Genomic DNA, 57,671 nt, shown 5'->3' with positions numbered 1-57,671 from the left:
CCGGCACTGATGTTCTTCTTGACGGCCTCGCTGGGGTACTCCGGCGGCACCTTCTTCAGGACCTTGACGTCGGCGTGGGACAGCGAGGCGGCAGCGACGAGGGCGAGGGCAAGGGCGGAGCGAGCGAACATCATGAACCTTCTGGATTGAGTTGACTGTCTGCGGCGTCGTGCACCGCGATGGCCCGCATTCTGGCCAGCTTCCCCCCGCAGGTCAGGGGTCAGGCCGTGCACATGTCACAGCTGCATGTGCGGCGGCGCTGACCGCGTTGATCCTCGTCAATTCCGTCACGGCCGAAAACGACGAAGCCCTCGCGGGGAGGGCTTCGATGGCAGCGCCGCAAGGCGGCTTGCGTGGCGTTCAGACCGGTGCGTCGTCGCCCTTGGGCGTGGCTTGCGCATCCTTCTTGAGGCGCACGGGGCCGCGCTTCTTGGCGACCGGCGCGGGCGCCGGGCTGGCTGCGGCAGCGTCGGTGGTCGCGGCAGTGGCCGGGGCGTTGAGGTCTTCTTCCTTGATGACGCGGGTGTAAGGCGCCAGCGTTTGCACCAGCGGCGCGTAGATGCGCGGCGTGCCGGCGACAACCTCGCGCTGGTGCAGGAAGTCCGCTTCGCCGGTGAAGTTGCCCACCAAGCCGCCGGCCTCGGTGACGATCAGCGAGCCGGCCGCGACGTCCCAGGGCTGCAGGCCGGTCTCGAAGAAGGCGTCGTAGTAGCCGGCCGCGACGTAGCAGAGGTCCAGCGCGGCGGCGCCCGGGCGGCGCAGGCCGGCACATTGCTGCATGACCTCCTCGAACATCTTCACGTAGCGCTTGAAGTTGTCGCCACGGCGGAACGGGAAGCCGGTGCCGATGAGCGCGTCGCTCATCCGGGTGCGGCGCGACACGCGCAGGCGCTTGTCGTTCAGGTAGGCGCCGCGGCCCTTGGTGGCGTAGAAGAGATCGTTGCGGGTCGGGTCGTAGACGACCGCCTGCTCGACCTTGCCCCGGAACGCCAGCGCGATGGACACGCAGTACACGGGGAAGCCGTGGATGAAGTTGGTGGTGCCGTCCAGCGGATCGATGATCCAGACGTATTCGGAATGCTTGGCGCCATGCGTGCGGCCGGACTCTTCGGCCAGGATGCCGTGGTCGGGATAGGCGCCCAGCAGCGTCTCGATGATCACCCCTTCACAGGCGTGGTCGACCTCGGTGACGAAGTCGTTGGGGCTCTTAGTGTTGATGCGCAGAGCCTCCAGGTCCAGCGAGGCGCGATTCATGATGGCGCCGGCCGCGCGCGCCGCCTTGATGGCGACATTGAGCATGGGATGGAGGGACGTCTGCTGCATGCGGGGCACTCGCTGGGTAGAAGGGGCTGACAGGGGGAAAGAGCGTCGGGCGACACGGGTCGGCCCGGATAATCGCGCGATTCTAGCCGCAGACCCCGTACAAACCCGTGGAATCCACACGCTTCGTCCTCATCAACACCAGCCATGCCGGCAACGTCGGCGCGACAGCGCGGGCGATGAAGGTGATGGGCTTCTCGGACCTGGTGCTGGTGGCGCCGCGTTTTCCGGACGTGGCCTGCCACGAGGAAGCCGTGGCCATGGCCAGTGGCGCGGCGGACATCCTGGCTCGTGCTCGCGTCGTGCCGACGCTGGCCGACGCGCTGGACGGCGTGGACTACGCCTGCGCCACGGCGATGACGCCGCGCGACTTCGGGCCGCCGACGTATGAGCCGCGCCAGCTGTTCGCCGAGCTGGCCGCGCGCGAGGCGCCGCCGCGGCTGGCGCTGCTGTTCGGCTCCGAGCGCTACGGCATGGCCAACGAGGACGTCTACCGCTGCCACGCCGTGCTGAGCATTCCCACACACCCGGACTACGGCTCGTTGAACCTGTCGCAGGCGGTGCAACTGCTGGCCTACGACCTGCGCCAGGCCGTCGGCGGCTTTGCGGTGGCGGCCCGTACACCCGACCCCGAGCGCGCCGACGCGCGCGCCGTGCAAGGCCTGCTCGATCACCTGCAGACGGCGCTGGTCGACATCGGCTACCTCGACCCCGCCGCGCCGCGCAAGCTGATGCCGCGCCTGAACCAGCTGTTCAACCGTGCGGGTCTGACCAACGAGGAGGTGCACATTCTGCGCGGCATCGCGCGGCAGATGAGCAAGACCTCAGCGGGGGCGGGCCCAAGCTAGGGCTCCTACACTGGCGCGCCTTTCCCTTCCTGGTCGCACCATGTTCCAGCGCCTGCGCGAAGACATCGCCCTCATCCTGCAACGCGACCCGGCTGCCCGGTCGACCTGGGAGGTGCTGACCTGCTACCCCGGCCTGCATGCGCTGATGTTCCATCGCCGTGCCAACTGGCTGTGGCGCAATGGTTTCAAGTGGCTGGCGCGCTGGGTGTCCCACTGGAGCCGCTTCCTGACGGGCATCGAGATCCACCCCGGCGCCAAGATCGGCCGCAAGGTCTTCATCGACCACGGCATGGGCATCGTCATCGGCGAGATGGCCGAGATCGGCGAGGGCTGCACGATCTACCAGGGCGTGACGCTGGGCGGCACCTCGCTCGTCAAGGGCGCCAAGCGCCACCCGACGCTGGGTCCGGGCGTCATCGTCGGCGCCAATGCCTGCGTGCTGGGCGGCTTCACGGTGGGCGCCGGTGCGCGCATCGGCTCGGGTGCGGTCGTCACCAAGCCGGTGCCAGCTGGTGCCACCGCCGTGGGAAACCCGGCCCGCATCATCGAGGCCGCCAGCGACCAGGCGCGCGAGGAAGCCGCGGCGCGCATGGGCTTCTCGGCGTACGGCGTGGCGCATGGCGACGACCCGATGGCGCAGGCCATGCGTGGCCTCATCGACAGCGCCTCGGGCCATGAGCACCAGATCGCGCTGCTGTGGGGCGCCGTGTGCAAGCTGTCGGCGGAGTTGGGCAAGCCGGTCAGCGACTGCGTGCCCTGCGATGCGCAGCGCGACGAGGCCTTCGACGCGGCTGAGATGAATCGCCTGGTCAAGTAGCAGCCGCCTCCGGGCCGCCACCGCTTCAGGCGTCGCGCGGCCTGCAGCAGAATCGCGGCTTCCGGCGCTGGCGGCGCCTGCTCAGACAGGGTGGTTCTTGGTCGCGTGTGCTTCCCGATCGCGGTGGGCTGGCGCCTGGTGGCGGCGGCTGATGTGGCTGCTGCTCATGGTCTGCGCGGCGGCGACTGCCGCGCCCGGGCATGGCCGGCTGGGGGACATCACCTTCCAGCATGTGGGCCAGGATCAGGGCCTGCCCAACGCGATTGCCTCGGCGCTGGTGGAGGACGGCCAGGGCTTTTTGTGGATAGGCAGCCCGGGCGGCCTGTCGCGCTGGGATGGCTATCGTTTCAAGGTCTACCTGGCGGATCCGCAGCGAGCCGGTGCCTTGCCCGACAACTACATCCAGGCGCTGCATGGCGACGCGCGCGGGCGCCTGTGGGTGGGCACGACCTCGGCCGGCCTGCTGCGCCACGACCCTGCGACCGACCGCTTCATCGGCCTGCCAGTGGGCGGCGAGCAGGGCCTGAGCCATGTCAGCGTGCGCCAGGTGCTGGACGATGGCGATGGCGGGCTGTGGGTGGTGACGGATGGCGGCCTGGACCGCCTGGCGCCCGACAGCGGCCGCATCGAGCGCGCGAGCCGGGGCTGGGCCGCAGCGGCCGGGCCGCAGGTGCGCGTGCTGCTGCGTGGCCGTGACGGCGTGTTGTGGCTGGGCAGTGCCGCCGGGCTGTTCCGCCGGCCGCCCGGGGCGGCGGCGCTGGTGCCGGTGCCGCTGCTGGGGAGCGTGAACGTGCAGCCCGAGGTGCTGCGTCAGGACGCCGCCGGCCGCATCTGGGTGGGCAGCCTGCAGCACGGCGTGTTCGTGCTGGGCGACGAAGGGCGCGCGCCGGCCGTGTCATTGCGCGAACAGCGCACGCCGGACGGCATGGACCTGCTGGCCAGCAGCCAGGTGGTGGGCCTGGCGGAGGTGAACCCCGGCGAGATGTGGGTGGCCACGCAAGGGCAGGGCCTGGTGGCCGTGGGGCCAGAGCCCGGCCGCACGCGCCGCATCCGCCATGTGCCGGGCTGGTCCATGAGCCTGGCCGACAACGCCGTGCGCGCGCTGTACCGGGACCGCGCCGGGCTCGTCTGGGTGGCCACCAACCGCGGCCTGAGCCGCTGCGACCCGAGGCAGGGTGCGGTGCTGACCCGCTTCGGTCTGGCGCCCGATGGCGCCGATGCCTTCGACGCCCGCAAGGCGGGCACCGAGATCAGCTGGATCCAGCCCATGCCGGACGGGCGACTGTGGCTGGGCACGCACAAGAGCGGTATTGAAATGCTGGATGCCGACGGTGTGCGTGTCGGCGCCTTGCGGCCCGACGCCACGCGGCCTGCGTCGGCCTTGCCGCCGGACATCGTGCTGACGATGGCACCGGCCGCTGACGGCACGGTCTACATCGGCACCAAGCGCGGGCTGTACCGTGCCGACGCGGCCGGCGGCGCGGTGCGGCGCGTGACCATCGCCGGGCGCGACCCGGCTGCTTCCGTCTGGGCGCTGCTGGCGGACGGCCAGGACCTGTGGATAGGCGGGCAGGCCGATGGCCTGTGGCGGCTGGACGTGGCGCGCGGGCAGGGTGGGCCGGTTGCGATTGCAGCGCCCGGGCTGAGCGACCAGCGCGTGACCGCGCTGATGCGCGCCGAGCGCGCGCCAGGTGTGCTGTGGGTGGGCACGCGCAACGGCCTGAACCGGGTCGAGCTGGCCAGTGGCGCCGTGCAGGCCTGGCGGCCGGGGGCGCCTGGCGCCTATCGCGTGTCGGCGGGTTTCATCACGGCGCTGCTGACCGACGAGCGGGGCCGCATCTGGGTGGGCAGCTACGGCGGCGGCATCGACATCCTGGGCCCGCAGGGCGCGGTGCGACTGGGCCTGGCGCAGGGGTTGCCTGACCCCACGGTCAACGCGCTGCTGCGCGACCTGCAGGGGCGCGTCTGGGCCAGCACCGACAACGGCCTGGCCCGCGTCGACCCGCACACGCATGTCGTGCTGCCTTTGCGCCGCGCGGAGGGCGTGGTGTTCCCGACCTACTGGACGGGAGCGGCCGCGCGCACCGAGCGGGGCGAGCTGCTGTTTGGCGGCGCCGGGGGCATGACCGTGGTGCAGCCGGCGCGGCTGCAGCCGTGGACCTACCGGCCCGGTGTGCTGCTCAGCGACGTGAAGCTGGGCGGCCAGCCACTGCCGGTGGGGGCGGCGTGGGGCGGGCTGACCGTGAGGCCCGATGCCAACAGCCTCGCGGTGGAGTTCGCGTCGACCGACTTCTCTGCACCGGAGCGCAACCGTTTTGCCTACATGCTCGAAGGCTACGACCGGCAGTGGCAGAACACCGATGCGTCGCGCCGGCTTGCCGCCTACGCCAACCTGCCGCCTGGCGACTACCGGCTGCATTTGCGTGCGTCCAGCCGCGACGGACGCTGGGGCCAGCACGACCTGACCCTGCCGGTGCGCGTGCTGCCGGCGTGGCACCAGACCTGGTGGTTCCGTGCCGTGCTGGCGAGCGGTGTGGTGGTGCTGATGCTGGCGGCCATCCGGACGCGCACGCGCCTGTTGCAGGGGCGGCAGCGCGAGCTGGAGGCCAAGGTGCGCCAGCGCACGGCCGAGCTGGAGAGTCTGCATGCCGAGTTGCAGCGCCAGTCGGCGCTGCTGCGGAAGAGCAGCGTCACCGACCCGCTGACCGGGCTGCACAACCGCCGCTTTCTGGCCGACCACATCGAGCAGGACCTGGCCGCCTGCCAGCGCCGCGCGCAGGAGACCCTGGCGGCCGGCGGCCAGCCGCTGGACACCGACAGCGTGTTCCTGCTGGTGGACGTGGACGGCTTCAAGCGCATCAACGACCGCTACGGGCACGCGGCCGGGGACGCGGTGCTGGTGCAGATCGGCGTGCGGCTGCGCGACGTGCTGCGCGAGTCGGACTACCTGGTGCGCTGGGGCGGCGAGGAGTTCCTGGCCGTGGCGCGCGACACCGACCGCGCGCGCGCGGCGGAGTTGGCCGAGCGCATGCGTGCGGTGGTGGCGGCAACGCCTTTCACGCTGGAGGACGGCCTGCGCATTGCCGTGACCTGCTCCATCGGGTATGCCAGCGCGCCCTTTGAGCCGGAGCGCCCCCAGGCGCGCAGCTGGCAGGAGGTGGTGAAGCTGGCCGACCTGGGCCTGTACGCCGCCAAGCGTGCAGGCCGTGATGGCTGGGTGGGCGTTCATGCCGCCGCGGGGCGGGGCGCGCTCGGCGAGCGCGTGGTGGGCGGCCTGGGCCTGAGCAGCAACCGTCCGCTGGACGAGGTGGCTGCGGTCTTGGCATCGCCCGCGGCGCCCGGGGCTAGCGCTGAGCGCTCTTGGGCCTGAAGGCCTTGCAGACCTCGTCGCGCGTGACCAGGTAGGGCCCGCCAATCAGGTCGATGCAGTAGGGCACGGCGGCAAAGATGCCGCTGGCGTTGGCGTGCCCCGCCAGGGTTTCAGCGATGGCCTTGGGCTGGCCGGGCAGGTTGATGATGAGGGCCTGCTTGCGGATGACGGCCACCTGGCGCGACAGGATGGCCGTCGGCACGAAGTGCAGGGAGATCTGGCGCATCTGCTCGCCGAAGCCCGGCATCTCGCGGTCGGCCACGGCCAGCGTGGCCTCGGGCGTCACGTCGCGCGGCGCGGGGCCGGTGCCGCCGGTGGTCAGCACCAGATGGCAGCCTTCGATGTCGACCAGCTCCACCAGCGTGGCCGAGATGCCGGCCTGCTCGTCAGGGATCAGGCGCGGCACGAACTCGATCGGGTTGCGCAGTGCGCTCGTCAACCAGGCCTGCAGCGCCGGCAGGCCCTTGTCCTCGTAGACGCCGCTGGAAGCGCGGTCGCTGATGGAGACGATGCCGATGCGGACGGCGTCAGCGGCCGGCTCAGTCATCGGCGTCGTCGTCCTGGTCGGCTGCGGCCTGCGGCGCTTCGGACGCCTTGATGAACTGGAACAGCTCGCGGAACGCGCGGCCGCTGCGCTTCTCAGGCACGTTGGCGGCGTCCTTGCGGGCGGCGCGCACGAGGTTGCGCAGCTGCTGGATGTCGACGTCGGCGTGCTCGTTCAGGAACTCCTGCAGCGCGTCGTCGCTGGCCAGCAGGCGCTCGCGCCAGCGCTCGGACTGGTGCAGCTTGAGGCTGTCCTGCGCATGGCCCAGCTTGAAGGCGGCCACGGCCTCGCGCACGGGCTCGGGGTCGATCTTGCGCATCAGCTTGCCGATGTACTGCATCTGGCGGCGGCGGCCTTCGAAGTTGGTGATCTTCTTGCAGGCCTTCAGCGCGTCGTACAGGATCTCCGGCAGCGCCAGCGGCTCCCAGCGGCTCTCGGGCAGGGCCAGCAGGTCTTCGCCCAGCTTCTGCAGCGCGGTCATGTCGCGCTTCATCTGGGACTTGCTGGGGCGGTCGAAGCCATCATCGGCTTCGAAGTCGGGGGTGTCTTCTTGCATGGGGGGCCGTGTTCAGGCGAGGCCTAGGATTGTCGCCCACCCCGAAACGGCCGCCTCATGTCGACAGCCCTGCGCCTTGTGCTTGCCTGCACCGTGTTCGTGAGCGCTGCCCAGGCGGCGCCGCAAGGGCGCGTCTGCGCGCAGCAGGCCGGCGCTGGCGAGCGGCGGGCCGCGGTCGAGCACGGCGTGATGCCCAGCGTGGTGTTCGAGGGCGAAACGCAGGCGCAACCCCTGAGCGAGCGCATGGCTGCTCAGCAGGTGCCGGGCCTGGCCGTGGCGGTGCTGCGCGGCGGCGTGCTGGACTGGTCGGCCGTCTATGGCCGGCGCGCGGCGGACCGACCGGCGGTGTCCTGCACCACGCGCTTCCAGGCCGGTTCGCTGGCCAAGCCGGTCACCCTGCTGGCGGCGCTGCGCCTGGCCGACGCCGGGCGGCTCGACTGGGACCGCGATGTCGCCAAGCAGCTGCGCAGCGTGCAGCTGCCGCCGGGCCGGCAGAGTGCCGAGCATCCGGTGACGCTGCGCCAGTTGTTCGCTCACACGGCGGGCATCACGCCGGGCGGCTATCCCGGCTATGCGCAGGGCGGCCCTGTGCCGTCGCTGGCCGACATCGTCGCCGGAACGGGCGGCAGCAACACGCCGCGTGCCGAGGTGCTGGACGTGCCGGGAGCGAACCTGCGCTACTCCGGGGGCGGCTACTCGCTGGCGCAGCTCGTGCTGCAGGACACGCAGGGCCTGGCCTTCGAGCCGCTGATGCGACGCTGGTTGTTCGAGCCGGCCCGGCTGCGCACGGCCAGCTTCGCCTTGCAGGCCGCAGGCGCCGATGTGGCCGAGGGCCATGCCGAGGACGGCACGCGGGTGCCGGGCGGCTGGCTGCACCTGCCGGAGAGCGCCGCTGCGGGGCTGTGGTCCGACGCGGGCGACCTGGGGGCGCTGCTCTCCGAGATCTGGCGCGGCTATCACGGCCGCAGCGCCGTGTTCCGCCAGGCCAGCCTGCGTGCGCTGTTCGATGCGCCACCCGTGCACGGCCATGCCTACGGCTTTCGCTTGGTGGGCGAGGGCCGTGCGCAAGTGCTCGTCCACTACGGCGGCACGCGCGGCTACAACGCCGGCCTGGTGCTGAACCTGCAGACCGGCGACGGCGCGGTCTACCTGGCCAACGGCGAGGGCGGCCGCGCGCTGGGCCATGAGCTGCTGGTGGCGGTGTCGCGCACCTACGGCTGGGGGCAGTTCCACGACACGCGGGTGCGCCGTGCTCACTTGACCGCGGACGAGGTCCAGGGCTTGGCCGGGCGCTACGCGTTCGGGGCGTCGGGGCCGCGCGTGCTCGTCGAGCAGGCGCAGGCGGCGCTGACGCTGGTCTTCCCCAACGGCGACCGCTATGGGCTGACGCCCATCGAGGCGCCCGAGCCGCTGCAGTTCATCCACGCCGGCAGCGGCGTGCGCGCCGGCTTCCAGCGCGGTGCGGAGGGCGCCGTCACGCTGCAGCTGTACGGCCAGCAGGGCGTTCGCGAGGCCGGCAGCAGCCCCTGACGGGGCGCGCCCTATGATTGCCGCCCACCCCGATTCAGTGCCTTTCATGTCCCAAGCCCAAGACGGTTTCGCCTACAGCCCCGAGCAGTTCCAGCAGTGGATCGAAGATGCCCTGTCAGAGGCGAAGAAGCTGGGCGCCAGCGATGCCGGCGCCGAGGTGTCCGAGGGCTGCGGGCTGTCGGTGTCAGCGCGGCTGGGCAAGCTGGAGAACGTGGAGCGCAACCGCGACAAGTCGCTGGGCATCTCGGTCTATCTGGGTCAGCGCCGCGGCAATGCCAGCACGTCCGATTTCTCGCTGCAGGCCATCCGCGACACGGTGCGCGCGGCCTACGACATCGCCCGCTTCACGGCCGAAGACGAGTTCGCCGGCCTGCCGGACGCGGACGACCTGGCGCTGGACGCTGCCGCGCGACCCGAGCTGGACCTGTTCCACCCCTGGGCCATCGACGCGGCCCAGGCGGCCGACATCGCGTTGCGCTGCGAGGCCGCCGCGCTCGCCGTGGACAAGCGCATCACCAACAGCGAAGGTGCGGCCGTGTCGGCCCAGCAGTCGCACTTCTGGATGGGCAACACGCGGGGCTTTCGCGGGGGCTACGCGAGTTCGCGGCATTCCCTGTCGGTGGCGCCCATCGCGGGCCGCGGCCACGACATGCAGCGCGATGCCTGGTACAGCTCCATGCGCGACGCGGCCGAGCTGGCCTCGCCCGAGGCCGTGGGCCGCTATGCCGCCGAGCGCGCGCTGTCGCGCTTGAAGGCCCGCAAGGTGGCGACGGCCGAGGTGCCGGTGCTGTTCGAGAGCACCGTCGCCATCGGCCTGCTGGGCGGGCTGGTGCACGCCACCAGCGGCGGCGCGCTGTACCGGCGCACCAGCTTCCTGCTCGACAGCCTGGGCCAGTCGGTGATGGCGCCGCACATCGACATCGCCGAGGACCCGCATGTGTTGAAGGGCAAGGGCAGCGCGCCGTTTGACGACGAGGGCGTCGTCACGCGTGCCCGTTCGGTGGTGCAGGGCGGCGTGCTGCAGGGCTACTTCCTGTCCAGCTACTCGGCCCGCAAGCTGGGCATGAAGACCACCGGCCATGCCGGCGGCTCGCACAACCTGCGCATGACCAGCCGCGCCACGGCGCCGGGCGACGACCTCGCCACCATGATCCGCCGGCTGGGCCGCGGCCTGCTTGTCACCGAGCTGATGGGGCAGGGCGTGAACTACGTGACCGGCGACTACTCGCGCGGCGCCAGCGGCTACTGGGTGGAAAACGGCGAGATCGCCTACCCGGTCCACGAGGTGACCATCGCCGGCAACCTGAAAGACATGCTGCACAACATCGTCGGCATCGGCGCTGACGAGTACACGATGGGCACCAAGACGGTGGGCTCACTCCTCGTCACGGGCATGAAGCTGGCGGGGAACTGACGGCGGCGTGCGGGGTAAATCCTGGCCGGTTTGCGCGGCCCGGCGTTCCTAGAATCGCCCGGCTTTTTCTACGCAAACCAGAAACAGGAGACCACCATGGAACGCCGTTCCTTTGTTCGCCACGCCGGTCTGGCGGGTGTGCTGGCCGCTGGCGCTGCGCCTGCCGTCGTGCAGGCGCAAGCCCAGGTTCGCTGGCGCCTGGCTTCGAGCTTCCCGAAGTCGCTGGACACCATCTTTGGCGCGGCCGACGTGTTCGCGAAGAAGGTGTCGGAGATGACCGGCGGCAAGTTCCAGATCTCGGTGCATGCCGGCAGCGAACTGGTGCCCGCACTGCAGGTGGTGGACGCGGTGCAGAACGGCACCGTCGAGATCGCGCACACGGCGCCGTACTACTTCTTCGGCAAGGACGAGACTTTCGCCATCGGCTGTGCCATCCCCTTCGGCCTGAACAGCCGCCAGATGTCGGCCTGGATGTTCGAGGGCAACGGCCTGAAGCTGATGCGCGAGTTCTACCGGAACTACAACATCGTCAACTTCCCCGGCGGCAACACCGGCGCGCAGATGGGCGGCTGGTACCGCAAGCAGATCAAGAGCGTGGCCGACATGAAGGGCCTGAAGATCCGCATCGGCGGCTTCGCCGGCCGCGTGGTGGAGCGCATGGGGGCGGTGCCGCAGCAGATTGCCGGCGGCGAGATCTACTCGGCGCTGGAGAAGGGCACCATCGACGCCGCCGAGTGGGTGGGACCGTACGACGACCTGAAGCTGGGCTTCAACAAGGTGGCGCCCAACTACTACTACCCCGGCTGGTGGGAGGGTGGCCCGCAGCTGGACTTCTTCATCAACAGCAAGGCGTTCGACGCGCTGTCGGCCGAGTACAAGGCCGTCGTCGAGGCGGCCTCGGCGCTGGCCCATGTGGAGATGCAGGCCAAGTACGACGCCAAGAACCCGGCCGCGCTGAAGCAGCTGGTGGGCTCGGGCACCAAGCTGTTCCGCTTCCCCAAGGACGTGCTGAACGCGGCGTTCAAGGAGTCCATGGCCATCTACAGCGAGCTGTCGGCCAAGAACCCGAACTGGAAGAAGGTCTACGAGGATTACGCCACCTTCCGCCGTGACCAGAACCTGTGGTTCCGCTTCGCCGAGGCGGGCTTCGACGAGTTCGTGCAGCAGCAAAAGCTCTGACGATCGCAGGGCGGCGCGAGGCCGCCCGCACCCAGAAAAAGGGGAACGCCGGTGCGTTCCCCTTGTCGTTTGGGCTGGCAGAGCTCAGCGCGTGATCTCCAGCACCAGCGGCGCGCGTGCCGGCACCGTGAGCGTCTGGCCCAGCGTGAAGGCCTGGCCCGTCATCACGTCGCGGGCACGCTGGCCCGGGGCGATGCGCTCGGCGAAACGGCCCAGGGCCAACTCGGCCGGGCGGGCGTTCTTGTTCAGCACCACCATGACGGCGCGGCTCGCATCGAAGCGGAAGAACGTGTAGACGCCGTCCTGCGGCGCGAACTGCATCAACGCGCCGTCGTGGATGAGGCGCTCGCCCTTGCGCCAGTTGAACAGGCGCCGCGTCCAGTCCTGCATGTCGCGCTGCGCGGCCGTGAGGCCGGCGCCGGTGAAGGCGTTGACGGTGTCGCCACGCCAGCCGCCCGGCATGTCGGCGCGCACGCGGCCATCGTCGCGCTCCAGCGGGCTCTGCATCAGGATCTCGGTGCCGTAGAACAGCTGCGGGATGCGCCGCGTGGTGGCCATGTAGGCCAGCGCGATGCGGGCCAGGCCGGCGTCGTCCTTCAGCAGCGAGAAGAGCCGCGGCGTGTCGTGGTTACCGTCGAACAGCACGAGGTTGGCCGGGTCGGGGTAGACGAAGTCATGCGCCAGGCCCTCGTAGAGCTTGGTCAGGCCGGTGTGCGGTCCGTCGGCCTCGGTCAGCGCCGCCAGCAGGTTGGTCTGCATCGGGAAATCCATCAGGCTGGGCGCGTAGGACACATAGCCGTCGTGGTTCTTCTTGCCGCGCTGCCAGTACGACACGACGGCCGGGTGCGGGCTCCATTCCTCGCCGACGATGTTCAGGCGCGGGTACTCCTGCATCACGCGGGCCGACCAGCGGGTTAGGAAGTCGCGGTCGGAGTAGGAGTAGGTGTCGGTGCGGATGCCGGACAGGCCGTAGCGCTCGATCCACCACAGCGTCATCTGCGTCAGGTAGGTCGCCAGCTCGGGGCGGCGCTGGTTCAGGTCGGGCATGCCGGGCACGAACCAGCCGTCGGTGAAGCGCTTGCGGTCGGCGGGCGACGCGTACGGGTCCTGCAGCGTCATGCGCGCATGGTGCGTCTCGGTGAACCTGATGCCCCCGGGGGTGACCTGTACGGGCACGCCACCCCCCGCGGGGGGCGACGAGGCTTGGGGGCGGCCCGGCGCACCGTCGAGCGGCCACGCATTGACCCAGTCCGGCGCCGGCAGGTCGGCCATCCACCAGTGGCCGGAGCCGATGTGGTTGAGCACCACGTCCTGGATGACGCCCACGCCGCGGGCGCGGGCCTCGGCGACGTAGGCGCCGAAGTCGTCGTTCGTGCCGAAGCGCGGGTCGATCTTGTAGAAGTCGGTCGCCGCGTAGCCGTGGTAGCTGTAGTCGGCGCTGTTGTTCTCCAGCAGCGGCGTGGGCCAGACCTGTGTGAAGCCCAGGTCGGCGATGTAGCCCAGGTGCTGGCGCATGCCGGCGAGGTCGCCGCCATGGCGGCCGCCCGGGTTGGCGCGGTCCAGGCCCTCGCGCATGCCGGCCTGGCCCAGCTGGCCACCCTGGGCAAAGCGGTCGGGCACGACCAGGTAGATCGCGTCCTTGGGGCCGAAGCCCACGCGCTCCGCCGAGCCCGGCGCGCGCGCCAGCAGCGGGTAGCGCAGCGTGCGGCCGCCCACGGTCAGCGTCAGCTCGCCAGGGGCGGCGGTGGGGGCGATGTCCAGGTCGATGAACAGGTAGTTGGGGCTGGTGGCGCGGTGGCTGCCGGCGAGCGTCACGCCGGGGTAGGGCGCCAGCGTGGGGCGGGCGTCGGCCACGCCGGGCGCGTGCAGCATCAGCTGCAGCCTGCTGTCGCGCATGCCCACCCACCAGTTGGGCGGCTCGATGCGGTGGGACGTTGCGGGCGGGGCGGCGGTGGCGGTCAGGCTCAGGCTCATCAGCAGGGTGGTGGCAAGGGTGGTGATCAGGGACTTCATCGCGGCTCCAGTCGGTAGACCCTCAGGGACAGCGGCGGCAGCGTCGTGCCGCTGGCGTTGGTGGGGTGCAGCAGGCGGGCGCCGGCCGGCACGGCGAGCGGCGCCGGTGTGTCGCCGTAGTTGATGGCTACCAGTACGCGTTCGCGGCCGTGCACGCGCTCGAAGTGCCACACCAGGCCGTCCACGCGGTCCGCCTCGTAGCGGCCCAGTGTCAGTGCCGGCGAGGCGCGGCGCAAGGCGATGAGCTGGCGGTAGAAGTTGAACAGCGAGCCAGCCTCGCGCTGCTGGCTCTCGGCGTTATGCCGGCTGCGGTTCAGCGCCAGCGGGCGGTAGGGCTGGTCGCTGGTCGTGAAGCCGCCGGGGCCGCGGTTGCTGGGCGTCCAGCTCATGGGCGCGCGCAGCGGGGCGTCGTCATCGGCGTTCTTGCCGTCGATGCCGGACTGGCCAACCTCTTCGCCGTAGTAGATGAAGGGCGTGCCCGGCAGCAGCAGGTAGCTGGCGGCGGCCAGCCGGTAGCGGGCCTCGTCGCCGTAGAGCTGGTCCCACACGCGGCGGCCGGTGAAGATGTCGTGGTTGTGCAGGAAGGTCGCCATCGTCGGCGCCATCGTGCGGTAGTAGTCGGCCATCTTCTGCACGGCGGCCGGCTCGCCCTTGGCGGCCTTGACGATCTCGTAGTTCTGGTTGAACGCGAAGGCGCCGCCGCACAGCTCGGGCTTGCCGTAGGCGATGGGCTCGGCCGTGGCCTCGCACACCACGTAACGGCCGGGGTAGCTCTTGATGAGGTCCTGGAAGCGCTTGGTCAGCGCGCGGCTCTCGGGCTGGTCGTTCCAGTCCTTGGCGTTGTTCTCGATGAAGTGCGGCACGGCGTCCAGCCGGTAGCCGTCCAGCCCGCGGTTGAGCCAGAAGCGCAGCGAATCCTCGTGGTACTTCACCACGTCGGGGTTGCGCATGTTGAAGTCGGGCATGTGCGGGCCGAAGGTGCCGAAGTAGATGTCCGGCGAGCCGGGCTTGGGCGGCGGCAGGTCCTTCAGCAGGCCGGTGAAGGTCCAGGGCTGGGTGGCCGCGTCGTACCACGGCAGCTTGCCCCAGATGTCCCAGCCCGGGCCGGGGTCCGGGTTCCAGACGAACCAGCTGCGCCAGGGGCTGGCGCGGTCCTTCAGCGCGGCCTGGAAGGGCGGGAACTGGTGCGAGGCATGGTTGATGACGTAGTCCATCACGATGCCGATGCCGCGCTTGTGCGCCTCGCGCACCAGTTCGTCGAAGTCCGCCAGCGTGCCGTACTGCGGCTCGATGGCGCGGTAGTCGGTGGTGGCGTAGCCGTGGTCGCGGTCGGCGCTGGCGGTGATGGGCATCAGCCACAGGCCGCTCACGCCCAACTTTTGCAGGTAGTCCAGCCGGCGCGTCAGGCCCTTCAGGTCGCCGATGCCGTCGCCGTCGCTGTCCTGGTAGGCACGCACGAAGATCTCCATGAACACGCCGTGCTGCCAGTGCGGCGACAGCGTGCTGGCCCGGGGCTCGGGTGGCACGGGGCGGGTGTCGATCTGGGCCGTCGCGGCCGCCGCGGCGGCCGTCAGCGTCAGGCAAGTCAATAGCTTGGCGGTGTTCATGTATTCAAACTACTTTGTCTCCGTGCCGGAAGCATAGGGCTATGGCGTGGTTTTGCGCCAGTGACCCGATTGATTGTGTAGTTTTGCTACTATTTCGAGAGACAAGAGGAGATACGCATGACTTCACGCCTCGCGCCCCTGGCGCTGCTGGTGCTTGCCGTGCAGGCCCAGGTGGCCCGCGCCGGTGATCTGCAGGACTGCCAGGCCGAACCGGCGCTGCCGAGCGCCGCGGCGCCTGCGCCGGCCCAGGCGTACTGGCTGGACGCACGCACCGTGCAGTGGCCGGGGTTGACGCTGGGCGCCGGCGAGCGCGTGCGGCTGCACCACGCCCGGGCGGGCGGGCTGCAGGCGGCGCCGGGCGCGCCGGTGGCCGGCGGCGATGGCGCAGTGGCGGTGCTGCCCTCCGGAGCGGCGCTGAGCCCGGCCCAGGCCGCGCGCTGGCGTTTCATCGGCGACGGGCCGCGCTTCACGGTGGAGGCGGACGTGGCCACACTGCTGCGCGGCCAGCTGCTGCTGGTGCATGAGGCGGCGGACGGCCGCGTCATCGCCGCCACCGGTTTGCAGACGCCCGGCGCGCTGGACGACCTGTACGCCGCCGCCGAGGCCGTGCCCGACCTCGGCGCGCACCCGGGCCGCACGCAGACGCGCTTCGCCGTCTGGGCGCCCACGGCGCAGCGCGTGCTGCTGTGCCGCCATGCCGGCCCCGACGCGCCCGCGACCGCTGCCGAGCCGATGCAGCGCGACCCGGCCACCGGCGTCTGGCGCGCCACGCTGCCGGGCAACCTGGGCGGCCAGGCCTACCGCTACCTCGTGGACGTGATCACGCCCACGCACGGCCTGCAGCGCAACCTCGTCACCGACCCCTACTCGGTGGCGCTGAGCGCCGACTCGCGCCTGAGCCTCGTCGCCGACCTGGCGTCCCCCGCGCTCAAGCCGCCCGGCTGGGACCGCTCGCGTGCGCCCGCCCGGGTCAAGGCCGCGACCGACCAGCTCATCTACGAGCTGCACGTGCGGGACTTCTCCCTCAGCGACCCCAGCGTGCGCCCGGCCTGGCGTGGCAAATACCTTGCCTTCACCGAGCCCGCGTCCCACGGCATGCGCCACCTGAAGGCGTTGGCCCAGGCGGGCCTGACCGACGTGCACCTGCTGCCGGTGTTCGACCTCGCCAGCGTGCCAGAGCGTGGCTGCAAGACGCCCACCGTGCCGGCCGCGCCGGCCGACAGCGAAGCCCAGCAGGCGGCCGTGATGGCTGTTGCTGCCGACGACTGCTTCAACTGGGGCTACGACCCCTGGCACTTCAACGCGCCCGAGGGCAGCTACGCGACCGACCCGCTGCAGCGCGTGGTCGAGTTCCGCCGCATGGTGATGGCGCTGCACCGCGCCGGCCTGCGCGTGGGCATGGACATGGTCTACAACCACATGGCCGCCGCCGGCCAGCATCCGAAGTCGGTGCTGGACCGCCTGGTGCCGGGCTACTACCACCGGCTGAATGCGCGCGGCGAGATCGAGCGCTCCACCTGCTGCGACAACACGGCCACCGAGCACCGCATGATGGCCAAGCTGATGATCGACTCGGCGGCGCTGTGGGTGCGCGAGTACAAGATCGACTCCATGCGCTTTGACCTGATGGGCCACCAGCCGCGCGAGGCCATGGAGCGCCTGCAGCGGCGCGTGGACGCCGAGGCCGGCCGGCCGGTGCAGCTGCTCGGCGAGGGCTGGAACTTCGGCGAGGTGGCCAATGGCGCGCGCTTCGTGCAGGCCTCGCAGCTGTCGCTCAACGGCAGCGGCATCGCGTCGTTCAGCGACCGGGCGCGCGACGCCGCGCGCGGCGGCGGCGCGGGCGAGGGCGGTGATGCCAGCGTGCGCAACCAGGGCTGGCTCAATGGCCTGGCCTATGCGCCCAACGCGCTGGGCGGCGGGCGCACGCGCGAGGACCTGCTGCAGGCGGCCGATCTGATCCGCGTCGGCTTGGCCGGCTCGCTGCGCGACGTCACGCTGACCACCTGGCGTGGCGACACCCGCCGCCTGTCGCAGCTCGACTACGCGGGCCAGCCGGCCGGCTTCGTCAGCCAGCCTGGCGAGGTCGTCAACTACGTGGAGAACCACGACAACCAGACGCTGTTCGACGTCAACACGCTGAAGCTGCCGCGCAGCACCTCGCGCGAGGACCGCGCCCGCGTGCAGATGCTGGGCGCGGCGCTGGTGGCCTTCAGCCAGGGCGTGGCCTACTTCCATGCCGGCCAGGACATCCTGCGCAGCAAGAGCCTGGACCGCAACAGCTACGACAGCGGCGACTGGTTCAACCGCCTGGACTGGACCTACCAGACCAACCACTTCGGCACCGGCCTGCCCCCGAAGCAGGACAACTTCGGCCAGGACGGCCGCGACTGGGCGCTGGCGCGCGAGCGGCTGGCCGATGCTGGCATCGCGCCCGCGCCGGCCGAGATCGCGTGGTCCCGCGACGTGTTCCGCGACCTGCTGAAGATCCGCGCCAGCACGCCGCTGCTGCGCCTGTCCAGCGCGGCCGAAGTGCAGCGGCGCCTGAGCTTCCCCGGCAGCGGCCCGGGCCAGAACCCGGTGCTCATCGCCACGCGGCTGGACGGCAGCGGCATGGCCGGCTTCCAGGCCGTCATGACGCTCATCAACGTGGCGCCCACGCCCCAGGCGCTGGCTCTGCCCGCCGAGGCCGGCCGGCGCTGGGTGCTGCACCCGGTGCAACGCCAGGGCGCCGACGCCCGCGTGCGCCGCGAGGCCCGCTTCGCGGACGGCCGCTTCGAGGTGCCGGCCCGCAGCGCGGCGGTGTTCGTGCTGGAGTAGGGCGGCCGCTGCGGGCCGGCGTTCAGGGGCTGGGCAGCAGCTGCGGCGCGAGCTTGGCGGCGTTGGCGCGGTAGACGTGCTCGGCGTCCAGCGGCAGCAGCAGGCGCTGGCGCACCAGCGCCTGCGTCGCCGCGTCGAAGCGCGCGAGGTAGTCGGCGCGCCCCGTGTAGCGCGCTGACAGCGGCGCCCGCGGGTCGCCGGCCGGGCGGCTGGCCTCGTCCATGGCGAACGGCAGCATGGCGCCCGCCGCGCTGCAGCCCTCGCCCTCGGCATGGCCGGCCTTGCGCACGTTCCAGCCCAGGTAGGTGGCCAGCGGCACCCGCACCTCGGGCGTGGCGATGCCGGCGGTCTCGTTGCCGTCAATGTCCACGGCCGGCACCCACTGGCGGTAGGGCTTGTCGAGCTGCAGCCGCGGAACGCCCGCCGCATGCTCAGTGACGAACAGCGTGCTGAGCCGGCCGGTGCCCGCCAGCGGCACGGCCTGCGGCGCGGTGGCGCTGCCGTCAGCCACGCGCGGGTGGGCGGACGGCGGCGGCGGCGTGCCGTGCACCACCCAGTCCTCCAGCGCCGCGAGCAGCGCGCGCTCGATGGGCGTCATCGTCACGGGACTGTTGGGCAGGCGGCAGGCGCTGCCGGCATCGGGTGGCTTGGCGAGCCCGGTCGTCACGCCGCTGCCGCCGCCGTGCTGTGTGCCGGGCACGAGGTAGTAGCGCACGTTGGCGGGCAGGGCCACGTCGCGGCCTGCGCCGTCGGTCACGTTCAGCGAGCCTCGCCCGCCCCACCATTCGAAGCTGCCATCGATCTGCATCAGCCTGGGGCAGGTGTTGTCGGCCTCGCAGCGCTTGAGCAGGCCGTCATGTCGGCCGCTGACGGGGTCGGTGAACGTCGCATAGCTGAACGGGAACTGGTCGCCCGGCATGAAGTGGTCTTCGTGCTGGCGCGACCAGCGCCCCTGCTGCGCGAAACGCACCGCCGTCCAGGTGCGGCGGCCGCCGGGGATGATGGCCAGCAGGCCGTCGAACACGCGCTGGCCCGTGGCCGCACGGTTGAATCCGAGGTACAGGAAGTCGCGCAGGAAGCGGCCGGACTGCGAGGTGCCTTCGCCCAGCACCACGTCGAAGTTGTCGGCCGGCTCGGCCGGGCAGTCGCTGCCGCGGGCGCAGGCGGCGGCCTTCATGTCGTTGAGCGGGTTGGGCTGGCCCTGCGCGTCAGCGCGGGCCGTCTTCAGGAAGTGCAGCAGGTCGCGCACGGCCGCAAAGCCGATGGCCGCGACGCGCGGTTCGGTGGCGCGGTAGACGAAGCTGTAGATCGTGCCCTGGTCCGGCGCCACCGTGCCGCCGCCGGCCACGGGCAGCGCGGCGGGTGGCGTGAAGCGCACGGCCACGCGGCCGTCGGGCAGGGTCAGGTAGTGCCAGTCGGTGACGGCGGCGGCCGGCGTGCTGGCGTAGTCGGCCAGGCCGTCGGTATTGCGCCAGGCCGGGCGGGCCGTGAACTGCACCTCGCTGCGGTCGGTCAGGGAGGCCGGCCGGTGGTTCAGTGTCAGCGTGCTGCCGCCGCCGGCCTGGTCGGGGATGAACTCCTCGCGGCTCATGCCGGTCAGCGGCGTGCCGTCCGCGGCCGTGGCGATGGGAAAGCGCGTGCCGAGCGCCGCCGTCGCGCCACGGCCGGTCAGCGCGACGTCGCCCTGCCAGCCGCTCCACACCACGGTGTAGCCGCGGCGCAGCAGCGACGGGAAGTGCTCGCCCGGCGCGGCGCCGTCGGTCAGCGCGCCGCCGCCGATGAACACGCCCTGGCCGAGCTTGCCGCCGCGGTTGACGACGTCGTAGAACAGCACGCGGCGGGCGTCCTTCGCGTGCTTGGGGCGCAGCAGCGTGGCGTCGGTGGCGTAGCGCACCCAGCCGTCGGCGTCGCGCGGCGCAAGCGGCAGGTCGACGATGGTGGCGTTGTCCGGGTGGGCCGGGTCCAGCCGGCCGTGCACGATGGCCGTGATGACGACATACGGCCCGGCGGCGCCGGCCGGCGTGGCGCCTTGGTAGGCGTCCTGGGTGGCGACGATCTCCAGGCGGTCGATGACGCCGGCCGGCGCGGCCAGCGCGCCGCCGGCCACGCAGGCGAGAACGAGAAACGGGGTCAGCAGGCGCATCGGGAGATCCATCCGTCCAGGGGCGCGGCAGCTTACCGCTCAGTCAGCGGGTGCGCCGGATGCGCTGCGCGCGCGCGACGGGCCGTCAATGCTCGGCTGCCGCCACAAGCGATCGGGTGTAGGCGTGTTCGGCGCGGTCTTCGCACAGCGCCTCGCGGCTCAGCGTCTCGACGATGCGGCCCTGCTGCATGACGGCCAGGTGTTCGCACAGGTGCGCCACCACGCCCAGGTCGTGGCTGACCAGCAGGTAGGTCAGGCCGTGCCGCTGCCGCAGGTCGGCCAGCAGGTTCAGGATCTCGGCCTGCACCGAGACGTCCAAGGCCGAGGTGGGCTCGTCCAGCAGCAGCAGGGGCGGCCTGAGGATGAGCGCGCGGGCGATCGCGACACGCTGGCGCTGGCCGCCGGAGATCTGGTGCGGGTAGCGGAAGCGGAAATGCAGCGGCAGGCCGACCTGCTGCAGGGCCTCGTCGATGCGCTCCTCGATGCGGTCCAGCCCGTGCACGCGCAGCGGTTCGGCGAGCGCCGTGTGCACGGTGTGCCGTGGATGCAGCGAGCCGTAGGGGTCCTGGAACACCATCTGCGCGCGGGCGGCGTGGGCCAGGCTGCGCTCGCCGTGGTAGGGCTCGCCAGCCAGCGTCACCCGGCCCTGCCAGTGACGGTACTGGCCGGCCAGGCAGCGCAGCACGGTGGTCTTGCCCGAGCCGGACTCGCCCACCAGCCCGAAGGCCTGGCCGCGCGCGATCTCGAAGCCCACGCCGTGCAGCACCGTGCGCGCGGCGCTGCCCTCGCCAAAGGCCAGGCGCAGGTCCTGCACCGACAACATCGCGCTCATGCGGCACTCCAGGCGGCATCCCGCTGCAGCACCGGCAGCACGGCGCGGCGCTGCCGCAGGCTGGGCAGGGCGGCCATCAGGCCCTGCGTGTAGGGGTGGCTGGGCTGGCGCAGCTCGGCAGCGGCCAGCGTCTCGACGACGCGCCCGCCGTACATCACCAGCACGCGGTCGCAGAAGCGGCTGACGAGGTGGAGGTCATGGCTGATGAACAGCAGGGCCAGGCCTTGCTCGGCCACCAGCTCGTCCAGCAGCTGCAGCACCTCCTGGCGGACCGATACGTCCAGGGCCGAGGTGGGCTCGTCGGCGATCAGCAACTGCGGGCGCTGGGCCAGCATCATCGCGATCATCACGCGCTGGCCCATGCCGCCGGACAGCTCGTGCGGGTACTGCGCTGCTACGCGGCGGGGCTCGCGGATGCGCACGCGAGCGAGCAGGGCCTCGATGCGCTCCTCGCACTCGGCGCGCGTCAGCGTCTCGGTGCGCCGCACGGCCTCGCCGATCTGCTGCCCGATGCTCATGACCGGGTTCAGCGAGTACTTGGGGTCCTGCATGATCATGGACAGCCGGCGCCCGCGCAGCGCCTGCATGTCGCGCTCGCTGCTGCGCAGCAGGTCCATGCCGTCGAACTGCAGGCGCTGGGCGCTGATGCGCGCCTGCGGCGGCAGCAGCTTCAGCAGCGCGCGGCCGACGGTGGTCTTGCCGGAGCCGGACTCGCCGACGACGGCCAGCTTCTCGCGGCCCAGCGTGAAGGACACGCCATGCACGACGGGCGTGCTGCCGTAGGCGACTTGCAGGCCGTCGACCTGCAGCAAGTGGTGGTCAGTCATGAGGAGGATTGGCGCGGGTCGAGCGCGTCGTTGAGGCCGTCGCCCAGCAGGTTGAAGGCCATGCTGACGGCCAGGATGGCCGCACCCGGCGCGGCCACGGTCCACCAGCTGTCCAGCATGTAGCGGCGGCCCTCGGAGATCATGGCGCCCCACTCGGGCAGCGGCGGCTGGGCGCCCAGGCCCAGGAAGCCCAGGCCCGCGGCCGTCAGCACGACGGAGGCCATGTTCATCGTCAGCCGCACCAGCACCGATGGCAGGCACAGCGGCGCCAGGTGCCGGCACAGCACGCGCAGGTGCGAGGCGCCCTGCAGCTGGGCCGCGACGATGTAGTCGGCGTTTCGCAGCGTCATGGCCTCGGCGCGGGCCAGGCGGGCGATCGCCGGCCAGGCGGTCAGTGCGATGGCGAGCACGGCGTGGTCCAGCCCCGGGCCCAAGGCGGCGACGAAGGCCAGCGCCAGCACCAGGCTGGGGAAGGACAGGAAGACGTCCGCCACGCGCATGCACAGCAGGTCGACACGGCCGCCGAAGTAGCCCGACACCACGCCGATGCCCATGCCCAGCGGACCCACCACGACCGTCACCAGCACGACGATGAACAGCGTGATGCGTGTGCCGTGCACGAGGCGGCTGAAGACGTCGCGGCCGAACTCGTCGGTGCCGAACCAGTGCGCGCTGCTTGGCGGCTGCAATGCGGCGGCGAGGTCCTGGCGCAGCGGGTCGTGGGTGGCGATCCACGGTGCGAACAGCGCCACCAGCACCAGCAAGGCGATGACGGCCATGCCGATGGCCGTCAGCGGGTTGGCGAGCAGCTTGCGCGCAGTGGCGCTGGCATCGGCCCACCAGGCTTGCCAGGCGCCGCCGGGCGCGGGGAGGGTGGAGGTGGTCATGTGCGGGCTCGCGGGTCGAACACGCGGTACAGCGCGTCGGCGGTCAGGTTGAGGGTGACGAACAGCAGGCCGATGACCAGCACGGACCCCATCACCGCGTTCATGTCGCCCAGCAGCAGGCTGCCGGTCAGGTAGCTGCCGAAGCCGGGCCAGCCGAACACGGTTTCCACGAGGACGGCGCCTTCCAGCAGGCCGCCGTAGGCCAGCGCCAGGATGGTGAGCAGCTGCACGCGGATGTTCAGGAAGGCGTGGCCCCACACCACCTGGCGCCGCGTGAGGCCCTTGACGCGCGCGGTGGTGATGTATTCCTGGCTCAGCTGCGCGAGCATGAAGCTGCGCGTCATGCGGCTGAGATACGCCATGGAGTGCAGGCCCAGTACGCAGGCCGGCAGCAGCAGGTGGCGCAGCGCGCTGCGAAAGGCCGCCATGTCGCCGGCCAGCAGCGTGTCGACGAGCATCAGGCCGGTCACGCGCGGGATGGCGCCCTCGAAGCCCAGGCCGATGCGGCCGATGCCGCCGGCCCAGCCCAGCCACGCGTAGAACACCAGCAGGCCCATCATGCCGAACCAGAAGATCGGCGTGGAGTGGCCGAGCAGGCCGACGACACGGGCGACGTGATCGGGCCAGCGCTTGTGATGACTGGCCGCCCACACGCCCAGCGGCACGCCCAGCAGCGCGCCGAGCACGATGGCCAGCGTGGCCAGCTCCAGCGTGGCGGGCAGCACGCGGGCCAGGTCTTGCGTGACGGGCAGGCCGGTGAGCAGCGAGCGGCCGAGCTCGCCCTGCGCGAGGTCGCCCAGGTAGCGGCCGAACTGCACCCACAGCGGCCGGTCCAGGCCGAGCTGCTGGTGGACCTGCTCGTAGGTGGCGCGGTCGGCGTCGGGGCCGACGATGGCCAGCACCGGGTCCAGCGGCATCACGCGGCCGATCATGAAGGTCAGCAGCAGCAGGCCCAGCAGGGCCAGCCCGGCGCTGCCGCCATGGCGCATCCAGCGACTCGTCATGCGCGACTCTCCTTGTGAACCTCGCGCAGCCGCGTCGCGCCGCTGGGGTGGCCGTGGTAGCCCTGCACGGCGCGGCGCAGCACCTGCGTGTCCAGCATCTGCGCAATGGGCTGGATGGCGCCGATGTGGCTGTCAAAGCGCTGCTGTGCCTGGTGGTAGAGCGCGGTCTGCGTGGCCGCGTCGGGCGCCAGCAGGGCCTGCTCGATGAGGCGGTTCAGGTCTGCGTCCGCGTGGCCGGTGCGCCAGCCCTGAAAGTTGCTCAGGCGCGCGCTGTCGCGGTTGTCGGGGTTGTAGACGAGCGCACGCAGGCTGGAGTGCGGGTGCGCCTCGCCGCCCCCGCCGCCGCGGCCGACAACGATCTCGAAGCTGCGCTCGCGCATGGCGCCGTAGACCTGGTTGCCGGTGCCCGGCAGGATGCTGGCGCGGATGCCGCCTGCTGCCAGCGTGGCCTGCAGGCTGGTGGCGATGCCGGTGAAGGGCGCCTCGGCGATGACGCGGATGGTGGTGTCGAAGCCGTCGGGCAGGCCGGCCTCGGCCAGCAGCCGGCGTGCGGCGGCGGGGTCGAAGCGGTAGCCGGGCTGCGGCAGCGAGGCCGGAAGCCCCGGTGGCACGGGGCGCATCTGCAGCGCGCCGTAGAAGGGCAGCACGCCTGTGGCGACGCCGTGGAAGTCAATCAGGTGGCGCAGCACGGCGCGGCGCACGCGTTCGTCCGCAAAGCGCGGGTGGCGGGCATTGACGGCCACGTAGTACATCGTGGCGCGGCGCACTTCCTCGACGACGAGCTCGGGGCGCTGGGCCAGCGCGCGCACGTCGGGCGCGGACAGGCCGCCGGCGATGTCCAGGTCGCCACGCATCAGCATCAGCCGCAGCGTCTGCGACTCGGTCATATGGCGGAAGACCACGCGGCGCAGCTTGGCCGCAGGCTGCCAGTAGGTGGCCACGCGGCGCATGGTCAGCAGCTCCTTGGGCCGCCATTCCTCCAGCTCGAAGGCGCCAGAGCCGGCGGCATGCGTGGTGAGCCAGGCGTTGCCGAGGTCGCCGCGTTGTTCGTGGGCGAGCACGGTGTCGCGGTCCAGCACGTAGCCGCTCATGGAGGTGGCCAGCGTCATCAGCACCAGCGCCGGGTCGGTGGGCAGGGGCAGGTCGATGACCAGCGTCTGCGCGTCCTCGGCGCGGATGTTCGTCGTCGCGTTGGCGGCCGTGAAGCCGTAGCTCTTCCACACCGACGCCAGCGCGAGGTTGAGCTTCAGCACCCGCTGCAGCGACCAGGCCGCGTGCACGGCCGTCAGCGGCCGGCCGCTGGCGAATCGCACGTCGCCGCGCAGCGTCAGCGTGAGGCGCCGGCCGGCGTCGCTCACGGCCCAGGACTGCGCGAGGCTGGGGCGCAGCCGCGTCGGGTCCGCCGCGTCGACTTCGAGCAGGCTGTCGTAGAGGTTGCAGGCCACGGTGGCCGCGTCCAGGCCGGTGGCGGCGGCCGGGTCCAGCGAGAGCAGGTTGTTCATGCTCACGCCGATCAGCAGCTGGTCGTCGGGCGAGTTGGCGCTGGCCGCGCCGCCGGCGAGCAGCGCGGGCAACGCGAGCAGGCGGCGGCGGCGCAGCGGCCACGAGGATGCCGGGAACATGGCGCGGCTCAGTAGGTGGCGACCGTGTGGCGCTGGATGTAGTCGAAGTTGATGTCTTCGCCCAGGCCCGGCTGCTGCGGCAGGTGCACGAAGCCGTCCGTGTCCATGGGGTCGACGAGGGCGTTCAGATACGCGGGCACCTCGTCGTAGTCCAGGAAGGGGTGCAGCAGGCCGCGCTCGTACCAGCGGCAGTTGCGGATGGCGCCCACGACGGCCAGGTTGGGGGCGCCGTTGCCGTGCACCTCGCAGTTCATGCCGAAGGACTCGGCCAGGTGGGCCACCTTCATCGTCGGCGCGATGCCGCCGCAGCCGGTGACGCCGGCGCGCAGGATGTCGCTGGCGCCGGCCTTGACCCAGTCGGCCCGCGCGTAGTGCTTGCCCGACAGGCTCTCGGGGCCCAGCAGCGGCACGTCGAGCTGGCCAGCCAGCCAGGTGTAGGAGGCCGTGCTCTGTTCGTTCATCATTTCCTCGAACCACGCGAAGTTCAGCTCCTCCAGCGCGCGGCCGATGCGCAGCGCGTCGGTGCGGCTGTACTCGTGGTAGCCGTCCAGCATGAGCTCGATGTCCGGCCCCACCGCCTCGCGCACGGCGGTGCAGGCCTTGATGTCCATCGCGACGCTGGGCGCGAACGAGACCGGCGGCATCCAGGTGTGCAGCTTGATGGCCTTGTAGCCGCGTGCCACGAGCTGACGCGCGAAGTCGGCGTATTCCTCGGGGGTGGACAGGCCGCCTTGGAGTTCGTCCCCGCACATGGTGCTGCCGTAGGCGGGCACCTTGTCGCGGTAGCCGCCCAGCAGCTGGTAGACCGGCACGCCCAGCGTGCGGCCGATGAGGTCGTGCAGTGCGCTGTCGACGGCGCCCAGCGCCCGGTCGGTCAGCTGGCCGGCGCTGCCGCGCTGCCAGTGCTCCAGCTCGCACCAGAGCGTTTCGCGTTGCAGCGCATCGCCGCCCACCAGCACGCGGCGCACGAATTGGTTCAGCACATGCGGGCGCACCACCTGCGGCGGCGCGAAGCAGTGGCCTTCCACGCCGTCGGTGCTGCGGATGCTCAGCAGCGCCAGGTGGCCCGTGCCCAGCGGGCCGGGGTGGGAGTGGCCGGCGGCGTCGACCGAGCGCCGCGTGGGGTGCGTGAATTCGACGGCGCTCACGCTTTCAATCTTGATCATGGTCTGCAATCTCGTCAGTCGTCTGATGACATGCAGTGTATCCAGCGTTGAGGTCTGTGCCAGTGTTTCAAGGGAAAACCACGATGAAATCGAGAATGTGTGCGTGAAACAAGGTCGGACGACCTGCCTATACTGACATCAGTCGTCTGATGAGTTGGGCGACGCAAGAGATGCCTGTCATGACCAACACCACCACCTCATCTGCCAGTGCCCGCCCGCCCAGCCTGTCTCAGCGCGTCGTCGACGGCCTGTCGGAGCGCATCGCCAGCGGCGCACTGAAGCCGGGTGACCGCGTGCCCACCGAGCCGGTGCTGATGCAGGAGTTCGGCGTCAGCCGCAGCGTCGTGCGCGAGGCCGTGTCGCGCCTGCAGGCCAGCGGGCTGCTGCGCACGCAGCAGGGCGTGGGCAGCTTCGTGCTGCCGCCGCAGGTGCGGCTGCCGTCGCTGCAGCAGGTGGCGGGCGCGGAGCTGAAGCTGCAGCAGAAGTTGGCCATGCTGGAGTTGCGCCTGAGCCTGGAGCCCGAGGCCGCCGCGCTGGCCGCCCAGCGGCGCACGCCCGAACAGTTGCGCGCGATGGAGCAGGCGCTGGACGACTTCGACACCCAGCACACGACGGGCGAGGGCACGGCCGAGGCGGACTTCCGCTTCCACGAGCTGATCGCCCAGGCCACCGGCAACGAGTATTTCTCGCACGTGCTGCGCACGCTGGGCAACGCCACCATGCCGCGCCAGGCAGCGGCCCGCCGCAGCAGCGCCGGCAACAGCTCGAAGGCGGCGCGCTTCGGCGAGTCGTCGCCCGAGCTGCGGCCGGGCAAGGAGATCACGGCCCAGGAGCACTGGGCCGTGCTGGAGGCCATCCGCCGCGGCGACGCCGCCGGCGCGCGGGCGGCCATGTTCATGCACCTCAACAACAGCCGCGAGCGCATGAAGACCGCGAGCCGCTGACCCGCCCCCGGGGCCCAGGCACGCAGAGGCCACGCCCCACCCAGCCCATCACAGGAGACAAGACATGCACCACCCCCGCCGCCCCTCGGGCGCCCGCCCCAGCGCGATCGCGCTCGCGCTGATGAGCCTGGCCGGCACGCCCGTGCTGGCGCAGGAGCCGGAGCGCGCCGTCATCGAGCGCGTGGAGGTCACCGGGTCCATCATCCGGCGCTCCATCAATGACGAGGCGGCGCTGCCGGTCACGTCGATGAAGGCGACCGAGCTCAGCGCCCGCGTCAACACCGAGCTCAAGGACATGATGCTGGAGCTGCCGCAGGCCAACTCGCTCGGCACCAATGCCGGCACAGCCGGGCCCATGACCAGCCTGCGCGGCTTCGGCCCCATGCGCACGCTGACGCTGCTGAACGGCCGCCGCCTGGCCAAGGAGCCGCTGACCAACCAGTACGTCAGCGTCAACGTGATGCCGCGCATGGCGATGAGCCATGTGGACATCTTGCGCGACGGCGCCTCGTCCAGCTACGGTTCCGACGCGATGGGCGGCGTGCAGGCCTTCTACACGCTGCCGGCCTACACCGGTGTGGGCATCAAGGTGGAGGCCATGCAGCCCGAGCGCTCGGGCGGTGGCGCCACGCGGGCGCTGGGCCTGATTGCCGGCGTGGGGGACCTGGCGCAGGACCGCTGGAACGTGTATGCCGCGTTCGACATCCAGAAGCGCGAGGAGCTGCCCCGCTCGGCACGGCCCGAGCTGACGGACGGCTCGGCGCTGACGGCGCTGGGCATCAGCACGGCGCCGGGCCTGGGTGCGGCCGCAACGCCGGGCAACTTCACCGATCCGACCAACCCGACCGCGTCGCTGCGCACGGTGCGCCACAACCCGATGTATGCGGCGGGCTGCCTGCCGCCGTACTCGGTGCCCAGCACCTCGGGCGGCCGCCAGACCTGCTTTCTGGATGCCAACACCCAGTACACGACCTTCAGCAACCGCAACGGCATCCTGAACTTCTACGCGCAGGGCAAGCTGCAGCTGCCGGGCGACCACCTGCTGACGGCCGAGTTCAACCACAGCCAGTACGAGGTCGACCAGTACAACAACCCCGCCGCGCCCACGGTGCGCCTGACCAGCACCCATCCCTACTACCCGGGCAATGGCAAGGTGCCGGCGGTGGCCGGGCTGAACCTGGCTGGCCGGCCCATCGACGTGCTGTGGTCGGTGGCGGACGCCGGCGCGCGCATCCGCAATGACGTGCACAGCAATGACCGCCTGGTGCTGACCGCCGAGGGTGCGCTCGGCGGCTGGGACTACCGTGCCGGGCTGAACTACGGGCGTTCGGAGCGCAACACCAAGGCCGGCTCGGGCTGGCTGAAGGTGAGCGGTATCGCCAGCGTGCAGGGCACGACCTCGCGCACGCTGTACCTCGACCCCAAGCTCAACCCCTTCGGCCTGCAGGACGCGGCCGGGCTGGAGCTGCTGGCCGGAGCGTCGCTGGACGGCCGCACACTGCGCCTGCACCGGGCCGAGAACAGCAGCCTGGACGCGACCTTCTCGCGCGCCGTGATGAAGCTGTCCGGCGGCGACATGATGCTGGCCCTGGGCGGCGAGCTGCGCCGCGACACCTGGCGCGCCATCGGCCAGGCCGGCAACGACGTGTCCGCCGCGCTGAACGGCCAGATCGACCTGCTGGGCGGCGACAACCTCGCCAGCGGCGCCACCTCGGCCACCAGCACGCAGATCGGCCGCACCATCACGTCGCTGTATGCCGAGCTGGATGCGCCCATCCGCCGCGACCTGACGCTGAACGCGTCGGTGCGGGGCGACAAGTACGGCGACCTGGGCGAGACCACCGTGAACCCCAAGCTCAGCGCACGTTGGACGCCGCTGAAGAGTCTGGTGTTGCGCGCCTCGGCCAACACTGGCTATCGCGCGCCCAGCCTGCCCGAGATCTACACCAAGGAAACCGAGCGCACGCTGATCCCGGTGTTCAACGACCCGCTGAACTGCCCCACGGTCAACGGCGTGCCGACGGCCAAGGCCGGCTTTGCGCCCGAACTGGTCTGCGGCCTGACCGGCTACAACCAGATCACCAAGGTGCCCAACAACGCGGGCGTGCAGCCCGAGACCTCGCGCAGCCTGACCTTCGGCGCCGGCTTCGAGCCGCTGAAGAACCTGACGCTGACGCTGGACTACTGGCGCACGCAGATCGACGACGTCATCGGCAACCGCGCCATCGACTACATCCTGGCCAACCCGGCCACCTACCCCGGCCTGTACCTGCGCAACGCCGACGGCACGCTGGGCGTGCTGTCAGCCACCGGCTCGCGCGATGCGGTCATCAACACGCCGTCCAACGTCGGCTCGATGCGAGGCGCGGGACTGGACGCGAGCGTCAAGTACGTGGCGCCCAAGCAGGCCTGGGGCACGCTGTCTGGCGGCATCGACATCGCCTACCTGACGCGCTGGGATGCGCGCTCCGAAGGCGTCAACGGCGGCAACTGGGTGTCGGCCCTGGGCTACTACAACGACGTGGTGCCGGTGAACCCGAATGCCGGCCTGTCCAACGCGACGCGCGGCCTGAACAACCGCTGGCGCCACACGGCCCAGGTCGCCTGGCAGGGCGCCGACTGGATGGTGCAGCTGTCCCAGCGCTACCAGAGCAAGATCGTGGACCAGAACCTCGCAGCCGCCACCGGCGCCGGCACCACCGGGCCACGCAACGTGGCCGCCTACTCGCAGTACAACCTGATGGTGAAGTACAGCGGCATCAAGAACGTCAAGCTGTCGCTGGGCGTCAGCAACCTGCTGGACAAGGCGCCGCCGCTGACCAACCACACCGCCTACCGCGGCTACCTCACCAGCGTGGCCGACGTGCTGGGCCGTGCCTATGTGTTGACGGCCGACTACCGCTTCTGAGGCGCCGCACCCGGCCTGCTCTCCCTGGTGTCTTCGAGCCTGTCGTGGCCTGCCACGGCAGTGCCGGCGAAGGCCTTCACGCCCCGGCTGATGCCGGGGCTTTTTTATGCGCGCAACGAATGGCGGTGCGCCACGGCAAGCTGCGCATGACCAAGAGGTGATATCGCTATCATTTGCTTGTTATTCAAACAACGATGAGGCAAGCATGAGACAAGGCGGGTGTGGATGGCGGCGGGCCGGCGTGGCGCTGGCCGCGGCGATGGCATGTGGCGTGGGCGCGGCGCAGGCTGCCACGCAGGCGCCGGCAGCGATGCCGGCGAGCTTCGACAACCCGGTGCTCAGCGGCTTCGCGTCTGACCCCAGCGTGTGCCGCGCGGGGGAGGACTTCTACCTCGTCACCAGCACCTTCGAGTACCTGCCGGGCCTGCCGGTCTACCACAGCCGGGACCTGGTGCACTGGCGCCTGATCGGCAATGCGCTGAGCCGCGAAAGCCAGCTCACGTTCGTGGGCCGCAAGAGCTCGCAGGCCATCTTCGCGCCCACCATCCGCTGCGAGGGCGGGCGCTTCTACATCGTCACCACGGATGTGGGCGGCATCGGCAACTTCTTCCTCACGGCGGACAACCCCGCCGGCCCGTGGTCCGACCCCGTGCGCCTGCCCGAGAACGTGTTCGGCATGGACCCGTCCTTCTTCTTCGACGACGACGGCACCGTTTACTACACGCGCCACGGCGGCGGCCGCAACGGCGGCGTCTACCAGGCGCGCGTGGACCTGAAGGCCGGCAAGCTGCTGGAGGAGCCCCGCCTGGTGTGGAGCGGCATGGGTGGCATCTGGCCCGAGGGGCCGCATCTGTACAAGCGCGACGGGTGGTACTACCTCATGATTGCCGAGGGCGGGACATCGTATGACCACCGCATCACCATGGCCCGTTCGCGCTCGCCGTGGGGGCCGTTCGAGCCGCATCCCGACAACCCCATCCTGACGCACCGCCACCTGCCCGAGCACCCTTTCCAGGCGCTGGGCCATGCCGACCTCGTGACCACGCCGCAAGGCGACTGGTGGGCCACGCTGCTGGCCATCCGGCCGCAGGCGGCCGACGGCCAGCGCCACCACCACATCGGCCGGGAGACGCTGCTGTCGCCGGTGCGCTGGCGGGCGGATGGCTGGCCGGTGTTCGGCCAGAACGGCGTGCTGGCCCAGCCGCAGCCCACGGCGGGCCTGCCGGGCTGGCAGCCCTGGCCGGCGCCGCCGGTGCGCGAGCATTTCGCGGCCAATCAACCGCTGCCGCCGCACTGGGCCTTCTTGCGCACGCTGGCCGCGGGCCAGTGGTCGCTGACCGACAAGCCGGGGCGGCTGCGCCTGATCGGCGCGCGCACGGGGCTGGAGGTGGTGGGCACGCCGACATTCGTCGGGCGCCGCCAGGAGCGGCTGAACCAGCGCTTCGCCGCGGAGCTGGACTTCCAGCCGCAGGCCGATGGCGACGCGGCCGGCCTGGCGCTGCGCATGAACGAATCCCACCACGCGCTGCTGCGGGTGACGGGCGCTGACAAGCGCCGCGTCGACTGCGTGCTGCGCACCGGCGGCGAGCCACAGGTGCTGGGGTCGGCGCCCGTGGCCGCGGGCGCGGTGCAACTGCAGGTGCATGCCGATCCGCAGCAGTACCGGCTCAGCTGGCGGCTGGCCGGGCAGGGCGACTGGCAGCCGTTGTGCCGCATTCCCACGCACCGCCTGTCCACGGAGACGGCAACCGGCTTCACCGGCGTCTACCTGGGCCTGTATGCGCTGAGCGGCAGCGCGAAGCCGGCGGTGGCCGACGTGGCCTGGGTGGAGTTCGAGCCGCTGGGACCCTGAGGCTTGGCGGGTGGGCCCGGCGAGGGGCGGGCCCGTCCGGACGGTGGTCGCCGGGTAAACGATAGGACATCGGACAACGGACAAGACTAGACTGAAATGATTGCGATACCAATGTTGTGTTGGTCTACCAGCAATCACGGCGTGGCCGTCCGGCTGCACCCAGTCAAGCAGAGACCCCGACACGGGGCCAACCAGGAGACAAGAGTGAACCAGTCCCTCATGGGTGTCGGTCAGCGGCGCCTGCGCGCGGCGCGCGATGTTTTCGCAACCACCACGCTGGCCGGCATGATTGCCATTGCCTATGCGCAAGGTGTGCAGCCCCCGGCCGCCGCGGCCTCCGCACCCAAGCCGGCAGCCGCCAAGACCAGCACGCTGGACACCGTGACGGTGACCGGCTATCGCAGCTCGCTGGCCAATGCCGCGCGCGAGAAGCGCGACGACATCGGCCTGAGCGAGACGGTGTTCGCCGAGGACATCGGCAAGTTCCCGGATTCCAGCATCGCCGACTCGTTATCCCGTGTGCCCGGTGTGCGCGTGAACCGCGCCACCATCGACGGCGAGGGCCTGAACATCTCCATCCGCGGCATGGGCGCCAACTTCACGCGCGTGCTGCTGAACGGCGCGCCCATGGCGTCGGCCTCGGCCGGCCACTGGGGCGGCACCATCAGCGCCAACCGCGAGGTGGACATGGATTTCCTGCCGTCGGAGCTGTTCCGCAGCGCGACGGTCTACAAGAGCCAGCGCGCCAGCGTGCTGGAGGGCGGCATCGCCGGCACCGTGGACATGCGCAGCGTGCGCCCGTTCGACAAGCAGGGTTTCCGCTCGGCGTTCACCGTCAGCGGCAACTACCGTGACCAGGTCGGCAAGTGGAGCGACACCGGCTCGGCGCTGGTCAGCAACACCTGGCGTCACAACACGCTGGGCGACTTCGGTGTGCTGGTCGGCGCGGCCTGGGGCAACACCAGCTACAAGACCACCGGCTTCCAGACGGTGGACATGCGCAACTTCCAGCTCAAGTCCTTCCAGGCGCTGGCCAGCGACAACCCCAACAACACCGGCGGCGGCTCGCAGTCCACGCCCGACACGGTGCCCTCGGGCCTGGCGCTGGATGCGCTGCCGGCCTATGCGCGCTCCATCCTCGTGCCCGGCGCGCAGATCAACCGCAACATGCTGCTGGCGCTGAACCCCGGCGCCAGCATCAAGCAGATCGACAACGGCCTGATGGGCCGTCTGGGCCGCCACCTCAGCTACGAAGGCGAGCGCGAGCGCGCCAGCGGCATCGTCAGCCTGCAGTGGCGCCCCAACGAGAAGTGGGACGTCTACCTGGACATGATGGGCGCCGAGAAGTCCAACAAGATGGTCTACAACGCGATGAACGCCGGCACCCGCGCGAACACGCCCATCCCCATCGGCATGGAGTTCGACCGCAGCGACTGCACCACCGGCTGCGTGCTGACCAAGGCCACCTTCGCCAACACCTTCTGGTCGCTGGAGTTCCGGCCCATGGAGGAGAAGACGAAGTTCTGGAGCTTCAACCCCGGCTTCGAGCTGCGCCCGAGCGATGACCTGACGGTCGACGCCCATGTCAACGTGACCTACAGCGACTTCTACCGTGACATGCCCACGGTGCTGCTCGCCACGCGCTCGCCCAACTCCGTCATCACCTACGACAACTCCCGCGTCGGCGAACTGCCGCGCTACAGCAGCAACCTCAACATCAACGACCCGGCCAACTTCGGCTGGTACCAGGCTGGCCAGGGCCTGTCGGGCCTGCGCATGGATCTCTACGACCGCCGCAACACCACCAACGGCTTCCGTGCCAACGCCAAGTACGGCGACGAGATGTTCAACATCAAGGCCGGCGTGGCCTATGACGACATCGAGCGCCGCTACCGCAGCTACGGCGTGGCGGACGCGTGGATGAACGTCGCCTGTGGCGGCAACATGAACTACCGCTTCTTCGCGCCCAACACCCAGCTGCGCCAGCCGGGCTGCGACGGCCGCACCACCACTGGCGTCATGGCCGATGCCGCCACCGCCTATCCCGGCTTCGGCCGCGGCTCCAGCACCGGCGCGCCGGCGTTGGCCTACCTCGGCTCGGTTGTGCCCAACGCCAAGGTGCCGGAGTACGCGATGGCGTCCAGCCAGGGCTTCATCACCGTCAACTGGGACAAGTTCGCCAAGGACACCGATTACGCCTACTTCCGCGACAACATCCGCCGCGGCTTCAACAACGGCAGCGGCGGCTACATCCGTGAAGAGGTGTACGGCGCCTACGCCGAGGCCACCGGCATCCTGAAGCCCTTCGGCCGCACGCTGCGCTACAACGCCGGCCTGCGCCTCACCGAGACGCAGCAGACCATCGGCGAGGTCGTCGCCCAGGCCGACCCGCGCAACACCGGCATCGGCAATGGCGGCCAGTACGACAACATCGCCGTCTGGAACTACGAGTCCACGGTCTACACCAACCTGCTGCCGTCTTTCTCGCTGGCCTACAACATCACGCCCAGCCTGATCGCGCGGGCCTCGGGCTCCAAGTCCATGACGCGGGCCAACCCGGCCGACCTGCGCCAGACGCGCCTGACCATCGGTGACCAGGGCGCGCGCCAGGGCAACCTGACCAACCCCAAACTGTCGCCGTTCAAGTCCAACAACTTCGACCTGGCGCTGGAGTACTACATGAGCCGCGAGGCCTATGTGGCGCTGAGTGCCTTCGGCAAGGACCTGACGGGCCGCCCCGCCAACCGCATCGTCAGCTACACGCTGGCGCAGCTGGACGCGCTGTACGGCACCGTGGGCCTGACCGACGCGCAGAACCAGTCGGTGCTGGCCAGCGGCGGGCGTGACCGCCACCTCGTCGAGATCACCGAGCCCTTCAACATCAGCGCCAAGCTGAAGGTGCGCGGCGCAGAGCTGACCTGGCAGCAGCCGCTGGACTTCCTGCCGGTCAAGGGCTTCGGCTTCACGGCCAACTACACCTACACCAAGCAGACCGACACGCTGCCCAACGCGCTGCCGGTGGCCGGTGTGCCGCCGCGCACCGACAACCTGACGCTGTACTACGAGCGCGACGGCTACAGCCTGCGCGTCTCGCGCCAGCACCAGGCCGAGCACATCGTCGGTTCCAGCGTGGGCCTGTCCACGCCGGGTGCCTACATGTGGACGACGGCGCGCACGCAGTACGACGCATCAGCCGGCATCAACTTCAAGCAGGCGTTTGGCTTCAAGTACGACACCAGCCTGAACCTCAGCGTCTGGAACGCCACCGACGCGATCAGCCGCACGTGGGTGCAGTTCCCGGGCGCCACGTTCGACGAGTACAAGCCGGGCCCCAGCTACAACGTGTCCATGCGCGTGGCCTTCTGAGGCGGGCTGCGCGAGTTTGCCGGCGCCTGGGGCGCCGGCCTCTGGTGCCCTCGGTGGGGCTTGGGCCGGCTGCAACGCCGGCTTTTTTTCGTGGCATGCGGGCCGGGAATGTCAGGAACCAGGCCTGTTTTTCCTTGTGTGTCCTCGTGGTCGCCGGGGCTTTGCTGGCGGCCCCGGCGGGCGCCGCGCAGCCGCACGCGCGGGCAGCAACCCGGCGCTGCGTGACGTGTTCACCGCCGACCCGGCGCCGCTGGTGGTGGGCGACACCGTCTACCTCTACGTGGGCCAGGACGAGGCCAAGGGCAGCGAGTTGTTCACCATGCATCGCTGGCTGGCCTATTCCTCGCGCGACCTGAAGCACTGGACGCCGCATGGCCCGGTCATGCAGGCCACCGACTTCCGCTGGGCCGTGCGAGACGCCTGGGCTGCGTAGGTCGCAGCGCGGCGGCCGCTACTACCTCTACGCCACCGTGCAGCATGACGACAGCGCCCCGGGCAAGGCCATCGGCGTGGCCGTGGCTGACCACCCGCCCGGCCCGTTCAAGGACGCACGCGGCAGCGCCCTCGTCACCGACGCCACCACGCCCAGCCCCAACAGCTGGAACGACATCGACCCCACGGTCTTCATCGACGACGACGGCAGCGCCTGGATGGCCTGGGGCAACCCGGCGCTCTACCTCGCCCGGCTCAAGCCGAACATGACCGAGCTGGACGGCCCCATCGAGAAGATCGCGCTGCCCAACTACACCGAGGGGCCCTGGCTGTCCAAGCGCCGCGGCCTGTACTACCTGACCTATGCGTCCATGGCCCACCAGGGCCTGTGGGAGCACCTGTCCTACGCCACCGCGCCCAGCGTGCGCGGTCCCTGGACCTACCGCGGTGAGCTCACTGGCACCGCGCGCAACAGCTACACCATCCACGCCGGACTCATCGACGACTTCCGGGGGCACTCCTACCTCGTTTATCACAACGCCGCGCTGACGCTGCCGGACGGCCAGACCGGCGCCCTGGGGCGGCGCTCCGTGGCGCTGGAGTACCTGCACGACCTGGAAGACGGCACGCTGCTGCCGGTGGCGCAGACCGAGGCTGGCGTGAGCGGGCCGGCCACCCCGCCGCCCGCCCGGCCGGCAGTGCCGGACCACGGCCGCAGCGACCCGCGGCTGCGGGAGGGCCAGTTCATCACCGGCTACCCGTCAGCCTGGCGCGGCGAGGTCCGGCTGGCCTCGGTGCGCTCGCCCTTCGAGCAGGCACCCGAGCCCTGGGGGTTCAATAGTCATGGCGGGGCGGCCCGCCTGGCCCAGACCTTCGTGCCAGGCGCCGATTTCACGCTGGGCCGCATCAGCCTGTATGCGGGCGACGGGCAGGGCACATCCGCCACCGCGCCGCTGCGGCTGGCGCTGCTGGACCTGGGGCCTGCCCGGGCCGATGCCGACAGCCTGGGCAGCGGCGCCGAGCTGCTGGGCGGCGGGGATGGTCTCGCGCTCGCCTACCAGCCGCAAGGTGCCGGCCTGCTGGAGCTGACGCTGGCGGGTGGCCCGCCGGTGCAGCTGAAAGCTGGCCGCCGCTACGCGCTCGAACTGCGCGGCCCGCGTGGCGCGCTCAGTTGCTATCTGCGCGCCAGCCGTGGCGATGCCTATCCCGAGGGCGCAGCCTACCTGGACGGCCGGCGCTTCCACGACAAGCAGGGCTGCACGGCCGACGTTGCCTTCGCACTGCACGACGCCGCGCCGCGAGGCCCGTGGCCAACGCGTTCAGTCGGCCGGCGGCCGGTCGCTGAACTGCACGCTGTCCACGTCCAGGTGGCCGCCCGCGCGGCTCGGGTTGAAGCAGAACAGCGCCACCTGCGGGCCCTGGAAGGTGCCGGTGCGCCAGTCGTAGATCAGCTCGAATTCGTCGCCCAGTGGCTGCGCCTGCGAGCCGTCCAGCCAGGACAGCCGCCCGCGTGCGCGCCTGAAGTCCATCTCCAGTCGCAGCGTCACGCGGCTGGCCGCCAGCGGCACGGCCGGGCCGGGCAGGGCGGTGGCGTCCTGGCTGTCGCCGTGGTCGATCAGGGTGTGGCGCTGCAGCGAGAGGCTGCCGTCCGCCGCCCGCACGGCGGCGATGCCGGCGTTCACCTTGCCCAGCGTGCCCAGGCCGCAGCGGTCGCCGGCGGCCAGGCCGCGCAGGTCCAGCTGCGCGTCGGCACGGCTGTACGGGCCCTGGCCCTTCTGCGTCAGCGTGTTGCGCGCGGTCCAGAAGCTGCGCGCCGTCGTCGCTTTCAGGCGCAGGAAGCCCGGCCGCTCGGTCAGCGACCAGCGCGTGTCGTCGGGGTTGTGGTTCCACGCCCATTGCAGGCCGAGCTGCGGCGCGTCGAAGCTGTCCGACGTGGCCGGCGCGGCGCGGGGCCGGCCCTGCACCGGCTTGCGCGCGATGGCCGGCACGCGGCCGGGCGCCTCGGGCGTGCCCCACACGGGCCAGTCGTCGCGCCAGAAGATGGGGCTGAAGTTGGTGACGCGGCCGATGGCCGGCCGGTCCTGCATGACGAAGCCCCACCAGCGACCGTCCGCCAGGTCCACGATGGCGCCCTGGTGGCCGCCGGTCTCGGCGCTGTTGATGGACGGGATGGTTTCCCACGGGCCGGTGAGCGCGCGGGCGCGCGAGATCGTCATCGCCAGCCGGCGGGGCACGGCGTTGAACAGGTAGATCCAGTCGCCACGGCGGATCAGCTTGGAGCCCTCGGCGCCGGGGATGTGGTGGATCTGGCGCGCCTCGGTCACGCGGGTGAGGTCCGGGCTCAGCGACAGCAGCGTCACGGTGCCGTCGCTGCCGATGGCGGTGGCGATGTAGGCGCGGCCGTCGGTGTCGAAGAACAGCGCCGGGTCGAAGGCTGCGCGGTCCAGCGTGTGGCAGCGCCACGGGCCGGCCACCTGCGCGGCGCGGCACAGTCGCGTGTGCTGGCCCACCACAGTGAACGCCACGATGAACTCGCCCTGGTGGAAGCGCAGGCTGGGCGCGTACACGCCGCGCCGGTAGACGTTGCCGCCGTCCAGGTTGAAGGCCGGCCCGCCGGGCAGGCGCGGCAGCACATGGCCGGCGATGGTCCAGTTGACGAGGTCGCGCGAGTGCAGGATGCGCAGGCCCGGCGCGTTCGCGAAGGTGGTGGTGGCGAAGTAGAAGTCTTCGCCGACGCGGATGACGTCGGGGTCCGGGTAATCGGCGTTCAGCGGCGGGTTGGTGTAGGTGCCGTCGCCGTTGTCGGCCTGCCAAGCGCTGGCGAGCGGAGCGGCCAGCACAGCTGCTGCGAGGGCGGCAGCCATCAGCGACCGGGCGATGCCGGTGAGCCGCATGGACATCATGGAAGGTTGTCCTTCAGGTAGATCTCGATGCGCGGCGGCGTGGCGTCGGCGGGCGGCGCCTGGCGCGCCAGCCGGGCCAGCGCCCAGCGGCAGGCGAGTTGCGTCTGCTGCGCGGCCGATTGCCCGATGACCGCGCTCGCAGTGCCGTCCTGCAGTGCCGCGCGGGTGTGCGGCGTCAGCTCGTGGCACACCCAGGCCAGGCCGCTGCCCTGCAGTGCCCCGTGCAGCCCGTCGTCGCCAGCCTCGATGCTGTACAGCCCCACCAGCGCCGGCTGCTCGGCGCGCAGCTGCGCCAGCAGCGCCCGCGCCAGCTCGGGCCGCCCGCCCGACACGCGCGGTGCCAGCAGTTCGAGCCTGTCCTGCTCGGGTGCCATGCGCTCCTGGAACCCGGCCAGGCGCTGGGCCTGGCCCAGCAGCGCCGGCGAGCCCAGCAGGATGCCGATCTGGCCCGCACGCCCCGCGAGGCTGCGGCTGAGCAGCGCAGCGGCGGTGCGCCCGGCGGCCTGGTGGTCGATGCCGACGAAGTGCTGGCGGGCCGCTGCTGCGATGTCGGACGCCAGCGTGATCACGCAGGTGCCGTCGCCGGCCATGCGCGCGACCGCGTCACGCACGGCCGGCGCGTCGGCCAGCATCAGCACCACCGCGTCGTACTGCCCGCGCAGCCGGCGCACGGCGGCCGCCGCAGCCGCCGGCGCGGCCGCGTCGGTCGTGCGCACATCGACCCGCGTCTGCTGCGCCGCCAACCAGGGTGCCAGCGCCTGCAGCGCCTCGCGCACCTGCGCCACGAAGGGGCCGGCCCCGGTGGGCAGCAGAAAGCACAGCAGCCAGCAGCGCTCGCGGGGCTGCGCCGCCGTGGCTGCGTCGCTGCGCATCGCCAGCAGCGACGCCGCGGCCTGCACGCGCTGCAGCGTCCGCGTGCTGACGCCCGGGCGCCGGTTCAGCGCCCGGTCCACCGTGGCCAGGCTGACGCCGGCCTCGCGAGCGACGGCGTCCAGTCGCGCCCGCAGCACCGGGCGTGGGCGCGGCGCTGGCGGCATCCCGGCTTCGGTCAACTTCATGAGCAGTGTGGTCCTGACGTCATTGGTATCGCTATCATATTTGTCGACCAAACCACACTGTTTGGTGTTTTCCCAGGCGATGGACAGACCGGAACGCCGTTGAGAGCGATACCGGCAACGATCAGGAGACTCCCATGTTTCGCACCCTCGGGCGGCGCCTCGCCGCCGGTCTGGCCCTGAGCCTGATGGTCGTGCTGCCGGCCCTCGCACGCGAGCGCATCGAGCTGGCCGCCGGCTGGCGCTTCCAGCGCGGCGACCCGGCCGGCGCCACGGCGCAGCTGATGTACGACCTGCGGCCGGAGGTGACCGCCTCGGCCGACGGCAAGGTGGCCGACGCGCGCCCCGACGAAGCCGTCAAGGCCATGGCCGGCGCGCCGGGCCGTGTGCTCAAGCCCTGGATCCTGCCCAGTGCGAACCCCTTCATCCGCGACCCGGCGAAGCGCCACCGCCGCCCCGAGGGCCACCCCGGCAGCGAGGTGGATTACGTGCGCCCGGGCTTTGACGACAGCGGCTGGCAGGCCGTCACGCTGCCGCACGACTGGGCCATCGCCGGGCCCTTCCTGGAGACCGGCCCTTATGGCGGCATGGGCCGGCTGCAGACCTGGGGGCCGGTCTGGTACCGCCGCGCGCTGGACATCCCGGCCAGTGACCGAGGCCGCTCGCTGTTCCTGGACGTGGATGGCGCGATGTCGCATGCGACCGTCTGGCTCAACGGCCGCCTCGTGGGCGGCTGGCCCTATGGCTACAACTCCTTCCGGCTGGACCTGACGCCCTGGGCCCGCCCTGGCGAGGCCAACCAGCTCGTCATCCGCCTGGACAACCCGCCCGAGTCGGCCCGCTGGTACCCGGGCGCCGGGCTGTACCGCAGCGTCTGGCTGACCAAGACCGCCCCGGTGCATGTGGCCCACTGGGGCACGACGGTGACGACGCCGCAGGTGTCGCCCGAGCGGGCCACCGTCGCGGTGCGCGTGCAGGTCGACAACGACGGCGCCCGCGCCGCCACCGTGGACGTGCTCACCGAGCTCTACGCCCTGGGTGCCGACGGCCGCCCCGAGGGCCGCGCCGTCGCCCGTGTGCGCCAGCGGGGCCTGGCCGTGCCAGCGAGCGGGCACGGCGAGCTGACCGCCACGCTGCACGTTCCCCGGCCGCGGCTGTGGGGGCCGGCGCCGCAGCAGCAGCCGCACCGCTACGTGGCCGTCACGCGGCTGCTCGCGTCGGCCGGCGAGGTGGACCGGCATGAAACGCCATTCGGCATCCGCACGCTGCGCTTCGATGCCAACACCGGCCTGCACGTCAACGGCCAGCCGGTGAAGCTGCAGGGCGTCAACCTGCACCACGACCTGGGCGCCTTGGGCGCCGCCTTCAACCTGCGCGCCGCCGAGCGGCAGCTGCAGATCCTGCAGGCCATGGGCGCCAACGCCATCCGCCTGGCGCACAACCCGCCGGCGGCCGAGTTCCTGGACCTGTGCGACCGCCTGGGGCTGCTGGTGGTGGACGAGATCTTCGACAGCTGGGAGCGCAAGAAGACGCCGCTGGACTTCCACCTCATCTTCCCGGACTGGCACGAGCCCGACCTGCGCGCCATGCTGCGCCGCGACCGCAACCACCCATCCATCGTCATGTGGAGCATCGGCAACGAGGTGGGCGAGCAGTACACCGGCGCCGAAGGTGCTGCCGTGGCGCGCCGCCTGCACGCCATCGCTCGCGAGGAAGACCCGACGCGCCCCACCACCACGGCGATGAACTTCGCCAAGGCCGACATGCCGCTGCCCGCCGAGGTGGACGTCATCAGCCTCAACTACCAGGGCGAGGGCATACGCCAGGACCCCGAGTTCATCGGCACCGACCGCATCCGCACGCCGCCGCAGTACCCCAACTTCCGCGCAGCCTTCCCCGGCAAGCTCATTCTCAGCAGCGAGACGGCTTCGGCCTTCAGCAGCCGCGGCGTTTATCACTTCCCTGTCACGCCCGCGCAGAGCTCCATCACGCGCGACGGCCGCGGCGGCGACTCGGCCGCGCGGCAGGTCAGCGGCTACGAGCTGTATGCGGTGGACTTCGGCTCGTCCGCCGACAAGGTGTTCAAGGCGCTGGACGCCCACCCCTTCGTCGCCGGCGAGTTCGTCTGGACCGGCTTTGACTACCTCGGCGAGCCCACGCCCTACTACGCGGCGCGCAGCTCCTACTCCGGCATCGTCGACCTCGCCGGTTTCCCCAAGGATCGCTACTGGCTCTACCAGTCGCGCTGGCGGCCCGAGCTGCCCATGGCCCACCTGCTGCCGCACTGGACCTGGCCCGAGCGGGTCGGACAGGTCACGCCTGTGCACGCTTTCACCAGCGGCGACGAGGCCGAGCTGTTTCTGAACGGCCGCTCGCTGGGCAAGCGCAAGAAAGGCCCAGGCGAATACCGGTTGCGCTGGGACGACGTGATCTACGAGCCCGGCACGCTGACGCTGCAGGCCTACAAGGCCGGCCAGCCTTGGGCCACCGCCAGCGTCGCCACAGCCGGCGCCGCGACGCGTCTGGCGCTGCAGGCCGACCGCGGCACCATCGCCGCCGACGGCAGCGATCTCAGCTTCGTCACGCTGCGCATCACCGACGCGCAAGGCCGCACCGTGCCGCGCGCCGACGCGCGCATCCGCTTTCATCTGGACGGCCCGGGCGACATCGTCGCCACCGACAACGGCGATGCGACCAGCTTCGAGGCCTTCCCGTCGCTGAGCCGTCGCGCGTTCAGCGGCCAGGCGCTGGCCATCGTCCGCGGGCGTGCCGGCGTGGCGGGCCGGCTGCTCGTGCGCGCCGAGGCCGACGGGCTGGCGCCGGCGGAGGTCGCGATCACCACGCAGCCGAAGTAGAGCCGCCGCGCACTCGATGCTCCGGCGTGACGCGTCCGTCGGAGCTCGCTCTGTTCATGCCTATCTAACGAGTTCACAACGCGGCATCATCAATCAGCAGGATGCAGGCCGCCAACTGACTGGGCAGGATGCAGCGCATGGACACCCCTGAAGCCCCCGACGCCGCTGCAGAGCCATCGGCTCCCGCAGCAGGATCTGCCGCAGCCACGAGCCCGTCGGAAGCCACCACGGAGCCTGACGTCGCCGCGGCGCCTGCCCATGTTCTCTCCATGGAAGCTGCCGAGAACGCCGTAGCCGCTGCCGATGCATCGGTGGCCCAGGTGGTGCAACAGCTCTCTCAATCGGCTTGACGATTGGCCTGCAAAGCCAGTGGCGAGCGTGTGTTAGTCCCTCAAGAAGGATAGGAATCACATGGCCTTCCCAACCGCAGTCAACAGCCAGATCACGGACGCCGTGACGCAATCCAACGTCAAGGTGCTGGGCGACGCGCCCGCCATGGCGATGGGCAATCTCTACCAAGCCACCGCACAGGCCCTGGCAAACGCTGCCCACAATGCCACTGCGGCGCAGCAGCAGGGCAATGAGATCGCCCAGGCGGTGACCACCCGCTGTGTCCAGGTGCTGCTGGGCGGCGCTGCCGACAAGGTGTGATCCATGGCCTTCCCAACCTCTGTCAATGATCAGATCACCGACGCCGTCACGCAGGCCAATGTCCAGGTCCTGAGCGACGCCGCGGCGGCATCGATGGGTGCCCTCTACCAGGCCACGGCCGAGGCGCTCGCGCTGGCGGCGCAGAACGCTTCCAGCCAGCAGCAGCTCGGCACCAGCCTTGCACAGGCGGTCACCACACGCGCCATCACCACCCTGCTGGGCGCTGCGGCATCGAAGTCATGACCGAGGAAGCTGCGGCCACCAACGATCAGGTCGTTGATGCGATCCAGCAGGTCAACGACCTGCTGCGCGGCAGCCGGCAACTTTTCGCCGCCGGCGCCGCCTACCAGGCGCTCTCCCATGCGCTGAGCCTAGCCATGCACAACGCAGTTCAGCAGCAGCAGCACAGCTTCACGCTGCGCTGCGCGATGACCACGGCTGCCGCCACCGCCCTGTTGGACGGTCGCACGGAACAGGCCGAGGCCGTGCTGAAGCTGGCCGAATCACCGCTGATGAACCCCGGCATCGACGTGCAGATCAATGCACTCCATGCCGTGGTGGTGAGCTTGCGCGACGAGATCGAGAAGACCCTCGCGGCGGTGCCGGAAGCTGCCGCTGAGCCGACTACTTCCACCGCTTGAAGAGGCGCGTCGGGACGGCGCGCAACGGCGGGGCATCTTCGTCCAACAGGCCCGGCAATCGGCTTCAGGAAAGGGCGGTGCTGTCGCGGCAGCCGTTCATGGCGCTGGTGCAACGGCCAGCATACGCATGGGCAACCCACCACGGCCGGACGTCGCACCTGGGCGCTCACTGTGGGTACTTCTTCCCCGCCGTCTCCAACGCCCAGTCATCGCTGCGCGCCGGTGCCGCCGGCAGACCGTCGCCGCCGACGAGGTTGGACTCGCTCGGGTTGTCCATCCACGCGTAGCGGGCCGCCACCGGTGCAGCCACGGCCGGGTTGCTGAGGACGACGGCGTCGCCCTCGATGCGGGCCGTCGCGGGCACGAACTTGCGGTCGGCGCCTGCCAGCACGAAGCCGCGCAGCGCCTCGCCGGCCAGCGCCGGGCGCAGGCCGCCGCCGGTGTGCTTGAAGCGCAGCCACAGCTCGGCGCCGCGCACCTCGCTGCCGGCCAGCACGGGGCCGGTGGCGGGCGCGGTGCGCAGGCCCAGGTCGTGCAGCGCCAGGCCGGCCAGGCGTTGGCCCAGCGTGCGCTTGTTGCGGGGGTGGATGTCGTTGGCGTCGCCCACGTCGATGGCGACCGCCATGCCGGTGTTCGGTAGCTTGAGCGCCTGGGCCTGGGCGTCACGCAGCTCGGCCCAGCCGCCGTGGCCGGGGCGGTTGTTCTGCAGCGGCAGGAAGGACGCGAGCTGCACGAAGTAGAAGGGCAGCTGCGGCTGGCCGAACTGGCGGCGCCAGTCCTGGATCAGCGCCTGAAAGCCGCCTGCGTAGGCGGCCGCGCGGCCCGTGTTGCTCTCGCCCTGGTACCAAAGCACGCCGCGAAAGGCCAGGCCTTGCAGCGGTGCGATGAGGCCGTTGTGCGCGAGCGTGGGCGCGTCGTTGGCGGTGGGGCCGTTGGCCACGCTGACCTGCTCCACACGGGCGCGCCAGGCGCCGGCCAGCGGTACGGGGCCGGCGGCGGTGTCCAGCCGCAGCGAGGCGGCGTCGCCGTGGATGCTGCCGCCGCCGCCGGTGTCGGTCACGCGCACGGCGATCCAGTTGTCCCCGGCGCGCAGCAGGCCGGCGGGAACGGTGTAGCGGCGCGGCTGGTCGTAGCCGCACTGGCCGCCCACCTTCTGGCCGTTGACCCAGACCTCATCGCAGTCGTCCACCTTGGCGAGATGCAACTCGGCGGCACCACCGGCCTGGGCGGCGCTGAGCGTGACCGCCCGGCGCAGCCAGACGATGCCGTCCAGGTCGGCCAGGCCCTGGCCTTCCCACACACCGGGCGCCTGCAGCTGGGGCCAGGCGCCGTCCAGCGCGCGGGCGGCATGCCAGCCTGCAGCGTCGGCGGCGGCCAGGGGCAGGCCGGGCTGCCAGCTGGCCACGCGGGCCTGCAGGCGCTGGCGCAGCGCCTGGGCGAAGCCGGCGTTGTCGCTAGGCAGGTCCTTGACGAAGGGGGCGAGCGTGGCGTCGGCGAGCACGGCGTCGCGGCGCATCCAGGTCTCCAGGTGCGAGCCGCCCCAGGCCGTGTTGACCAGGCCGATGGGCACGCCCAGCGTGGTCTGCATCTGGCGCGCGAAGTGGTAGCCCACCGCGCTGAACTCGGCCACCTTGCCGGCCTCGGCCACCACCCAGCGCGCAGGCGCGATGTCTGCTTCGGGCCGCAGGCTGGCGCGCAGCGGCACACGCAGTTGGCGCAGCTGGGCGTTCTGCGGCGACGCGATCTCCTGCGCGCCGGTGTCGGTGGCCGCGAGCGGCCACTCCATGTTGGACTGGCCGCCCAGCAGCCAGACGTCGCCGATCAGCAGGTCGCGGCGGCTGGCTTCGCCGTCGCCGCTGACGCGCAGTTGGTGCGGGCCGCCGGCCTGCAGCGCCGGCAAGTGGGCGGTCCAGCGGCCATCGGCGCCGGCCTGGGCCTTGGCCTGCCGGTCGGCCAGGCTGACGGTCAGCGTGCGGCCGGGCGTGGCCCAGCCCCAGATGCGGATGGGCTGGTCGCGCTGCAGCACCATGTGGTCGCCGAACACCTGCGCCAGGCGCACCTCGGCCTGGGCGGTGCCGGCCAGCAGGGTGAGCAGGGCGGGCAGCAGCAGCCGGCGCAGCGGCGAGGTGGGCGGGGTCATCGGGGTGTCTCCTGGTGTTCTTTAATGGGGCGCAGGCGCGGATGCGCGGCATTGTGCGGGTTGCCGTCAGCCCGGGGCGTTAGTGGATTCGCGGCCGAGCGATGACGACTTGCGGCCTTGCGATGCGGCTTCGGGGATCGGGTCACTCAGCCGCGTGGGTTGTGGCTTTCCCGAGACCCAGGGAAACCCGTCCGGGGCAACGCTCGGGGACTGCCTAGAATTTGCTGCACTGCACAGGAGACTCCCGCATGGCGACTGCCCGCAAGAAAGCGGCAAGTACCGATGACACCGCCGCCCCCGAAACCAAGGCCGGGCTGCGCATCCTCAAGAAGTACCCCAACCGCCGGCTCTACGACACGCAGACCAGCAGCTACATCACGCTGGCTGATGTGAAGCGCATGGTGCTGGATGGCATCGCCTTCGAGGTGCATGACGCCAAAACCCACGAGGACCTGACCCGCGCCATCCTGCTGCAGATCATCCTGGAGGAGGAGACCGGCGGCGTGCCGATGTTCTCCACCAACTCGCTGGCCCAGATCATCCGTTTCTACGGCGGGGCCATGCAGGGCGTGATGGGCGGGCTGCTGGAGCGCCAGATGCAGGCCTTCACCGACATGCAGCAGCGCTTCACCGAGCAGACGCCGGGTTCGCCCTTCAGCCCCGACGCCTGGACCGGCCTGATGGGCGGCTACGCGGAGCAGTCCAAGACGCTGATGAACCAGTGGCAGGAACAGCTCAAGAACGCGGGCGCGATGTTCCCGTTCGGCCCCAAGAAGTAGCCCCGTAGGCCGGCGCGCCCACATCGCCGAAAATACGGCGATGAACGACACGACCACCTCCGTCCCGAAGATCGGCTTTGTCTCGCTCGGCTGCCCGAAAGCGCTGACCGACAGCGAGCTGATCCTCACCCAGCTCCGCGCCGAGGGCTACGAGACCTCCAAGACCTTCGCCGGGGCCGACCTGGTGATCGTCAACACCTGCGGCTTCATCGACGACGCCGTCAAGGAAAGCCTGGACACCATCGGCGAGGCGCTGGCCGAGAACGGCAAGGTCATCGTGACCGGCTGCCTGGGCGCCAAGGCCGGTGCGAGCAGCAGCGACGCCGGCAGCCTGGTGCGCGAAATCCACCCCAGCGTGCTGGCCGTGACCGGCCCGCATGCGACGCAGGAGGTGATGGACGCGGTGCACACGCATGTGCCCAAGCCGCACGACCCCTTCGTCGACCTGGTGCCGGCCTTTGGCGTGAAGCTCACGCCCAAGCACTACGCGTATCTGAAGATCAGCGAGGGCTGCAACCACCGCTGCTCGTTCTGCATCATCCCCAGCATGCGCGGCGATCTGGTGTCGCGCCCCATCGGCGACGTGCTGAACGAGGCCCGCGCGCTGTTCGAGAGCGGCGTGAAGGAGCTGCTGGTCATCAGCCAGGACACCTCGGCCTACGGCGTGGACGTGAAGTACCGCACCGGCTTCTGGGATGGCAAGCCGGTCAAGACCAAGATGCTCGACCTCGTCGCGCAGCTCGGTGAACTTGCCAAGCCGTACGGCGCCTGGGTGCGTCTGCACTACGTCTACCCGTACCCGCATGTGGACGAGGTGCTGCCGCTGATGGCCGAAGGGCTGGTGCTGCCGTATCTCGACGTGCCGTTCCAGCACGCCCACCCGGATGTGCTCAAGCGCATGAAGCGCCCCGCCAACGGCGAGAAGAACATGGAGCGCATCCTGCGCTGGCGCGAGGCCTGCCCGGAGCTGGTGATCCGCTCCACCTTCATCGCCGGCTTCCCCGGTGAGACGGAAGAGGAATTCCAGTACCTGCTGGACTTCATGCAGGAAGCCAAGATTGACCGCGCCGGCTGCTTCGCCTACTCGCCGGTGGAAGGTGCCAGCGCCAACGACATCCCCGGCGCGCTGCCCGACGAGGTGCGCGAGGAGCGCCGCGCGCGCTTCATGGCCGTGGCTGAACAGGTGTCGGCCGCCAAGCTGCAGGCCCGCGTCGGCCAGACCATGCAGGTGCTGGTGGACAGCGCCCCAGCGCTGGGCCGCAAGGGCGGCGTGGGCCGCACCTACGCTGACGCCCCCGAGATCGATGGCACCGTGAAGATCCTGCCGCCGGAGAAGGCCAGCAAGACCATGAAGGTGGGTGACTTCGCCCGCGTGCGCATCGTCGCTGCCGACGGGCACGACCTGGTGGGGAGCCTCGTTTGAAGCGCAGCCCGGCCACGACGCTGATCCATCACCCCTACCGCGCCCCCGAAGGCTGGGACGCGGTGCCGGTGCCCGTGGCCAAGGCGTCCACCGTGCTGTTCAAGAACACGGCCGACCTGCACACGCCCCGGCCCCGTGACGGCCTGAGCTACCGCTACGGCCTGCACGGCACGCCCACCAGCTACACGCTGGCCGCGCGGCTGGCCACGCTGGAGCATGCCGAGCACTGCCTGCTGGTGCCCAGCGGCCTGGCGGCCGTGACGCTGCCCTCACTGGCCATGCTGCGGCCGGGCGACGAGGTGCTGGTGCCGGACAACGTCTACGGCCAGAACCGCTACCTGACCGAATCGTGGCTGCCGCAGTGGGGCGTCACGCACCGCTTCTACGACCCGCTGACGGTGCCGGAGCTGCGCGACAACACCAAGCTGGTGTGGCTGGAAGCGGCTGGCTCCATCACGCTGGAGTTCCCCGACCTGCTCGGCACGTTGGCCGCCTGCCGCGCGCGCGGCGTGACCACGGCGCTGGACAACACCTGGGGCGCGGGCCTGGCCTTCAACGGCTTCGAGCCGGCACCGACGACCCACCCGGGGCTGGGCGCCGACATCGTCGTGCAGGCGCTGACCAAATACCCGAGCGGCGGCGCCGACGTGCTGATGGGCTCCGTCTGCACGCGCGACCGTGCGCTGCATGATCGGCTCAACCACGCACACGAGCACCTGGGCTACGGCCTGGGCCAGAACGATGTGGAGGCCGTGCTGCGCGGCCTGCCGACACTGCAGCTGCGCTACGAGGCGCAGGACCGCGTGACGCGCCAGCTGGCGCACTGGATGGCAGGCCGGCCCGACGTGGCGCAGGTGTTCCACCCGGCGCTGCCCGGGTCGCCGGGCCACGAGCACTGGCTGGCGGTCGGCGGTGCGGGCGCGGCGGCGCTGTTCTCGGTGGTGTTCCAGCCGGGCTACAGCGCCCGGCAGGTGGATGCCTTTGTCGATGCGCTGCAGCTGTTCGGCATCGGTTACTCGTGGGCTGGCCCGATGAGCCTGGCCGTGCCCTACGACATGAGCCGCAGCCGCAACCTGCCGCTGCCCTTCGAGGGCCGCACGCTGGTGCGCTTCGCGATCGGGCTGGAAGACGGCGTCGACTTGCAGGCCGACATTGAGCAGGCGCTGGCCGTGTTCGCCTGAGCGTCAGCGCGAGCGCTCTTTCATGGCGCGCTCGACCTCGCGCTTGCCTTCTCGTTCCTTGATGGTGTCGCGCTTGTCGGACTTGTCCTTGCCCTTGGCCAGCGCGATGTCGGCCTTCACGCGGCCGCCCTTGTAGTGCAGGTTCAGCGGCACCAGCGTGAAGCCGCGCTGCTCCACCTTGCCCACCAGCCGCTTGATCTCGGCCTTGTGCATCAAGAGCTTCTTGGTGCGGTCGGCCTCGGGGGTGACGTGGGTGGAGGCGCTGCGCAGCGCATTGATGCGGCAGCCGATCAGGTACAGCTCGCCGTACCTGATCATCACGTAGCCGTCGGTCAGCTGCACCTGGCCAGCACGGATGGCCTTGATCTCCCAGCCCGACAGCACCACGCCGGCCTCGAATTGCTCTTCGATGTGGTAGTCGTAACGGGCGCGGCGGTTCTCGGCAATGGACATGGGTAGGGAGATGGGGCCTGGCGGCCTTCTTACAATCTCGTCATTCTATGAAGCAGGTCAAAAAGTCCGTTCTGCTCTGGTACACGCCGCAGGAGATGTACGAGCTGGTCACCAGCGTGGAGCGCTATCCCGAGTTCCTGCCGTGGTGCAACAAGGTCGATGTGCTGGCCCAGGAGGGCGATGCCGTCACCGCGCGCCTGCACCTGGCCTATGCCGGCGTGCGGCATGCGTTCACCACCCGCAACCGCAACGAGCCCGGCAGCACCGTGCGCATGGAGCTGGTGGACGGCCCGTTCTCGCATCTGGACGGCGTGTGGCAGTTCCTGCCGCTGAACAAGCCCGGCACGACCGGCGAGCCCAGCGCCTGCAAGGTGGTGTTCGAACTGAGCTATGCGTTCAGCAGCGGCGCGCTGGAGGCCGTGGTCAGCCCGGTGTTCGACCGCATCGCCAACACCTTCGTCGACAGCTTCGTGCAGCGCGCCGAGGTGCAGTACGGTGCGCGTTGAGCTGGTCTGGAGCCCGCAGGCCGGCGATGTGCAGCACCGCTGGCTGGAGGTGGAGGAGGGCACCACCATCGACGCGCTGCTGCGCGGCTGCGCCGACTTCAGTCCACCGCCCGGTGAGCTGCGCGTGGGCATCTGGGGCCGGCTGCGACCGCTGGACACGCTGTTGCGCGAGCGGGACCGCATCGAGGTGTATCGCCCACTGACGGTGGACCCGAAGGAAGCCCGCCGCCAGCGCTACGCCAATCGCGGCGAGCGCATCGTGTCCCGCCACCGACCCAAGGCTGGCAGCAGCACCTGACTCAGCGGCACTCGCTGGTGATCAGGCCGCGCGCCCGCTCGACCTCGGCCTGGCGCTGCGCGTCATCCATGAACACACGCTCGCCCTGTTCGTTGGTGCGGGTGATGCGGGTGCCGCTCTGCAGTTCACGCAGGTTGGCCTGGGCGCGGGCGCAGTTCTGGCGGCGCAACTCGGCCTGCTGGCGTTCGGCTTCCTTCTGCTTGGCGGCCTCGCGATCCTGCGCCTGCTTGTCGCGCGCGGCTGCGTCCTGCTCGGCTTTGGTGGGCGTGCTGGCTGCCGGGCGAGGCGCCGACGCGGCCGCAGCGGCCGCCTGACCGACCGGCACCACGGTGACCGTGCGTTGGGCGTTGGCCGGGCGCTGCAGCACATCCTTGTCCGGCGTGCCGCTGGGTGGCGGGCGGTCGCTGTACTGCACCTTGCCCTGGGCGTCGCGCCACTTCCACTGGGCCTGGGCCGGCGCGGCCAGGCCGATCGCAATGAGGGCGGCGAAGAGGAGCTTGTGGTGCATGGGGGCAGTTTAGCGGCGGGCAACTGGAGGGCCGGCCGCGGTCAGCGCTCCAGCCAGGCCTTGCGGAAGCTGTCGGTCAGCGGCTCCAGCAGGTAGCCCAGGAAGGTGCGTTCGCCGGTGCGGATGTAGACGTCGGCCAGCATGCCCGGCTGTAGCCGGTTGCCTTCGCCCAGCTTGCCGAGTTCGCTGGCCGGGATGTCCACCTTGGCGATGAACCAGGACTGTTCGGTGCGCGGGTCGGTCGCGGCGTCGGCCGAGACGTAGGTGACGCTGCCGTCCAGCTCCGGCAGTGAGCGCGAGTTGAAGGCATGCAGCTTCACGCCGGCCAGCTGCCCGGCGCGCACGCGGTCGATCTCGAACGGCGGCACCTTGACCTCGACGACGAGCTTGTCGTCGCTGGGCACCAGCTCCATCAGCAGCTCGCCGGGCGCGATGCTGCCGCCGGGCGTGTGGATGCGCAGGTCGGTCACGACACCGTCCACCGGCGCGCGCACCTCGGTCAGCTCCAGCGTGCGGCGGGTGGCGCTCTCGCGCTCGATGAGCTCGAAGTTCTCGGCCTGCACCTTCTTCAGCTCGGCGGCCACGTCCTCCTGGAAGGCCTTGCGCACCTGGAACTTCTTCAGCTCCTTTTCGCTGATGCTGGTGCGCGTGGTGGCGGCGCGCGAGACGAGCTCGTCGCGTTCGCCCACCAGGCGCGCGATGTCGCGCTCGGTGGCGCGCAGCCGGGTTTTCTCGACCATGCCGGTCTTGTCCAGGTCCAGCAGGCCTTCGAGGTCGCGCTTGAGGCTGTCCAGCTGCTCTTCCTTGCTGCGGCGCTGGCTGTCGTAGCCGGTGATCTCGGAGCGCAGCGCGGCGATCTGCTGGTCCAGGATGGACAGCTCGCCCAGCCGGCTGCTGCGGCGCGACTCGAAGATGCTGCGCTGCGCGCGCAGGATTTCGGCCACCTGCTGGTCGCCAGCGCGTGCTTCGAGCTCCGGCGGCCAGGCGATGACGGCCTTGTCGTCGCGTTCGGCCACCAGCCGCGCCAGCGAGGCCAGCGCCACGTCGCGCCCGCCGGTGACCACGCCGTGGCCGGCGGCGGCCCGCGTCTCGTCCAGGCGCACCAGCACCTGGCCGGCCGTCACGCGGGCGCCGTCGCGCACCAGGATCTCCTTCACGATGCCGCCCTCGGCATGCTGCAGGCGCTTGCGGCTGGAGTCCACCTTGAGCATGCCGGAGCCCACCACAGCCGACGCCAGCGGCACGCTGGCCGACCACACCAGCGCCACGCCCAGCGTGCTGGCCAGCAGCAGCAGGCCCAGGCGCACCCAGCGGCGCGTCTCGGCGGCGGCCTTGTCCTCGCCCACCACCATGGCGGCGATTGCCTGCTCGCGCAGTGCGGCGGCGGCGGTTGCGGCTTCAGGCACGGGCGGCCTCCTCTCCGGGCGCCAGGGCGCTCTTGCGGGTGATCTGCGGCATCAGTTCCTGCGTGGCACCGAACTTCACGATCTGGCCGCCTACCAGTACCAGCATCTGGTCGGTGCCGCCCAGCAGCGCCGGGCGGTGGGCTACCACCAGCACGGTGCGCTGGCGGCGCTTCATCTCGTCGATGCCCTGGCGCACGGCGGCCTCGCCTTCGGCGTCGAGGTTGCTGGTGGGCTCGTCCAGCACGATCAGCGGCGGGTTGCCGTAGAAGGCACGCGCCAGGCCGATGCGCTGGCGCTGGCCGCCGGACAGGTTGGCGCCAGCGGGGCCGATGACGGTGTCGTAGCCCTCGGGCAGCGCCAGGATCATGGCGTGTGCGCCCGCCAGTTGCGCGGCCTCGACGACACGCTCGGCATCCACCTCGCCGAAGCGTGCGATGTTGGCTGCCACCGAGCCGGGGAAGAGCTCGATGTCCTGCGGCAGGTAGCCGATGTGGGGGCCGACATGCTCGCGCGGGGACTCGTCGATGCGGGCGCCGTCCAGACGCACGGCGCCGGCGGCCGGCGCCCACACGCCCACGGCCAGCCGCACCAGCGTGCTCTTGCCCGCTGCGCTGGGGCCGGTGATGCCCAGGCAGGTGCCGGGCTGCAGCGTGAAATCGATGCCTTGCAGCGTCAGGCGGCGCGACTGCGGCGGCGCGGCAGACACGCCCTCGAAGGCCAGCAGGCCCTTGGGTGCCGGCAGCGGCATGGGCTCGTCCTGCGGCTTCTCCTGGCCGATCTCCTGGCGCAGCCGGCCATAGCTCTCGCGCGCTTGCAGGAAGCCGCGCCAGCCGCCGATGGCCTGCTCCAGCGGCGCGAGGCCCCGGCCCATGATGATGCTGGCGGCGATCATCACGCCCGCCGTGCACTCGGCGCGGATGACCAGCCACGCGCCCACGCCCAGCACGGCGATCTGCAGCAGCAGCCGCACCGACTTGGCCCAGGCTGCCACCAGAGCGGCCTTGTCGCTGGCCAGGCCTTGCAGGCCGATGCCGTAGTCATGGCGCTGGCGCCACAGCCGCGCAAGGCCGGGCAGCATGCCCATGGCGCGGATCACGTCGGTGTTGCGGGCCGAGATCTCGGCGAAGCGCGCGCCGGCTGCCATCTCGGCGCCCGCCTCTGCCAGCGCGGCGCGCGTGGCGCGCTCGTTCCACAGGCCCAGCAGGAACAGCACCACGCCACCCAGCAGCGCCACATGGCCCAGCCACGGGTGCAGCAGGTAGACCAGGCCGATGTAGATGGGCATCCACGGCGCGTCCAGCAGCGACAGCATGGTGCTGCCGGTGACGAAGCCGCGCAGCTGGTCCAGGTCGCGCAGCGCCTGGCTGTTGCGGCCGGCGGCCAGCGTCTTCTCGAACAGCAGGCCGGAGAGCTGTGCATCCAGCCGTGCGCCCAGGCGCACCAGCAGCCGCGAGCGCACCACCTCCAGCCCCGCCAGCGTCAGCAGGCAGGCCAGCGCGAACAGCGTCAGTCCCAGCAGCGTGGGCAGGCTGTGCGAGGCCAGCACGCGGTCGTAGACCTGCATCATGTAGATCGACGAGGTCAACGCCAGCAGGTTGACGAAGAAGCTGAAAAACGCCACCCAGCCCAGCGTGCTGCGCACGGCCGCCATGGCGCGGCCCAGCGGCGTGACGAGGGGCAGGCGTTGGCCGAGCAGGTTCATCCGGCAGTCCTGGTTCGAGAGCAAAAACAACGCCCCGGCAGGGCGGGGCGTTCGGCGTGCGCCAGCGCGCGTTCAGTGCGCTGAGCCTTGGGCGGGCTTGCGGCGGCGCGTGCCGGCCAGCAGGCCGACACCGGCGCAAGCCACCAGGGCCAGCGAGGCGGGCTCGGGTAGCTCGTTGGTGTCAGGGCGCGAGGCCGTCAGGCGGTAGGCCATGTCGCCCTCATCGCCGCTGCCCGAGGTCTGCCAGTACCAATCGCTGTCCAGGCTGGTGTTCCAGAGGGCCAGGCTGTTGCTGCCGGTCAGTTGCACGTTCAAGCCGTCGTCGAGGTCCAGCGTGTAGAGGAACAGACGCGTGCCCGGTTGGCCGTTGGGCGTGTCAGCCAGTGCCCCGGCGCCGGTGCGGGACAGGCTGCCCGTGACCGTGCTGCTGTTGAAGGTGACGGCGAACGGCGCGGCGTCGTTGCCGGCGTCCGCAAGGTCATAGCCCCACCACTGGATGAGCTCCAGTCGGTAGCCCGCAAAACCCGCGCCCAGCCCGGTCAGCGATGCCGGCGTGCCGCTCACCTGGTCCTGCGATTGCACGCCGGCCAGGACGGTGGTGTCCGGCGAGCGCTCGCCAACGACGACGGTGGCTGCTTGGGCTGCCAGGCTGAGCGCGGCGCCACAGGCAACGGCGATGGAACGAAGGGCACTTTTCATGGTTGTGGGCTCCTTGGGGAAAGGGCTGGGCAGCCTCCTGCTGCCCGTGTGCACGCGCACGACTGTAGGCGGCGCTGGGGGTGTGGCATACCCCTGGATCACGGGTCGGTTCATGGTCAATAGTCGTTGTGTGCCCAGGGGCGGTACAGGGCGCCCGACAGCGGCGCGTCGGTGGGCTCGATACCCGAGACGCCGATGACTTGCGCCGCAGCCGGTTGCGGAACCTCGAAGGTGAACTCCACCCAGTCCAGCAGGTAGTCACTGCCGTGCGCGCCGCTGCCGTCGGTGTAGGGATTCACCGTGCCGCTCGGGCCGGCGTAGGCGCCATGCACGAACGTGCTGCCGTCGTAAGCGCCGGCCCACAGTTCCACTGTCGTGAAGCCGACGGCGGCGCTGGCGGAGACGAGCTGGCTGCCGCTGGTGCTGGTGGCGGTGAAGGCCTTCTCGCCGACCACGTTGCCGGATGCGTCCAACAGTCGCAGCAGGCCGGCCTCGGCGTTGACGCTGCCGTCGTCCGACAGGAAGAAGCGCGACAGGTTGATGTCGACGCTGACCGCCTCGCGGGTCAGGTTGAAGCGCAGCGCTTCCGTGCCGTCGATCTCCTGCCGCACGCTGCTGCTGGTCACCGACTGGCCGCTGACGCCGAGGTCGCCCGCGAACATGTCGATGCCGGACAGCAACTGCGGCGAGGCGCCGTTGTGGCGCACCGCCGTCCAGGCCTCTGCCGCGTTGGTGGCGTTGGCCTTGTGCTGGGTGGACGCCAGCACTTCCGGATCGGTCCAGTCGACGCCCCACAGCGTGCCCGTGCTGTTGTTGCGCACGGCGGAGTCGCCGATGCGGAAGGTCTCGGTGGGCACACTGCTGATCACCACCGCCTGCGAGCCGGCGCTGAAGCTGCCGTCCTCGTCCACGACGGTGACGGAGATCGTCGCGGTGCCGGCATTGGCGTAGGTGTGAGTGACGTTGCCGTTGACGGCGGCCACGGCCTGCGGCCCGCTGCCGTCGCCCCAGTCGATGACGTAGCTGGTCGGCGTGTCCTGGCCGGGGTCGGTGACGGCGCCGAGGTTGAGCGTGTAGGCCTGCCCCGCAGTGGCGGCACCGCTGCCGCCCAGGGCGATGCCCGGGGCGACGTTGTTGACCGTGACACTGTGCGTGGTCTGCGTGCTGCCGCCGTCCTCGTCACTGGCCGTGACGGTGACGGTGCGCGGCGTGGCGTTGACGGGGCCGTCCTGGTCGTCGGCAAAGACATGGCTCACGCTGCCGCCGAGCGTGGCGAGTTGCGCCGCGGTGACCACCTGGGCCGGGCTGCCGTCGCCCCAGTCGATGCTGTAGCTCAGCGTGTCGGCGGCGACGTCGCTGCCGGTGATGGCCAGCGAGTAGGTGGCACCTTCGTTGGTGGCAGCGGCCCCAGCCAGGCTCAGGCCCGGGTTGGCGTTGTTGACCTGCACCGCCTGGCTGCCCAGCACGAAGCTGCCGTCTTCGTCGGTCGTGCTGACAACGATGGTGCGAGCGGCGTTGCCATCGGCGTAGACATGCGAGAAGCTGCCCGCGGCGGCCTGCCACTGGGCTGCGGTGAAGTTCTCGACGCTGCCGTCACCCCAGGCGATGCTGTAGCTGCTGCGCGTATCGGCACCAGGGTCGCTGACCGCACCCACGGACAGCGTGTAGGCTACGCCCTCGGTGACGCTGGCCGCACCCGACACGGGGGCCGTAGGCGCGACATTGCTCACCGTGACGTTGAAACCATCGCTGACGCTCTCGCCGGCCACATCGGTGACGGTCACCGTGACTGCATGGCTGGCGCTGCCATCGGCGTAGACATGGTTGAGGCCCAGCGACGGCGTGGCGGTGCTGCCGGTGACGACGGTGCCATCGCCGTAGTCGACGCTGTAAGTCCAGCCGGCGGCGCCGTTGTCCTGACCGTCGCTGAAGCTGATGGTGCGCGTGAAGGTGCTGCCTTCGGTGAGCGTGGCATCGGCGCCGGCTTCCAGGCTCAGCGTCGGCGTGGGTGCCGCGATGGTCACGGCCTGCGAGCCGGCGGCAAAGCTGCCGTCTTCGTCCACCACGGTGACCGAGATGGTCGCGTTGCCGGCGCTGGCGAAGGTGTGAGTGACGCTGCCGGTGGCAGCGGGCACCGTCTGCGCCGGGCTGCCATCGCCCCAGTTGATGATGTAACTGGTGGCGGTGTCCTGGCCCGGGTCGACGCGCGCGCCGAGGTTGAGCGTGTAGGCCTGGCCCGCAGTGGCGGCACCGGTGCCGCCCAGCGTCAGCGTGGGTGCGACGTTGTTGACGTTGACGACGCGGGTGGCCTGCGTGGAGCCGCCATCTTCATCGCTGGCGGTGACGGTGATGGTGCGCGCCGTCGTGTTGACCGGGCCATCCTGATCGTCCGCGAACACGTGGCCGACGCTGCCGCCGAGCGTGGCGAGTTGCGCCGCGGTGACCACCTGGGCCGGGCTGCCGTCACCCCAGT

The 57,671-nt window shown here is 70.9% G+C and carries 44 protein-coding genes and 1 pseudogene (2 of these 45 only partly in view); 22 read left to right on the top strand and 23 right to left on the bottom strand.

Translation table 11 applies throughout. The features are described from left to right. A protein-coding gene (locus NYO99_RS06950) for an energy transducer TonB (protein ID WP_268166373.1) crosses the window boundary here: on the bottom strand, positions 1-131 show its start. Its footprint begins 184 nt before the window's first position; 131 of the gene's 315 nt are visible here — the first part of the coding sequence; the start codon lies at positions 129-131; the stop codon falls past the left edge of the window. A 229-nt stretch (positions 132-360) separates the two neighbouring features. Beyond that, positions 361-1,323 carry an inositol monophosphatase family protein gene (locus NYO99_RS06945; protein ID WP_268166372.1) on the bottom strand — a complete coding sequence of 321 codons (963 nt, stop codon included), beginning with the start codon at positions 1,321-1,323 and terminating at the stop codon, positions 361-363. Between the two features lie 107 nt (positions 1,324-1,430). On the opposite strand from NYO99_RS06945, the gene NYO99_RS06940 reads away from it, so the two are divergent. The 3 genes from NYO99_RS06940 (at position 1,431) to NYO99_RS06930 (ending at position 6,355) form a co-directional block, all read left to right on the top strand. Continuing rightward, entirely contained in the window at positions 1,431-2,168 is a 738-nt protein-coding gene (locus tag NYO99_RS06940) for an RNA methyltransferase (protein WP_268166371.1), read from the top strand. Between the two features lie 40 nt (positions 2,169-2,208). Beyond that, a complete protein-coding gene (gene cysE, locus NYO99_RS06935; protein ID WP_268166370.1) occupies positions 2,209-2,985 on the top strand; it encodes a serine O-acetyltransferase in 777 nt (258 codons plus the stop codon). A gap of 151 nt (positions 2,986-3,136) precedes the next feature. After that, entirely contained in the window at positions 3,137-6,355 is a 3,219-nt protein-coding gene (locus tag NYO99_RS06930) for a ligand-binding sensor domain-containing diguanylate cyclase (RefSeq protein ID WP_268166369.1), read from the top strand. Here NYO99_RS06930 and mog read toward each other — a convergent pair. Both mog and yjgA read right to left on the bottom strand, forming a co-directional pair. After that, positions 6,330-6,902 (bottom strand): molybdopterin adenylyltransferase, encoded by a 573-nt coding sequence (gene mog / locus NYO99_RS06925; RefSeq protein ID WP_268166368.1) that lies wholly within the window; start codon positions 6,900-6,902, stop codon positions 6,330-6,332. The two genes, NYO99_RS06930 and mog, sit on opposite strands and share 26 nt — an antisense overlap. Then, the gene (gene yjgA / locus NYO99_RS06920; protein ID WP_268166367.1) at positions 6,895-7,455 is read right to left on the bottom strand and encodes a ribosome biogenesis factor YjgA; all 561 of its coding nucleotides are present in this window, start codon (positions 7,453-7,455) and stop codon (positions 6,895-6,897) included. Before yjgA ends, mog begins: the two co-directional genes overlap by 8 nt. A gap of 57 nt (positions 7,456-7,512) precedes the next feature. Between yjgA and NYO99_RS06915 the strand changes: the two genes are divergently transcribed. From NYO99_RS06915 to NYO99_RS06905, 3 genes are all read left to right on the top strand, one after another. Next, entirely contained in the window at positions 7,513-8,985 is a 1,473-nt protein-coding gene (locus NYO99_RS06915) for a serine hydrolase domain-containing protein (RefSeq protein ID WP_268166366.1), read from the top strand. Between the two features lie 13 nt (positions 8,986-8,998). Further along, a complete protein-coding gene (gene pmbA / locus NYO99_RS06910; protein WP_422395475.1) occupies positions 8,999-10,399 on the top strand; it encodes a metalloprotease PmbA in 1,401 nt (466 codons plus the stop codon). Between the two features lie 96 nt (positions 10,400-10,495). Next, positions 10,496-11,578, top strand: coding sequence for a TRAP transporter substrate-binding protein (locus NYO99_RS06905; protein ID WP_268166364.1), 1,083 nt, complete (start codon positions 10,496-10,498; stop codon positions 11,576-11,578). 84 nt (positions 11,579-11,662) lie between these two features. Here the strand turns inward: NYO99_RS06905 and NYO99_RS06900 are convergent, their stop codons facing one another. Both NYO99_RS06900 and NYO99_RS06895 read right to left on the bottom strand, forming a co-directional pair. Beyond that, positions 11,663-13,591 (bottom strand): glycoside hydrolase family 13 protein, encoded by a 1,929-nt coding sequence (locus tag NYO99_RS06900; RefSeq protein ID WP_268166363.1) that lies wholly within the window; start codon positions 13,589-13,591, stop codon positions 11,663-11,665. Then, entirely contained in the window at positions 13,588-15,198 is a 1,611-nt protein-coding gene (locus NYO99_RS06895; RefSeq protein ID WP_268166362.1) for an alpha-amylase family glycosyl hydrolase, read from the bottom strand. The genes NYO99_RS06900 and NYO99_RS06895 overlap by 4 nt, the downstream gene beginning before the upstream one ends. Positions 15,199-15,315: 117 nt before the next feature. Here NYO99_RS06895 and pulA point away from each other — a divergent pair, with 117 nt between their 5' ends. Next, positions 15,316-18,015, top strand: a complete 2,700-nt coding sequence (gene pulA, locus NYO99_RS06890; RefSeq protein ID WP_268166361.1) for a pullulanase-type alpha-1,6-glucosidase — start codon at positions 15,316-15,318, stop codon at positions 18,013-18,015. 22 nt (positions 18,016-18,037) lie between these two features. On the opposite strand, the gene NYO99_RS06885 is transcribed toward pulA, so the two are convergent. The 7 genes from NYO99_RS06885 to NYO99_RS06855 form a co-directional block, all read right to left on the bottom strand. Continuing rightward, positions 18,038-20,158, bottom strand: coding sequence for an alpha/beta hydrolase domain-containing protein (locus NYO99_RS06885; RefSeq protein WP_268166360.1), 2,121 nt, complete (start codon positions 20,156-20,158; stop codon positions 18,038-18,040). Positions 20,159-20,243: 85 nt separating this feature from the next. Beyond that, on the bottom strand, positions 20,244-20,981 hold the full coding sequence (locus tag NYO99_RS06880) for an ABC transporter ATP-binding protein (RefSeq protein ID WP_422395479.1): 738 nt from the start codon (positions 20,979-20,981) through the stop codon (positions 20,244-20,246). Between the two features lie 5 nt (positions 20,982-20,986). Next, entirely contained in the window at positions 20,987-21,817 is an 831-nt protein-coding gene (locus NYO99_RS06875; RefSeq protein WP_268166358.1) for an ABC transporter ATP-binding protein, read from the bottom strand. Then, on the bottom strand, positions 21,814-22,704 hold the full coding sequence (locus NYO99_RS06870) for an ABC transporter permease (protein WP_268166357.1): 891 nt from the start codon (positions 22,702-22,704) through the stop codon (positions 21,814-21,816). The genes NYO99_RS06875 and NYO99_RS06870 overlap by 4 nt, the downstream gene beginning before the upstream one ends. Then, the gene (locus NYO99_RS06865) at positions 22,701-23,708 is read right to left on the bottom strand and encodes an ABC transporter permease (RefSeq protein ID WP_268166356.1); all 1,008 of its coding nucleotides are present in this window, start codon (positions 23,706-23,708) and stop codon (positions 22,701-22,703) included. Before NYO99_RS06865 ends, NYO99_RS06870 begins: the two co-directional genes overlap by 4 nt. After that, positions 23,705-25,330, bottom strand: a complete 1,626-nt coding sequence (locus tag NYO99_RS06860; protein WP_268166355.1) for an ABC transporter substrate-binding protein — start codon at positions 25,328-25,330, stop codon at positions 23,705-23,707. Before NYO99_RS06860 ends, NYO99_RS06865 begins: the two co-directional genes overlap by 4 nt. 8 nt (positions 25,331-25,338) lie before the next feature. Further along, positions 25,339-26,496 carry a mandelate racemase family protein gene (locus tag NYO99_RS06855; RefSeq protein WP_268166354.1) on the bottom strand — a complete coding sequence of 386 codons (1,158 nt, stop codon included), beginning with the start codon at positions 26,494-26,496 and terminating at the stop codon, positions 25,339-25,341. Positions 26,497-26,675: 179 nt separating this feature from the next. On the opposite strand from NYO99_RS06855, the gene NYO99_RS06850 reads away from it, so the two are divergent. The 6 genes and pseudogenes from NYO99_RS06850 to NYO99_RS06825 form a co-directional block, all read left to right on the top strand. Beyond that, a complete protein-coding gene (locus NYO99_RS06850; RefSeq protein WP_268166353.1) occupies positions 26,676-27,440 on the top strand; it encodes a FadR/GntR family transcriptional regulator in 765 nt (254 codons plus the stop codon). Positions 27,441-27,504: 64 nt separating this feature from the next. Beyond that, positions 27,505-30,348: a TonB-dependent receptor domain-containing protein gene (locus NYO99_RS06845; protein ID WP_268166352.1), complete on the top strand. Its 2,844-nt coding sequence runs from the start codon at positions 27,505-27,507 to the stop codon at positions 30,346-30,348. 205 nt (positions 30,349-30,553) lie between these two features. Further along, on the top strand, positions 30,554-32,200 hold the full coding sequence (locus NYO99_RS06840; RefSeq protein ID WP_268166351.1) for a glycoside hydrolase family 43 protein: 1,647 nt from the start codon (positions 30,554-30,556) through the stop codon (positions 32,198-32,200). 204 nt (positions 32,201-32,404) lie between these two features. Beyond that, complete coding sequence (locus tag NYO99_RS06835) at positions 32,405-35,566, top strand: TonB-dependent receptor (protein ID WP_268166350.1); 3,162 nt, start codon at positions 32,405-32,407, stop codon at positions 35,564-35,566. A 226-nt stretch (positions 35,567-35,792) separates the two neighbouring features. Further along, entirely contained in the window at positions 35,793-35,999 is a 207-nt protein-coding gene (locus tag NYO99_RS06830) for a glycoside hydrolase family protein (RefSeq protein WP_268166349.1), read from the top strand. Next, positions 35,938-36,543, top strand: a pseudogene (locus tag NYO99_RS06825) (family 43 glycosylhydrolase); the annotation flags it as partial. The gene NYO99_RS06830 and the pseudogene NYO99_RS06825, both read left to right, overlap by 62 nt. A gap of 216 nt (positions 36,544-36,759) precedes the next feature. On the opposite strand, the gene NYO99_RS06820 reads toward NYO99_RS06825, so the two are convergent. Genes NYO99_RS06820 through NYO99_RS06810 form a run of 3 tightly spaced genes read right to left on the bottom strand, consistent with a single transcriptional unit; the run spans position 36,760 to position 39,959 of the window. Next, positions 36,760-37,284 (bottom strand): hypothetical protein, encoded by a 525-nt coding sequence (locus NYO99_RS06820; RefSeq protein WP_268166348.1) that lies wholly within the window; start codon positions 37,282-37,284, stop codon positions 36,760-36,762. Between the two features lie 33 nt (positions 37,285-37,317). Then, the gene (locus tag NYO99_RS06815) at positions 37,318-38,901 is read right to left on the bottom strand and encodes a glycoside hydrolase family 43 protein (protein ID WP_268166346.1); all 1,584 of its coding nucleotides are present in this window, start codon (positions 38,899-38,901) and stop codon (positions 37,318-37,320) included. Then, entirely contained in the window at positions 38,898-39,959 is a 1,062-nt protein-coding gene (locus NYO99_RS06810; protein ID WP_268166345.1) for a LacI family DNA-binding transcriptional regulator, read from the bottom strand. The genes NYO99_RS06815 and NYO99_RS06810 overlap by 4 nt, the downstream gene beginning before the upstream one ends. Positions 39,960-40,093: 134 nt before the next feature. On the opposite strand from NYO99_RS06810, the gene galB reads away from it, so the two are divergent. The 4 genes from galB to NYO99_RS06790 all read left to right on the top strand — a co-directional run bounded on the left by galB (position 40,094) and on the right by NYO99_RS06790 (position 44,103). Beyond that, the gene (gene galB, locus NYO99_RS06805) at positions 40,094-42,811 is read left to right on the top strand and encodes a beta-galactosidase GalB (protein ID WP_268166344.1); all 2,718 of its coding nucleotides are present in this window, start codon (positions 40,094-40,096) and stop codon (positions 42,809-42,811) included. Between the two features lie 411 nt (positions 42,812-43,222). Next, the gene (locus NYO99_RS06800; RefSeq protein ID WP_268166343.1) at positions 43,223-43,462 is read left to right on the top strand and encodes a RebB family R body protein; all 240 of its coding nucleotides are present in this window, start codon (positions 43,223-43,225) and stop codon (positions 43,460-43,462) included. A 3-nt stretch (positions 43,463-43,465) separates the two neighbouring features. Further along, the gene (locus tag NYO99_RS06795) at positions 43,466-43,705 is read left to right on the top strand and encodes a RebB family R body protein (RefSeq protein ID WP_268166342.1); all 240 of its coding nucleotides are present in this window, start codon (positions 43,466-43,468) and stop codon (positions 43,703-43,705) included. Beyond that, a complete protein-coding gene (locus tag NYO99_RS06790; RefSeq protein WP_268166341.1) occupies positions 43,702-44,103 on the top strand; it encodes a RebB family R body protein in 402 nt (133 codons plus the stop codon). Before NYO99_RS06795 ends, NYO99_RS06790 begins: the two co-directional genes overlap by 4 nt. A gap of 166 nt (positions 44,104-44,269) precedes the next feature. On the opposite strand, the gene NYO99_RS06785 is transcribed toward NYO99_RS06790, so the two are convergent. Further along, complete coding sequence (locus NYO99_RS06785) at positions 44,270-46,243, bottom strand: sialate O-acetylesterase (RefSeq protein ID WP_268166340.1); 1,974 nt, start codon at positions 46,241-46,243, stop codon at positions 44,270-44,272. 248 nt (positions 46,244-46,491) lie between these two features. Between NYO99_RS06785 and phaR the strand changes: the two genes are divergently transcribed. Genes phaR through NYO99_RS06770 form a run of 3 tightly spaced genes read left to right on the top strand, consistent with a single transcriptional unit; the run spans position 46,492 to position 49,626 of the window. Further along, positions 46,492-47,022, top strand: a complete 531-nt coding sequence (phaR, locus tag NYO99_RS06780) for a polyhydroxyalkanoate synthesis repressor PhaR (protein ID WP_268166339.1) — start codon at positions 46,492-46,494, stop codon at positions 47,020-47,022. A gap of 40 nt (positions 47,023-47,062) precedes the next feature. Then, the gene (gene rimO, locus NYO99_RS06775; RefSeq protein WP_268166338.1) at positions 47,063-48,445 is read left to right on the top strand and encodes a 30S ribosomal protein S12 methylthiotransferase RimO; all 1,383 of its coding nucleotides are present in this window, start codon (positions 47,063-47,065) and stop codon (positions 48,443-48,445) included. Beyond that, entirely contained in the window at positions 48,442-49,626 is a 1,185-nt protein-coding gene (locus tag NYO99_RS06770; protein WP_268166337.1) for a PLP-dependent transferase, read from the top strand. The genes rimO and NYO99_RS06770 overlap by 4 nt, the downstream gene beginning before the upstream one ends. Before the next feature lie 3 nt (positions 49,627-49,629). On the opposite strand, the gene smpB is transcribed toward NYO99_RS06770, so the two are convergent. Next, positions 49,630-50,079 carry an SsrA-binding protein SmpB gene (smpB, locus tag NYO99_RS06765; protein ID WP_268166336.1) on the bottom strand — a complete coding sequence of 150 codons (450 nt, stop codon included), beginning with the start codon at positions 50,077-50,079 and terminating at the stop codon, positions 49,630-49,632. A gap of 47 nt (positions 50,080-50,126) precedes the next feature. Between smpB and NYO99_RS06760 the strand changes: the two genes are divergently transcribed. Beyond that, on the top strand, positions 50,127-50,585 hold the full coding sequence (locus NYO99_RS06760; protein WP_268166335.1) for a type II toxin-antitoxin system RatA family toxin: 459 nt from the start codon (positions 50,127-50,129) through the stop codon (positions 50,583-50,585). Next, a complete protein-coding gene (locus NYO99_RS06755) occupies positions 50,575-50,883 on the top strand; it encodes an RnfH family protein (RefSeq protein WP_268166334.1) in 309 nt (102 codons plus the stop codon). Before NYO99_RS06760 ends, NYO99_RS06755 begins: the two co-directional genes overlap by 11 nt. A gap of 1 nt (position 50,884) precedes the next feature. Here the strand turns inward: NYO99_RS06755 and NYO99_RS06750 are convergent, their stop codons facing one another. The 5 genes from NYO99_RS06750 to NYO99_RS06730 form a co-directional block, all read right to left on the bottom strand. Then, positions 50,885-51,391: a DUF4124 domain-containing protein gene (locus tag NYO99_RS06750; protein WP_268166333.1), complete on the bottom strand. Its 507-nt coding sequence runs from the start codon at positions 51,389-51,391 to the stop codon at positions 50,885-50,887. 41 nt (positions 51,392-51,432) lie between these two features. After that, on the bottom strand, positions 51,433-52,797 hold the full coding sequence (locus tag NYO99_RS06745) for an HlyD family type I secretion periplasmic adaptor subunit (RefSeq protein WP_268166332.1): 1,365 nt from the start codon (positions 52,795-52,797) through the stop codon (positions 51,433-51,435). Continuing rightward, the gene (locus tag NYO99_RS06740) at positions 52,790-54,499 is read right to left on the bottom strand and encodes a type I secretion system permease/ATPase (RefSeq protein ID WP_268166330.1); all 1,710 of its coding nucleotides are present in this window, start codon (positions 54,497-54,499) and stop codon (positions 52,790-52,792) included. The genes NYO99_RS06745 and NYO99_RS06740 overlap by 8 nt, the downstream gene beginning before the upstream one ends. Before the next feature lie 72 nt (positions 54,500-54,571). Further along, positions 54,572-55,198, bottom strand: coding sequence for a hypothetical protein (locus NYO99_RS06735; RefSeq protein ID WP_268166329.1), 627 nt, complete (start codon positions 55,196-55,198; stop codon positions 54,572-54,574). A 116-nt stretch (positions 55,199-55,314) separates the two neighbouring features. Continuing rightward, on the bottom strand, positions 55,315-57,671 hold the final stretch of the coding sequence (locus NYO99_RS06730; RefSeq protein WP_268166328.1) for a PKD domain-containing protein. It continues 18,472 nt past the right edge of the window; 2,357 of the gene's 20,829 nt are visible here — the last part of the coding sequence; its start codon lies beyond the right edge, outside the window — the gene reads right to left on this strand; its stop codon occupies positions 55,315-55,317.

It is taken from the genome of Roseateles hydrophilus (assembly GCF_026712245.1).
Classification (GTDB): Bacteria; Pseudomonadota; Gammaproteobacteria; order Burkholderiales; family Burkholderiaceae_C; genus Pelomonas; species Pelomonas hydrophilus.
The sequence above is the reverse complement of the archived record's forward strand: the minus strand, read 5'-3'. Positions and strand labels throughout refer to the sequence as shown.

What these genes read in the sequence shown, in the direction of transcription:
- smpB (WP_268166336.1), bottom strand. Translation starts at nt 50,079, where the DNA reads ATGTCCATTGCCGAGAACCGCCGCGCCCGTTACGACTACCACATCGAA.
- NYO99_RS06750 (WP_268166333.1), bottom strand. Translation starts at nt 51,391, where the DNA reads ATGCACCACAAGCTCCTCTTCGCCGCCCTCATTGCGATCGGCCTGGCC.
- NYO99_RS06895 (WP_268166362.1), bottom strand. Translation starts at nt 15,198, where the DNA reads ATGAACACCGCCAAGCTATTGACTTGCCTGACGCTGACGGCCGCCGCG.
- NYO99_RS06850 (WP_268166353.1), top strand. Translation starts at nt 26,676, where the DNA reads ATGACCAACACCACCACCTCATCTGCCAGTGCCCGCCCGCCCAGCCTG.
- NYO99_RS06905 (WP_268166364.1), top strand. Translation starts at nt 10,496, where the DNA reads ATGGAACGCCGTTCCTTTGTTCGCCACGCCGGTCTGGCGGGTGTGCTG.
- NYO99_RS06900 (WP_268166363.1), bottom strand. Translation starts at nt 13,591, where the DNA reads ATGAAGTCCCTGATCACCACCCTTGCCACCACCCTGCTGATGAGCCTG.
- NYO99_RS06810 (WP_268166345.1), bottom strand. Translation starts at nt 39,959, where the DNA reads ATGAAGTTGACCGAAGCCGGGATGCCGCCAGCGCCGCGCCCACGCCCG.
- NYO99_RS06815 (WP_268166346.1), bottom strand. Translation starts at nt 38,901, where the DNA reads ATGATGTCCATGCGGCTCACCGGCATCGCCCGGTCGCTGATGGCTGCC.
- yjgA (WP_268166367.1), bottom strand. Translation starts at nt 7,455, where the DNA reads ATGCAAGAAGACACCCCCGACTTCGAAGCCGATGATGGCTTCGACCGC.
- NYO99_RS06740 (WP_268166330.1), bottom strand. Translation starts at nt 54,499, where the DNA reads ATGAACCTGCTCGGCCAACGCCTGCCCCTCGTCACGCCGCTGGGCCGC.
- NYO99_RS06945 (WP_268166372.1), bottom strand. Translation starts at nt 1,323, where the DNA reads ATGCAGCAGACGTCCCTCCATCCCATGCTCAATGTCGCCATCAAGGCG.
- NYO99_RS06795 (WP_268166342.1), top strand. Translation starts at nt 43,466, where the DNA reads ATGGCCTTCCCAACCTCTGTCAATGATCAGATCACCGACGCCGTCACG.
- NYO99_RS06880 (WP_422395479.1), bottom strand. Translation starts at nt 20,981, where the DNA reads ATGTTGTCGGTGCAGGACCTGCGCCTGGCCTTTGGCGAGGGCAGCGCC.
- NYO99_RS06915 (WP_268166366.1), top strand. Translation starts at nt 7,513, where the DNA reads ATGTCGACAGCCCTGCGCCTTGTGCTTGCCTGCACCGTGTTCGTGAGC.
- NYO99_RS06840 (WP_268166351.1), top strand. Translation starts at nt 30,554, where the DNA reads ATGAGACAAGGCGGGTGTGGATGGCGGCGGGCCGGCGTGGCGCTGGCC.
- pmbA (WP_422395475.1), top strand. Translation starts at nt 8,999, where the DNA reads ATGATTGCCGCCCACCCCGATTCAGTGCCTTTCATGTCCCAAGCCCAA.
- NYO99_RS06930 (WP_268166369.1), top strand. Translation starts at nt 3,137, where the DNA reads ATGTGGCTGCTGCTCATGGTCTGCGCGGCGGCGACTGCCGCGCCCGGG.
- NYO99_RS06735 (WP_268166329.1), bottom strand. Translation starts at nt 55,198, where the DNA reads ATGAAAAGTGCCCTTCGTTCCATCGCCGTTGCCTGTGGCGCCGCGCTC.
- NYO99_RS06800 (WP_268166343.1), top strand. Translation starts at nt 43,223, where the DNA reads ATGGCCTTCCCAACCGCAGTCAACAGCCAGATCACGGACGCCGTGACG.
- NYO99_RS06870 (WP_268166357.1), bottom strand. Translation starts at nt 22,704, where the DNA reads ATGACCACCTCCACCCTCCCCGCGCCCGGCGGCGCCTGGCAAGCCTGG.
- galB (WP_268166344.1), top strand. Translation starts at nt 40,094, where the DNA reads ATGTTTCGCACCCTCGGGCGGCGCCTCGCCGCCGGTCTGGCCCTGAGC.
- NYO99_RS06855 (WP_268166354.1), bottom strand. Translation starts at nt 26,496, where the DNA reads ATGATCAAGATTGAAAGCGTGAGCGCCGTCGAATTCACGCACCCCACG.
- phaR (WP_268166339.1), top strand. Translation starts at nt 46,492, where the DNA reads ATGGCGACTGCCCGCAAGAAAGCGGCAAGTACCGATGACACCGCCGCC.
- pulA (WP_268166361.1), top strand. Translation starts at nt 15,316, where the DNA reads ATGACTTCACGCCTCGCGCCCCTGGCGCTGCTGGTGCTTGCCGTGCAG.
- mog (WP_268166368.1), bottom strand. Translation starts at nt 6,902, where the DNA reads ATGACTGAGCCGGCCGCTGACGCCGTCCGCATCGGCATCGTCTCCATC.
- NYO99_RS06860 (WP_268166355.1), bottom strand. Translation starts at nt 25,330, where the DNA reads ATGTTCCCGGCATCCTCGTGGCCGCTGCGCCGCCGCCGCCTGCTCGCG.
- NYO99_RS06760 (WP_268166335.1), top strand. Translation starts at nt 50,127, where the DNA reads ATGAAGCAGGTCAAAAAGTCCGTTCTGCTCTGGTACACGCCGCAGGAG.
- NYO99_RS06885 (WP_268166360.1), bottom strand. Translation starts at nt 20,158, where the DNA reads ATGCGCCTGCTGACCCCGTTTCTCGTTCTCGCCTGCGTGGCCGGCGGC.
- NYO99_RS06875 (WP_268166358.1), bottom strand. Translation starts at nt 21,817, where the DNA reads ATGACTGACCACCACTTGCTGCAGGTCGACGGCCTGCAAGTCGCCTAC.
- cysE (WP_268166370.1), top strand. Translation starts at nt 2,209, where the DNA reads ATGTTCCAGCGCCTGCGCGAAGACATCGCCCTCATCCTGCAACGCGAC.
- NYO99_RS06785 (WP_268166340.1), bottom strand. Translation starts at nt 46,243, where the DNA reads ATGACCCCGCCCACCTCGCCGCTGCGCCGGCTGCTGCTGCCCGCCCTG.
- NYO99_RS06845 (WP_268166352.1), top strand. Translation starts at nt 27,505, where the DNA reads ATGCACCACCCCCGCCGCCCCTCGGGCGCCCGCCCCAGCGCGATCGCG.
- NYO99_RS06790 (WP_268166341.1), top strand. Translation starts at nt 43,702, where the DNA reads ATGACCGAGGAAGCTGCGGCCACCAACGATCAGGTCGTTGATGCGATC.
- rimO (WP_268166338.1), top strand. Translation starts at nt 47,063, where the DNA reads ATGAACGACACGACCACCTCCGTCCCGAAGATCGGCTTTGTCTCGCTC.
- NYO99_RS06865 (WP_268166356.1), bottom strand. Translation starts at nt 23,708, where the DNA reads ATGACGAGTCGCTGGATGCGCCATGGCGGCAGCGCCGGGCTGGCCCTG.